Annotated in this window: 46 protein-coding genes and 1 tRNA gene (2 of these 47 cut by a window edge); 17 read left to right on the top strand and 30 right to left on the bottom strand. The window is 38.7% G+C overall.

Annotated elements, in window-relative coordinates; genetic code table 11:
- From ACFINL_RS04510 to ACFINL_RS04450, 13 genes are all read right to left on the bottom strand, one after another.
- Positions 1-379: the 5' portion of a glycoside hydrolase family 19 protein gene (locus ACFINL_RS04510; RefSeq protein ID WP_375613744.1), read on the bottom strand. The gene continues 203 nt to the left of window position 1, outside the view; only the first 379 of its 582 coding nucleotides appear in the window; the start codon lies at positions 377-379; its stop codon lies beyond the left edge, outside the window.
- Positions 380-466: 87 nt separating this feature from the next.
- Positions 467-874 carry a helix-turn-helix domain-containing protein gene (locus ACFINL_RS04505; protein ID WP_375650574.1) on the bottom strand — a complete coding sequence of 136 codons (408 nt, stop codon included), beginning with the start codon at positions 872-874 and terminating at the stop codon, positions 467-469.
- 6 nt (positions 875-880) lie between these two features.
- The gene (locus ACFINL_RS04500) at positions 881-1,498 is read right to left on the bottom strand and encodes a regulatory protein GemA (protein WP_012231822.1); all 618 of its coding nucleotides are present in this window, start codon (positions 1,496-1,498) and stop codon (positions 881-883) included.
- A 10-nt stretch (positions 1,499-1,508) separates the two neighbouring features.
- Positions 1,509-2,132, bottom strand: a complete 624-nt coding sequence (locus ACFINL_RS04495; protein ID WP_375613741.1) for a DUF3164 family protein — start codon at positions 2,130-2,132, stop codon at positions 1,509-1,511.
- A gap of 14 nt (positions 2,133-2,146) precedes the next feature.
- Entirely contained in the window at positions 2,147-2,398 is a 252-nt protein-coding gene (locus tag ACFINL_RS04490) for a hypothetical protein (protein ID WP_375650570.1), read from the bottom strand.
- On the bottom strand, positions 2,395-2,664 hold the full coding sequence (locus ACFINL_RS04485; RefSeq protein WP_375650566.1) for a hypothetical protein: 270 nt from the start codon (positions 2,662-2,664) through the stop codon (positions 2,395-2,397). The genes ACFINL_RS04490 and ACFINL_RS04485 overlap by 4 nt, the downstream gene beginning before the upstream one ends.
- Positions 2,661-3,692, bottom strand: a complete 1,032-nt coding sequence (locus ACFINL_RS04480) for an AAA family ATPase (protein ID WP_375650562.1) — start codon at positions 3,690-3,692, stop codon at positions 2,661-2,663. The genes ACFINL_RS04485 and ACFINL_RS04480 overlap by 4 nt, the downstream gene beginning before the upstream one ends.
- 336 nt (positions 3,693-4,028) lie before the next feature.
- A complete protein-coding gene (locus ACFINL_RS04475) occupies positions 4,029-6,011 on the bottom strand; it encodes a transposase domain-containing protein (protein ID WP_375650558.1) in 1,983 nt (660 codons plus the stop codon).
- A complete protein-coding gene (locus tag ACFINL_RS04470; RefSeq protein WP_012232200.1) occupies positions 6,008-6,466 on the bottom strand; it encodes a hypothetical protein in 459 nt (152 codons plus the stop codon). Before ACFINL_RS04470 ends, ACFINL_RS04475 begins: the two co-directional genes overlap by 4 nt.
- Positions 6,463-7,419, bottom strand: a complete 957-nt coding sequence (locus ACFINL_RS04465; protein ID WP_375650554.1) for a ParB/RepB/Spo0J family partition protein — start codon at positions 7,417-7,419, stop codon at positions 6,463-6,465. The genes ACFINL_RS04470 and ACFINL_RS04465 overlap by 4 nt, the downstream gene beginning before the upstream one ends.
- The gene (locus ACFINL_RS04460; RefSeq protein ID WP_038474380.1) at positions 7,419-7,817 is read right to left on the bottom strand and encodes a hypothetical protein; all 399 of its coding nucleotides are present in this window, start codon (positions 7,815-7,817) and stop codon (positions 7,419-7,421) included. Before ACFINL_RS04460 ends, ACFINL_RS04465 begins: the two co-directional genes overlap by 1 nt.
- Positions 7,801-7,941, bottom strand: a complete 141-nt coding sequence (locus ACFINL_RS04455) for a hypothetical protein (RefSeq protein WP_273755279.1) — start codon at positions 7,939-7,941, stop codon at positions 7,801-7,803. The genes ACFINL_RS04460 and ACFINL_RS04455 overlap by 17 nt, the downstream gene beginning before the upstream one ends.
- A gap of 73 nt (positions 7,942-8,014) precedes the next feature.
- Complete coding sequence (locus ACFINL_RS04450) at positions 8,015-8,308, bottom strand: helix-turn-helix transcriptional regulator (RefSeq protein ID WP_183194530.1); 294 nt, start codon at positions 8,306-8,308, stop codon at positions 8,015-8,017.
- A 153-nt stretch (positions 8,309-8,461) separates the two neighbouring features.
- On the opposite strand from ACFINL_RS04450, the gene ACFINL_RS04445 reads away from it, so the two are divergent.
- The 3 genes from ACFINL_RS04445 (at position 8,462) to ACFINL_RS04435 (ending at position 10,196) form a co-directional block, all read left to right on the top strand.
- A complete protein-coding gene (locus tag ACFINL_RS04445; protein ID WP_375650550.1) occupies positions 8,462-8,980 on the top strand; it encodes a helix-turn-helix domain-containing protein in 519 nt (172 codons plus the stop codon).
- Positions 8,981-9,073: 93 nt separating this feature from the next.
- Positions 9,074-9,601 carry a helix-turn-helix domain-containing protein gene (locus ACFINL_RS04440; protein WP_375650546.1) on the top strand — a complete coding sequence of 176 codons (528 nt, stop codon included), beginning with the start codon at positions 9,074-9,076 and terminating at the stop codon, positions 9,599-9,601.
- Positions 9,602-9,680: 79 nt separating this feature from the next.
- The gene (locus tag ACFINL_RS04435) at positions 9,681-10,196 is read left to right on the top strand and encodes a helix-turn-helix domain-containing protein (protein WP_375650542.1); all 516 of its coding nucleotides are present in this window, start codon (positions 9,681-9,683) and stop codon (positions 10,194-10,196) included.
- Positions 10,197-10,691: 495 nt separating this feature from the next.
- Here the strand turns inward: ACFINL_RS04435 and dnaE are convergent, their stop codons facing one another.
- Positions 10,692-14,159 carry a DNA polymerase III subunit alpha gene (gene dnaE / locus ACFINL_RS04430; protein WP_375611586.1) on the bottom strand — a complete coding sequence of 1,156 codons (3,468 nt, stop codon included), beginning with the start codon at positions 14,157-14,159 and terminating at the stop codon, positions 10,692-10,694.
- A 402-nt stretch (positions 14,160-14,561) separates the two neighbouring features.
- On the opposite strand from dnaE, the gene recG reads away from it, so the two are divergent.
- Entirely contained in the window at positions 14,562-16,670 is a 2,109-nt protein-coding gene (gene recG, locus ACFINL_RS04425; protein WP_375650537.1) for an ATP-dependent DNA helicase RecG, read from the top strand.
- 356 nt (positions 16,671-17,026) lie between these two features.
- On the opposite strand, the gene glmS is transcribed toward recG, so the two are convergent.
- The 5 genes from glmS to ACFINL_RS04400 form a co-directional block, all read right to left on the bottom strand.
- On the bottom strand, positions 17,027-18,850 hold the full coding sequence (glmS, locus tag ACFINL_RS04420; protein ID WP_375611533.1) for a glutamine--fructose-6-phosphate transaminase (isomerizing): 1,824 nt from the start codon (positions 18,848-18,850) through the stop codon (positions 17,027-17,029).
- A 173-nt stretch (positions 18,851-19,023) separates the two neighbouring features.
- Positions 19,024-20,373, bottom strand: a complete 1,350-nt coding sequence (gene glmU, locus ACFINL_RS04415; protein WP_375611532.1) for a bifunctional UDP-N-acetylglucosamine diphosphorylase/glucosamine-1-phosphate N-acetyltransferase GlmU — start codon at positions 20,371-20,373, stop codon at positions 19,024-19,026.
- A gap of 14 nt (positions 20,374-20,387) precedes the next feature.
- Positions 20,388-21,176 carry a cytochrome c biogenesis CcdA family protein gene (locus tag ACFINL_RS04410; protein ID WP_375611585.1) on the bottom strand — a complete coding sequence of 263 codons (789 nt, stop codon included), beginning with the start codon at positions 21,174-21,176 and terminating at the stop codon, positions 20,388-20,390.
- Between the two features lie 44 nt (positions 21,177-21,220).
- Positions 21,221-22,210, bottom strand: a complete 990-nt coding sequence (locus ACFINL_RS04405) for a carboxypeptidase regulatory-like domain-containing protein (RefSeq protein ID WP_375611584.1) — start codon at positions 22,208-22,210, stop codon at positions 21,221-21,223.
- Between the two features lie 39 nt (positions 22,211-22,249).
- On the bottom strand, positions 22,250-22,573 hold the full coding sequence (locus ACFINL_RS04400; RefSeq protein ID WP_375606652.1) for a HesB/IscA family protein: 324 nt from the start codon (positions 22,571-22,573) through the stop codon (positions 22,250-22,252).
- 108 nt (positions 22,574-22,681) lie between these two features.
- On the opposite strand from ACFINL_RS04400, the gene ACFINL_RS04395 reads away from it, so the two are divergent.
- From ACFINL_RS04395 to ACFINL_RS04385, 3 genes are all read left to right on the top strand, one after another.
- Positions 22,682-23,884 carry a deoxyguanosinetriphosphate triphosphohydrolase gene (locus ACFINL_RS04395; protein WP_375611531.1) on the top strand — a complete coding sequence of 401 codons (1,203 nt, stop codon included), beginning with the start codon at positions 22,682-22,684 and terminating at the stop codon, positions 23,882-23,884.
- Positions 23,885-23,914: 30 nt separating this feature from the next.
- Positions 23,915-25,672: an arginine--tRNA ligase gene (gene argS, locus ACFINL_RS04390; RefSeq protein ID WP_375650531.1), complete on the top strand. Its 1,758-nt coding sequence runs from the start codon at positions 23,915-23,917 to the stop codon at positions 25,670-25,672.
- Between the two features lie 151 nt (positions 25,673-25,823).
- Complete coding sequence (locus tag ACFINL_RS04385) at positions 25,824-28,340, top strand: SPOR domain-containing protein (protein WP_375611529.1); 2,517 nt, start codon at positions 25,824-25,826, stop codon at positions 28,338-28,340.
- A gap of 177 nt (positions 28,341-28,517) precedes the next feature.
- Here ACFINL_RS04385 and ACFINL_RS04380 read toward each other — a convergent pair whose 3' ends face one another.
- Positions 28,518-28,793 (bottom strand): hypothetical protein, encoded by a 276-nt coding sequence (locus ACFINL_RS04380; protein WP_375606656.1) that lies wholly within the window; start codon positions 28,791-28,793, stop codon positions 28,518-28,520.
- A 310-nt stretch (positions 28,794-29,103) separates the two neighbouring features.
- On the opposite strand from ACFINL_RS04380, the gene ACFINL_RS04375 reads away from it, so the two are divergent.
- On the top strand, positions 29,104-30,210 hold the full coding sequence (locus ACFINL_RS04375) for a branched-chain amino acid aminotransferase (RefSeq protein WP_375650527.1): 1,107 nt from the start codon (positions 29,104-29,106) through the stop codon (positions 30,208-30,210).
- Between the two features lie 104 nt (positions 30,211-30,314).
- Here the strand turns inward: ACFINL_RS04375 and glpX are convergent, their stop codons facing one another.
- Together glpX and ACFINL_RS04365 are read right to left on the bottom strand one after the other, a co-directional pair.
- The gene (glpX, locus tag ACFINL_RS04370) at positions 30,315-31,301 is read right to left on the bottom strand and encodes a class II fructose-bisphosphatase (RefSeq protein WP_375650523.1); all 987 of its coding nucleotides are present in this window, start codon (positions 31,299-31,301) and stop codon (positions 30,315-30,317) included.
- Positions 31,302-31,445: 144 nt separating this feature from the next.
- On the bottom strand, positions 31,446-32,762 hold the full coding sequence (locus ACFINL_RS04365) for a homoserine dehydrogenase (RefSeq protein ID WP_375650519.1): 1,317 nt from the start codon (positions 32,760-32,762) through the stop codon (positions 31,446-31,448).
- A 1,249-nt stretch (positions 32,763-34,011) separates the two neighbouring features.
- Between ACFINL_RS04365 and ACFINL_RS04360 the strand changes: the two genes are divergently transcribed.
- The 3 genes from ACFINL_RS04360 (at position 34,012) to ACFINL_RS04350 (ending at position 37,639) form a co-directional block, all read left to right on the top strand.
- Positions 34,012-34,086, top strand: a tRNA-Glu gene (locus ACFINL_RS04360).
- 792 nt (positions 34,087-34,878) lie between these two features.
- Positions 34,879-36,093, top strand: a complete 1,215-nt coding sequence (locus ACFINL_RS04355; RefSeq protein ID WP_375611524.1) for an NADP-dependent isocitrate dehydrogenase — start codon at positions 34,879-34,881, stop codon at positions 36,091-36,093.
- A gap of 118 nt (positions 36,094-36,211) precedes the next feature.
- Entirely contained in the window at positions 36,212-37,639 is a 1,428-nt protein-coding gene (locus tag ACFINL_RS04350) for an MFS transporter (protein WP_375611523.1), read from the top strand.
- 44 nt (positions 37,640-37,683) lie between these two features.
- Here the strand turns inward: ACFINL_RS04350 and ACFINL_RS04345 are convergent, their stop codons facing one another.
- The 7 genes from ACFINL_RS04345 to ssb form a co-directional block, all read right to left on the bottom strand.
- Positions 37,684-38,883: an MFS transporter gene (locus tag ACFINL_RS04345; protein WP_375650514.1), complete on the bottom strand. Its 1,200-nt coding sequence runs from the start codon at positions 38,881-38,883 to the stop codon at positions 37,684-37,686.
- A 1,282-nt stretch (positions 38,884-40,165) separates the two neighbouring features.
- Complete coding sequence (gene tgt, locus ACFINL_RS04340; RefSeq protein ID WP_375611521.1) at positions 40,166-41,284, bottom strand: tRNA guanosine(34) transglycosylase Tgt; 1,119 nt, start codon at positions 41,282-41,284, stop codon at positions 40,166-40,168.
- Between the two features lie 1,463 nt (positions 41,285-42,747).
- Positions 42,748-43,260 carry a peptidylprolyl isomerase gene (locus tag ACFINL_RS04335; protein ID WP_375611520.1) on the bottom strand — a complete coding sequence of 171 codons (513 nt, stop codon included), beginning with the start codon at positions 43,258-43,260 and terminating at the stop codon, positions 42,748-42,750.
- An 18-nt stretch (positions 43,261-43,278) separates the two neighbouring features.
- Complete coding sequence (locus tag ACFINL_RS04330; protein ID WP_375611519.1) at positions 43,279-43,872, bottom strand: peptidylprolyl isomerase; 594 nt, start codon at positions 43,870-43,872, stop codon at positions 43,279-43,281.
- A 2-nt stretch (positions 43,873-43,874) separates the two neighbouring features.
- Positions 43,875-44,381, bottom strand: a complete 507-nt coding sequence (gene coaD, locus ACFINL_RS04325; protein WP_375611518.1) for a pantetheine-phosphate adenylyltransferase — start codon at positions 44,379-44,381, stop codon at positions 43,875-43,877.
- 24 nt (positions 44,382-44,405) lie between these two features.
- The gene (gyrA, locus tag ACFINL_RS04320) at positions 44,406-47,189 is read right to left on the bottom strand and encodes a DNA gyrase subunit A (RefSeq protein WP_375611517.1); all 2,784 of its coding nucleotides are present in this window, start codon (positions 47,187-47,189) and stop codon (positions 44,406-44,408) included.
- A gap of 230 nt (positions 47,190-47,419) precedes the next feature.
- Positions 47,420-47,926: a single-stranded DNA-binding protein gene (gene ssb / locus ACFINL_RS04315; protein WP_375611516.1), complete on the bottom strand. Its 507-nt coding sequence runs from the start codon at positions 47,924-47,926 to the stop codon at positions 47,420-47,422.
- A 330-nt stretch (positions 47,927-48,256) separates the two neighbouring features.
- Here ssb and uvrA point away from each other — a divergent pair, with 330 nt between their 5' ends.
- The 4 genes from uvrA (at position 48,257) to ACFINL_RS04295 (ending at position 54,746) form a co-directional block, all read left to right on the top strand.
- A complete protein-coding gene (gene uvrA, locus ACFINL_RS04310; protein WP_375650510.1) occupies positions 48,257-51,172 on the top strand; it encodes an excinuclease ABC subunit UvrA in 2,916 nt (971 codons plus the stop codon).
- 1,064 nt (positions 51,173-52,236) lie between these two features.
- A complete protein-coding gene (locus tag ACFINL_RS04305; RefSeq protein ID WP_015856528.1) occupies positions 52,237-52,575 on the top strand; it encodes a P-II family nitrogen regulator in 339 nt (112 codons plus the stop codon).
- Positions 52,576-52,634: 59 nt separating this feature from the next.
- Positions 52,635-54,044 (top strand): type I glutamate--ammonia ligase, encoded by a 1,410-nt coding sequence (gene glnA, locus ACFINL_RS04300; protein ID WP_375611514.1) that lies wholly within the window; start codon positions 52,635-52,637, stop codon positions 54,042-54,044.
- 156 nt (positions 54,045-54,200) lie between these two features.
- Entirely contained in the window at positions 54,201-54,746 is a 546-nt protein-coding gene (locus tag ACFINL_RS04295) for a hypothetical protein (protein ID WP_375611513.1), read from the top strand.
- A gap of 34 nt (positions 54,747-54,780) precedes the next feature.
- Here ACFINL_RS04295 and ACFINL_RS04290 read toward each other — a convergent pair whose 3' ends face one another.
- Positions 54,781-55,563, bottom strand: coding sequence for an ATP12 family chaperone protein (locus tag ACFINL_RS04290; RefSeq protein WP_375611512.1), 783 nt, complete (start codon positions 55,561-55,563; stop codon positions 54,781-54,783).
- A gap of 649 nt (positions 55,564-56,212) precedes the next feature.
- On the opposite strand from ACFINL_RS04290, the gene ACFINL_RS04285 reads away from it, so the two are divergent.
- Together ACFINL_RS04285 and ACFINL_RS04280 are read left to right on the top strand one after the other, a co-directional pair.
- Positions 56,213-56,773: a prephenate dehydratase domain-containing protein gene (locus tag ACFINL_RS04285; RefSeq protein ID WP_375650505.1), complete on the top strand. Its 561-nt coding sequence runs from the start codon at positions 56,213-56,215 to the stop codon at positions 56,771-56,773.
- Positions 56,760-57,671: the 5' portion of a DUF6421 family protein gene (locus ACFINL_RS04280; protein WP_375650500.1), read on the top strand. 294 nt of this gene lie beyond the right edge of the window; 912 of the gene's 1,206 nt are visible here — the first part of the coding sequence; it begins with the start codon at positions 56,760-56,762; its stop codon lies off the right edge, out of view. The genes ACFINL_RS04285 and ACFINL_RS04280 overlap by 14 nt, the downstream gene beginning before the upstream one ends.

The following is a 57,671-nucleotide window of genomic DNA, read 5'->3' as shown; positions in this document are numbered from 1 at the left end:
GCGGAAATGCCTCACAATCAACCGCTTGTTCATCGACTAGGCGCCAAAACTTCGTAAAACGACGATAATTATTGCGCCCCGTCAACTGGATCAAACCACGCCCCTTGAAGTGCACCCCATCCCCAGGGTTGACATTGCCTAAATCACGCCGCCCCTCATAAGCGCGCCCTGAGGCATATTCACAAACAGTAAAAAAGCCATCACTCTCATGGGCACATTGGCTTAAAAAATGTGCAATACGCAACGGTGTTGTGAGTGCCCCATAAGATAAAGCTTTAGGCAACACGCGTGCCATTTCAACAATAATAAAATCTTGGCGCGCATGATGCGCCAATTTAGGCGCAAGGCGATGAAGAAAAGAAGCATCTATTGAAACCATAACAAACCACTCAATGAATAAAAATTCATTCGCAGTTTATCGGATTTCAAACCCCCAATATAAGCCTGACACTGTCAGTCAAAACTCTCAATACTCATAAAACTCTGAAAATAACGAACCTTGTGGTTCTTGCAAAGAAATTTTCTTCTTCAAGCGATAGGCTGTGCGCACATGCATACCAGAAACAGCAGCTGCAGCATCAACCGACCAGCCTTTTTGCAACGCTTGCATCATTTTTTGCCGCCGTTCAGCATCTCTGCCAAGGGGGATAAGAAGGCGCACACCCGAACCATTAAAACAAAAATGGTTGATGAGTTGCTGCGCCTCTTCAAACCCAACAATTTCAATCAACCAATCCGCACTCTCAAGACGCCCGGGGATATAAACTTCTCGTCCACCAAAAGCCCGCATCATATTCCATGCTGCTTCACTGCCCGCAACATCAGCTATTTCACGCAATAAGGCAGGAAAATCGCTATAGATTTCCTCTTGCATACATGCTTACCCCTCGCTTTTAACACCTTTACGGATTTTCCGCCCCCAAACATTCATAACTTCTCTAAAGTCGCCCCCACTCATCTCACCCAAAGCTTTACCACTTAACGCCATAACACTTTGATGAAAAGCCCCAAGCTCAAACATAGCATCGGGATTCAAACACTTCCATTGGGCACACAAAATGGAAATGCTTGGTTTCTTCCTCCATGAATCTTCGCGGTTTTTTCCTCTCCAGTCAACCCCACCCTCCCGCTGCAACCAACCTTTCAACGCCTCAATGGCTCTGCATGCATCATCGCTATCGCGTAAAAAACGAATATGATCAATCCCTGTCTGTCTTTTCACAAAGGCAAGCAACGCCTTATCTGAACGATCACGAATAATGCCAAGATTCCACCCAGCAATCCAGAGCGCCTGGAGCTTCTTAGCATATTTCCCCTCTAAACGCTTCCCATTCGGCTTAAAACCAAACGCTTTCATTTCAGCGATAACCAAGTGCTTTTCTGAAAAATTCAAATCTTTCGCCGATTGCTTGCCTGTCAAGCGATAGAGCAGTGCGCGATAGGTCTCATCATCAAGACCTAACGCGCGTTTTCCCATATGAAGGACAGCTAAAGACATCTCTCCCCCCTCATGTCTTCGCCAGATCAATGGTCACAGCACGCCAAGCGCTTTCTAATGTATCGCGTTCATAAAAACGCACATATTCCTTAGATGTCGTCACACGGATCGCTTCACGAATGGCACGCATCGCCTCTTTCCAGCGTGGATCATCAATATCCAAACGCAACAGCATAAAGATCTCGCCCCGATTCACCTTGCCTTCTTTATCCGTATTAAAAGCACGCGTAATAATCGCACGGATTTCAGGGCGTGCATCCGCAGACCATTCATTCAAACACTCATCAAGAAGGCTTTTGGCAATTTGCAATTGCGGTCCAAAATCAACACTTTCCTGAACTTGCACCTTAATACGTTGCAAACCATCAAAGCTTGTGTAAGTACAATTGCCCTTTTTGCCACGCCGCTCCACACCATATTCTTGCGCAAGCAAGCTATCAAAATCACTCAAATCCGCAATCGTATGGTTGTTAAAACGTGCAATCCTTGCCGATAATTCTTTCGCAAAACCCATAATTTTGCGCACCGTTTCATCCTCTAACAAATCCGCAGGGCGGATCAAACTTACCGGCACCAAAGCCCCTTTTGCATCCTTCATATAACGCGTACCTTCAAGTTCAATTTGTGGATTCATCACCAACTTCCTCCTTATGTTTTTTGAAAACGACGAAATGGCACAACATCCCCTGAAGAAGGCGCACATCCCGCTTTCAATTGCCAACGACACCGCATAAGCTCATGACTTAAAACGTGGTTATAGCCTGCCAAACGACGCAAATACTCATTCAATTCTCGAACATCTTGTCCATGCATAAAAATGCCATTCACCTCATACTGTAAAAAGGCAGAGCGCAAAGCAATCAAGCTATCTCTTACCATATAAGGGTTACGTTCCATCATTTGCTTCCTCCAAAATCCATATAAATCACACGATTGCTCTTATCTTCATCTCGATCAGAGCTGTCACACTCAGCCAAAACTTCTGAAACTTGGCCTTCCAAAACCGCATCCGCTTCCCCCAAACGGTGAACACTCAACTCCAATTCAAGCAATAACGCCAAATCAACACACAATTTAAGCTGTTCTCCAATATCAAAACCGCATTGATAATCATCATAAAGACCAACAAGCGTATCGGATAATTCTTTGTCGCATAAAGAGATCATGCCAATTCCTCCACGTCACGGTTTTTCCATGCCGCTTTGACATGTTTCAAAGTCACCTCACACCCATCTCCAAGCGCTGCCATGCGTGCCAACATCATGGTTTTGTCAATTTGCCGCAAAGCTCCAGCCTTTAAGCCTATCCCTGTCAAAAACTTTATCGCACCAACATCTTCAATCCCCCAATCATGAATGCGCGCTGCAATATCCTCACTATAGGGCTTGCGCCGTTTCAGATGCATCGCCAATCGGCTTTTAATTTGCGCATAAGAGGGACCATTTTGACGATGAACCAACCGTCCAGAGATTTCATCATTGCCAACCAAAGCCAACCCCGTACCATTGATATCAACAAAGTGGCGCAACTGATTAATCGCTTCATCCGTTAAATTTTGCGCCTCATCAACAATCAACAATGTTCCGCCACCAACACGCTCTAACTTTTTGCCAATCGCACGCGTTAAGCGGGTGGGATTATATTCCACCACTTCCAATTCTGCTGCCATATCATTCAAAATACCGTGAACACTGCGCGTATGCGGGCTGGCTGTCACCAGATAAACATGCGGGCGGGTCGCGCGGTAATGACGGCAAGTTTCGGTCTTACCACTGCCCGCATCAAGCGTAATCATCACCATATCCCCCGTACTTTGTGCCAGTGTTAAAGTATCAATAATCTCACTGGCAATTCGATTCCTCTGAAAGGCTGGTTTTTCAGGGATCTTCTCCAAAAACCCCGCCGTTTCCTTTAAAACCTCAACCCATTGTTGAACCTTTGCATTTTGCTTCCCCAACTGTCCCGCATAACTGCCCGCATACCATTGCGAAAACGTCCCATCCGGCATGCCTATGCGCCGCGCCACCTCTGCTTTCGACCAATCATTCATTTGCCCCAAAGCTCTCACTGCATCCACAAGCTCATTCCATAAAGCAATGTCATCACTGTTGCGGTTTTGTGCTGTTCCATTGGGCTGGATTTTAGGTCGCGCCCAAGGATTTTTATCGACCGTTGCATTTATCGCGTTTTTCATGTATATTCCCCTCTCGTATTGATTTTAGACTGTTGATAAGGGGAAGGGCTCCCACCCGCCCCTTATCTTTTATCTTTAGAATGAACATTTAAAAGCCGTACGCGATACTAAAACGGCTAACCTTGCAAATCCCCTCTCTTTCTCACACATCGGGGAACTTGCTAACTCCACGCATCTCACCCGATCAGGCAAAGATACCTAGAAACTTCATGTATTGATTAGACTATGAAATGGATAAGATTCCTCCCCCCTTTCTTTGTTAACGCTTCAACCTGGTACGCGATACAAAACCAGCTTCCTTTTGAGAATTCTTACAAATCCCCCCTCTTTCCTTTCCTATCGTTTAGGAAACTTGATCACCTCACGCCCCTCATCAGAGGCGGAAAGCTTTCTCAAAGCTTTATGCAAGTGTTGACTGAATTCTTCCTCCCCCAAAACCTCATCATCGTCTGCTTTCAAAGCTAAATTCCCCACATTGTTTGGCATCAAGCGGCTCACCTTTGGCTTTATCGGAAGCTTAGATTTGAACGCTTCATCCTTTTTCTCAAGGCGCCCATAAACATCGGCCAAGTGATCAGGTGCAAGCTTTGCTGCCAACTGTTTTTCTGCTTTAACAGCCTTCACATATTCTTTACGCAAACGCCCATTCAAGCGCGCCGCCTGCTGGTCATAAAAACCTACATCACAAAGGCATGGTGCCAGACAAAGCAACCGATTGTTCAAATCATAAACCCGTAAATCTTGATGCAAATTATCCGGATCAAAGCGTACAATCACTTTTTTCCCCGCATGCTCATTCAACGCCCGCGCCCAATAACGATTGCCATAAAAATGAATCTCCCCCGTACCCTTTTGCGCACGCAACGCCTCAGAGGTTAAAAGCCATAAAGCCCGTTGTGCCGCCGTTGCTTGCCGAATAATCGTCCCCTCGGCTTGCAAGCTCTCAGTAAAGGTCTCATCAAAACTGCGCCCCGCACAATTAACCGCCTTACGCCCTGCTTGCGCATTGTGTGCCACAATTTGCGCCCCAACATGGGCTTTAAACGCTTCAAATCCTATCGCGCGCTTGCCATAATCTTCAGGCTTGGCATCCGGTTTATTGCCCGTATAAGCCCCCGCACAAAAGGGATGTTTGGAAATCGCTTCTGCCAGATCACGCCATGCCCGCTCAATCGGTTTAGACTGTCCGCTATAAGGGGTGGTCCATTGCAATTGCACCCCCAAACTCGTCAAAAGCCCTTGCGGATCATCCGGCTTAATCTTAAAACGAAAACGGTTTTGCACACCTCCAGAAATCCACTTGCTGGTAAAGGCACGCCCATTATCCAAGGTCATACGCTCCGGTATGCCATAAGCTTCCACCATGTCCCCAATCACCAAACGAACGATTTCCCAAGTCTCAGCATCCGACAAGCGCCACGATAAAATCTTGCCCGAATAAAGATCTTGAATGGCAATCAGATAAAGCCGCACAGGCTTTTCTGTCCAAGGAACATTCACAAAAACATCCAGCTTATGCCCGTCCATATTCACAGCTTGCAGTGCATGCAGGCTTGAGCGATCACGCCGTTGGGCTGGATAAAGCTTTTTTGCCTTTTCTTCTCCCTCACGTGCTAAAACCACAACCGCTTTGGAAATTTGCGCCTTAAAACGACGCCGCAAAGCCCGCTCTGAAGGAATGGGCTCAAAACCCCGCTCCTGCGCAACCGAAACCATCCGCCGATAACATGCTGAAAAAGCAGGTTTAGAGGGGCGCAAATAATCCGAACAAAAAACCTCCCACGCCCCCTCATGACACGGCGCAAATTGCGAAACATTCTCCTCACCATAACAAGGCGCTAAAGCTGCCAACCAATCAGGGCGCTCATACCCCTCCACCATCTGCCGCCAATTAAAAAGCGACATCCGGCTCACACCAAATTGCACCGCACTCAAACTTGCCGCATCATGCACACCCATACCGGCATGGAGCAAATCTTCCCAAAAGCAAAGTGCCTTCAAACGCTCTTCACAGCGCCTTTTATGCGCCTTTGAAAGCCCCTCATAACGCACCCAAATACTTGTCTTTTGATCGCTTTTCTCTGTCTTTTCTTCTACACAAACCCCACCTGCCCGCACCAACAACGCCGCCCGCGCCCCCTCCGGCAATAAAGAAATGTGATACTCCCAAACCGGCTTGGTTTTGCCTAATGTTTGGCGAAACAATTGTGTATTCAAACGCCATTTCTTAAGCGCAAGATTGTTGAGACCGATCTTTGTTTTCGGCAACCCTGGCAAAGCTGCCTCAGCCAATTCGGCAATACTAAACCATTCCTTCATGGCTGCCCCCTTTTAATGCGAACCGGCGTTGCGCGCATGGCTTTCAATTGCGCTGCAATCTCCCGCTGTTCCTGCTGAAGCCGCGCAATCTCTGCTAAACGCGCCTCATCCCCTTGCAACAGCAACAATCCATCTTCACTCACCACCTCATCCCAAAGCCAAAATGCCTCTGTCGCCCGCACAAATGCCTTAAACCGCGGCAGGGAAATATCCACCTGCTTACTTTCCGCAACATAAGCATCCAAACTGGCCTTACTTAAACACCCAATCCCTAAATAATGCGCCATACGCTCCGCAATCACACTGCGCTCATGCCGGCATTCTCTCAAAGCCCGCGCCATCGCTCGCTTAATGCGTGAGCGAAACCGCCCTAAATCAATCTGCGCAACGGGTTCACGACAAGGAAAAACCGGCTTTTGGAAAAAATCAAGCTGCCCGCAACCATGCCTCTTCATGACAGCACCTCCCCCCGTTCTCTTGCAAGATAAGCGCAAAACCGCGCCTTTGTCTGCGCATCTGCTCTCTGCCAAACACCCAATAACTGAGCAAAAACCCGCTCTTGTTCATTAATTTGCGGCGGCGTATTAATCCCATTGACCAAATCAACAGCCCGCCGTAAATCTCCATCAACCTGTTGCAAAGCAATCGCCACCCGCCGTTGCGCAACCGGCTCCATCTTGGCAAGCTTCAACAATTGCGCTTGATTATCCGCCAATGCCGTCCCCCGCAAAACAGAGCGTAATTCTGGCTGTAAATACTTGGAAATACGATTAAGTCGTCTCACTGACTCTTCAGATAAACCAATGCGATCTGCCACATGTTTAGCAAAGCAGAAAGCGATCTCTTTGCCACTATCTTCATCGGTATGAGAAATTCGGTCAACTTGACCGAATTTTTTTTCATCATGCAATTGTGCAATGTTTGCACTATTGCTCGGTTGAGCAATAGGGTCAACTTGACCCAATTGCTCTAAATGCCCATCACCGTCGATCAAAGGTGCAAGTTGCACCTTTGATTTTTTATTCCGACCAATCTTAATCTCCCCATACTTCTTTTCCCACAATTCGCGGTAAGTCTGGACAAAAAGCGCACGATCAATCACTGACAATTCATTGCGAAAGAGGTTTTCAGCAACCTCTAAAAGCGCGGCATTGTCCTTATCAGCCTGCACCACAACGGCATCAATATCACTATAGCCCAAAAGCTCAGCAGCACGAAGCCGATGCGCACCAGCTATAAGTGTGTAATTACCTTCCTTAGCATTGGGGGTATGGCGCACCGTAATCGGATTCATCAATCCCTCCCGCGCCATTGATTGTGCAAGTGCCTTGGCATGCTCATCATCCACAGGGCGTATACGCTCCGGTACCACAATCACATCAAGAGCAAGCTTTTGAAACTGTGCCATCACGCCGCCGCCTTTCTGATCTCTTTAAAGAATAAATCCATCGCACGCCCTGCCCATCTTCGATAAGCTTTCGCAAAAACGGGTTCTTCCAAACGCCGGTTAATCACTTGCATAGATAGAGAAATAGAAGTCCGCTGACGTGCCTGTATCGCAACAATACGCCGCCGTGGCACCTCAAACTGATAATGCAAAATATGAATAACAATCTGTCGTGCTAACGCCGCATCAAATAAGCCATGCGGGGGGTCAATAATATACCGGATCGGCAGATGCTTAAATCCACTACTCACGGCTTTTAAAGAACAGGAAAGCATCACCTGTAAACGTTCAACTTCTGAATAAGGATTAACGATATCGTTTCTGACATCTGGGGTCCATAAATTACAAGCAGCAACCATAACCACCCCCTATAAAAACAATATGACCACCATCTAATCGCCAGAACCAACCCATGCAAACGGCTGTTCTATGATGCAACTCTATGCAATTTATCTTGCCTATTTCGTACTGATCTTTAGACATTGATAAACCTTTTTATCTTATGGTATTTAAATTCATGGCAAATGCGCAAAAACGCAAAGCCGTGTAACGAAGTTCAAGCAGCATTCCCACGCAAAGCAGAATGCGCACGCGAATCTGTATTGGCATGTTTTGCTGCTTTAAAAATGCGACGGCGACTTTTGGGGTAGCGGTCGCTAAAAACCTGCTCGACGGGCAAACCGATAAAATCGGCAATAGCGCGTTCGGCTTTCTCGTTAGACCGTGTCCAAATGTGTTGAACACTGGATGACGATAGTTGATAAGCTTTCGCGAGCTCCGCCAAGGTCATGTTACGGCGGCGTAGCTCGGCTAAAATACTATGGCGATCCCATACTTGTGTGATAGTCATAAACTTCGCTCCTGCTTCAAACGGATGCTCCCACATCCGTTTTTTGTGGGGTTAATTGTAAAATATCTGCCCTCAATATCGGGCGGTAATAATAGGTATATGCCAAATATCTGTCTTTGTAAACAGTTTTTTGTCATTTGGAGGTATTTTTTTTTGGCACGCCCTGAAAAAGAACCTAAAACAGAACTTGCAAAACGCCTACGTGAAGTACGACGAATGCTCGGAAACGAAGAACGGGGCATTTTTGCGCAACGCCTTAATTTACAACGCACTACTCTTGCCAATTATGAAATCGGAGTACACGAGCCAACATCCTCAGCAATTAACGCCTATCATAGAGTCTATAACATTAACCCCCATTGGCTCGTTACGGGTGAAGGTGAAATGTTTACAGACATGGCAAAAGCGAAAGCCGCTGGTTTTAAACCACAAACTATCCCTGCTGGACTCATGAAAAAGCTTGGTCGCATAGCTTATACAACCTATCGCGATGCAAATATAAAACTCCCCCCTGAAGATATAGCGGAATTAGCGGCAGAGCTTTGTATAAAGTTGCAAGAGCTTGTTCAAGACATCAACGACACGGAAGAAGTAGAAGCGACTTTCCCTCTTCTTAAAATTCATTTAAAGCGTCAAATAGAAGCTGAAAGAGTACATCTAGAAGCTACATAAGATACGGCTTAATGCCTCTCTAAGATGAATGGGGGAATCTCTTTTTAAAATCCTGTAATTTAAAACGAACCTAAATATGAATAAGGAGCATTTTTGGCACGCCCCGAACTAGAACCTAAAACAGAACTAGCAAAGCGCTTACGCTTGATACGAGAAAGCTTAGAGCTTAATCGAGATAAGATAGCTACCCGTTTAGGTATTAAAAAAGCAATTTATGACCATGCTGAAAGAGGGACCACTTTTCCCAATGTAAAATTTTTGACTGCTTTATCACAGCAATTAAATATCAACTTAACTTGGCTAATTACAGGTGAAGGCGAAATGTTTAGTGACATGGCAAAAGCGAAAGCAGCAGGTTTTAAAGCACCAACCATACCTGCTGGTCTCATGAAAAAGCTTGGTCGCATAGCTTATACAACCTATCGCGATGCAAATATAAAGATCCCTCCTGAAGATATAGCGGAACTCGCGGCGGAACTTTATAAAAAACTGCAAGAGCTTGTTCAAGACATCAACGACACGGAAGAAGTCGAGCTTATTTTACCTCTTCTAAAATTGCATTTAAAGCGTCAAATAGAGGCTAAAAATGCACATCCAGAAACTACACAAAATACGGCTTAATGCCTCTCTAAGATGAATGGGGAATCTCTTTTTAAAATCCTGTAATTTAAGCTAACCTAAATATAAATAAGGAGCATTTTTGGCACGCCCCGAACTAGAACCTAAAACAGAACTAGCAAAGCGCTTACGCTTGATACGAGAAAGCTTAGAGCTTAATCGAGATAAGATAGCTACCCGTTTAGGTATTAAAAAAGCAATTTATGACCATGCTGAAAGAGGGACCACTTTTCCCAATGTAAAATTTTTGACTGCTTTATCACAGCAATTAAATATCAACTTAACTTGGCTAATTACAGGTGAAGGCGAAATGTTTAGTGACATGGCAAAAGCGAAAGCAGCAGGTTTTAAAGCACCAACCATACCTGCTGGTCTCATGAAAAAGCTTGGTCGCATAGCTTATACAACCTATCGCGATGCAAATATAAAGATCCCTCCTGAAGATATAGCGGAACTCGCGGCGGAACTTTATAAAAAACTGCAAGAGCTTGTTCAAGACATCAACGACACGGAAGAAGTCGAGCTTATTTTACCTCTTCTAAAATTGCATTTAAAGCGTCAAATAGAGGCTAAAAATGCACATCCAGAAACTACATAAGATATAGCTTAATGCCTCTCTAAAATGAAAAATGAAAGTGGAAATCTTTTTACATTAAAAAATTTATATAAATTATTGATAAAAAATACTTTTTACTCAATTTTTAGAGATTTCCACTTATATATGGAAATCTTTTTTGCTTTTTTGGTTATTTTTGGCTAATTTCGGAGTGAGCTTCACAATTTACCGAATTTTTTTTCACAGGGTCTTCAAAGGCGGTTTTCTGGGCTTTCACAGACTTTTCAAAATTTTTCACAGGGTTTTCACAGACCTTTCAAAGCCTTCTCTCATTTTTACCATGAAAATGCACTTTTTTCTGATTTTCGCTCTTTTTAGCTCTTTTTTACAATTTTAGGTGTCAAAATCTATTTTGACAAAACGCGCTTTTAATGCTAAATTTTATACATAAAAACAACAAATTATCACGTATTCCTACCTAATCCCACCTTTTCCCACTTAGTATAAAACCTAGTGTCAAACTACATTAATCTTTCTTTAACTCAATTCTACATCAACAACACCCTGAATTAATTTCATAGCATTTGCGACATGTGAATTTACCTTATATCGCTTAGGAAGCGCAATTTCGACTTCTCGCAATCCATCCTCTTGAATTAAAATAAGCCCAACCTCTCCATTCCCCCCAAGATTTAAATTTTGTTCAATTTGTGGAAGCATATCAACTGTTTTTATAAAGAGACGCATCATTTTATGCTGTTGTAATGATTCATTTTCCAAAGACTGAATTGTTTCAATTCGCAAACTAACTCCTTCAGAACGATTTTCTGCGCTCACCGTAATAATAAAAGATTTTCCGGGTTCTAGCATCTCTTCATAATCCGAGAGTGCCTCAGAAAAAAGAACTGCTTCATATTGTCCACTTGTATCAGAAAAATGAATAATTCCCATTTTTTTACCAGATTTTGTTTTGCGCACGTTTTTTGCCACAACAGTTCCAGCAAGCCGTGCAGCCGTTGCTCCCCCTTTAACGGCATTGGCAAAATTACCCCAAGTCTGAATGCGTTTTTTGTTTAGAATAGCTTGATACTCCTCCAAAGGATGCGCAGAAAAGTAAAAACCTATAGCTTGAAATTCTCGATAAAGTTTCTCAGCCGGCAACCAAGGGGTTGTTTGCGATAAAATCAATGGTTCTTTTAATCCGCCTGCCATTCCAAATATATCAACCTGCCCGCTAGAATTGTCATCGAGAATACGAAGTGCACGCGCATGAAGGGTTCCAAGATTGGCTAATAAAACCTCACGTGCAATGTTAAAACAATCAAAAGCACCAGCACAAACTAAACTTTCCATCGCACGCTTATTAACAATACGAGGATCAACACGCGCACAAAAATCTTCCAAATCCTTAAAAATCTTACTCCCACGACAAGAAACAATATGATCTACAACAGTTTCTCCCACACCTTTAATGGCAGCAAGAGAATAATAAATACAATTATCACCAACCTCAAAAACACGATGAGATGTTTGTATAGAGGGTGCAATAACTTCAATACCCAACCTTAATGCTTCACGCCGAAAATCATTGAGCTTATCTGTATTCGTCATATCATATGTCATTGAAGCAGCTAAAAACTCAACGGGATAGTTTGCTTTCATATAAGCCGTTTGGTAAGAAACAATTGCATAAGCAGCAGCGTGCGATTTATTAAAACCATAATCGGCAAATTTCGCTAAAAGATCAAAGATAATATCAGCTTGATCTTTATCCACGCCACCTGCAACAGCTCCATTGACAAAACGCGTACGCTGTTTTTGCATTTCAGCATGAATTTTTTTCCCCATAGCACGACGTAATAAATCGGCTTCCCCAAGCGAATAGCCAGCAAGCACCTGAGCAATCTGCATCACCTGTTCTTGATAAACAATAACACCTTGTGTTTCTTTGATCAGATGATCTATTTTAGGATGAATAGAAGCAATTTCCTCTTCCCCATGTTTACGTGCATTATAGGTTGGAATATTCTCCATTGGACCTGGACGATAAAGTGCAACCAGCGCAATAATATCTTCAATACGGTCTGGCTTCATTCCAATCAACGCCTTGCGCATACCAGAACTTTCCACCTGAAACACGCCAACCGTTTCACCACGTGCCATCATAGCGTAGGTTGCTTCATCATTCAGAGGAATATTTGATAAATCTATTTTAATCCCCTTTCTGGCAACAAAATCGACTGCCATTTTCAAAACAGTAAGCGTTTTTAATCCAAGAAAATCAAATTTTACCAGCCCCGCTTGTTCAACATATTTCATGTTAAATTGTGTAACAGGCATATCAGAACGAGGATCACGATACATCGGGACAAGCTCCCAAAGTGGACGATCTCCGATAACAATCCCAGCAGCATGAGTTGAAGCATGACGATAAAGTCCCTCCAACTGAAGCGCTATATCTAATGCGCGTCCAACAACGGGATCTTTTTTCTTTTCTTCTTCAAATTTAGGTTCATCCTTAATAGCATCTGCTAATTCTACCTGACTTCCTGGGGTGGCAGGAATTAATTTTGTAAGATAATCCACCTGACGATAAGGAACTTCTAAAACACGCCCCACATCACGCAAAACTGCACGTGCCTGTAACTTACCAAAAGTAATAATTTGAGCAACTTGATCACGTCCATATTTTTTTTGAACATATTGAATAACTTCTTCGCGCCGCTCTTGACAAAAGTCGATATCAAAATCTGGCATCGAAACACGATCTGGATTCAGAAAACGTTCAAAGAGAAGAGAAAACCGCAAGGGATCCACATCAGTAATCGTCAATGCATAAGCAACAAGTGAACCAGCACCAGAACCCCGGCCTGGTCCAACGGGAATGTCATGAACCTTTGCCCATTTTATGAAATCTGAAACGATAAGAAAATATCCAGAAAATTGCATACGCGTAATAACTGAAATTTCATAATCAAGCCGCTGTTCATAATCTGCAATCGTATACCCTTCAGCCAACCCTATTGTTTCAAGCCGAATCTTCAAACCATCTTTAGCCTGATTTAATAACTCACTATCTTCTATTTCTAAAGTAGTTTCTGAATTAACAGATTGTTCTATAAAACGAGGCAATATCGGTTTTCGAAGAGGCGAGGCAATATGACAACGCAATGCAATTTCAACACTATTTTCCAAAGCTTCTGGAAGATCAGAAAACAGTGTAACCATTTCATCTTGTGACTTCAAATAATGATCTGGTGTCACACGTTTGCGATCTGGATTAGAGACAATTTGTCCTTCTGAAACAGCCATCAGCGCATCATGCGCTTCATACCCTTCTCTTTGCAGAAAAAAAGCTTCATTCGTTGCTACAAGAGGAATTTCATGCGCATAAGCCAATTCAATAAGATCAGCTTCTACTCTCCGGTCATAAGAGCCATGCCGTTGTAACTCCACATAAAGACGATCAGCAAAAGATTTTTTCAAATAAATTAAGCGCTCAACAGCATGTTCTTTTTTCTCTTCTGCCAAAGAAAGATTAATAGGTCCTCCCTTTCCACCCGTTAAAGCGATTATGCCTTCACTGTGTTCTGACAACCAATCAGCTTTAATATGAGGAGGATCAGTATCACACTTATCAAGATAAGCACGGCTCACAAGACGAACCAAATGAGCATAACCGGTTTCGCTAGCAGCCAAAAGAACAATAGAGCAAAAATCAGAAGGATTACGCCATTTAGCCAAACGTGAATGATCATTTTCATCACAAAAATCAACAGTAAGCTGACAACCAATAATAGGTTGGACCCCATGAGAAAGACAATGCTGTGAAAATTCCAAAGCACCAAATAAATTATTGGTATCGGTAATAGCAACCGCTGGTGCATGATCTAAAATCGTCTGTTGAATAATTTGGGGGATTTTTAAAGCCCCTTCGAGCAAGGAATAAGCTGAATGCACTCTCAAATGAATAAAGCGAGGAAGAGAATTTTTGTTCTCTTGCATTTGCATTTTATTTTTTACCACTCTCACAATTTCCCACTACAAAATAAATGCTAAACAGCACCCCTTATAAAAGAAAAAACTTCTGTTCATCATCAAACTTTAAAGCTATAAATTCATCATCCTACATAGGAGCAATATCCCAATTTTATTAATATTTATAAGAGAGTTCTATCAAGAAAATGCTTCTATTCACAGCAAATAAACACCTAAAATAAAAAGAAAAACAATATACCTCATCTAAGTACTTTAATTTTTGACCATTTAATTGTATTTTTCTTTAAATATTAATTTCTCTTCCTAAAGTTCAATGTGTAAATAAAGCAACCTTGTCTTTATGACTTTATCCCCAAAAAGCTCTTCTAAAGGTCTAGAAAAAACAAAAAGGGCAGGTTAAATTTGCTCATGCCTCCAAGTCTTCTTACCCCACTTTTTAATTCTATCCGAACTCTTTCTGGTATTACACCTAAAGTCTATGGTTTATTGACCAAACTCTTAGATGTTAATCCCACACAACGCGAAGCAACCCTTATTGACCTTCTTCAATTAATGCCCCATTCCGTTATAGACCGCAGAATGCGTCCCAACATTGCTTCTGCAAAAGAAGGAGATACTGTTACGCTCGAAATTATCATCGATCAACATCAACCACCACCCCGTGGTCACAACCGAATTCCCTATCGTGTTATTGCCCATGATCACACAGGAAAAATAAATTTAGTCTTTTTTCATGCTCAACCTCTTTGGCTAAAAAAACAACTCCCCGAAGGAAAAAAAGTCATTATATCAGGAAAAGTTGAATGGTTTAATGGACAGCTTTCAATGGCGCATCCAGACTATATTGCCCCAAGCGAACAATCAAATCAGATACCTCTGATCGAACCTGTCTATCCCTCTACTGCCGGACTAACTGTAAAGACACTAAGACGCGCCATACAAAACGCTCTTGATTTTATTCCTCTTCTACCAGAATGGATAGATGAAAATGTAAAAAAGCAGCAAAATTTTCCTTCTTTTTCCGTTGCTTTACGCCGTATCCATGCACCCATTAACCCCAATGATCTATCCTTAGAAAGTACAGCACGCAAACGTCTTGCCTATGATGAATTGCTCGCTTGTCAATTGGCACTAGGACTCGTGCGTTTGAAAACTAAATCTCTTGTTGGCACTTCTCGACCATCAACAGGAATTTATACTAAAAAATTACTCAATATCCTCCCCTTTCAACTCACAACCGGACAAAAAAAAGCAGTAGAAGATATCGCAAATGATCTTGCTTCACCAGAACCGATGCTAAGACTACTTCAAGGTGATGTAGGCGCAGGAAAAACTGTTGTTGCATTGATGGCAATGGCACAAATTGCTGAAAATTCAGGACAATCAGCTTTAATGGCACCAACTGAAGTGCTTGCTAGGCAACATTTTGCCACCATCGCTCCTCTTGCCGAAAAGGTCGGATTACAAACAACGCTTTTAACAGGACGAGAAAAAGGAAAATTGCGGACAAATATCGTGAATGATATTCTGTCAGGTCAAGTTTCTATTGTTATCGGAACTCATGCTCTCATACAAAACAGCGTTACTTATAATAATCTCGCTTTAACCATTATCGATGAACAACACCGTTTTGGTGTCCATCAACGTATCGCTCTTACAGAAAAAGGCAATAAAGCTGATATGCTGGTTATGACCGCCACGCCCATTCCGCGCACACTTGTCTTAACAGCTTTTGGTGATATGGATGTCTCTAAAATTACCGAAAAACCAATGGGACGACAACCCATTACAACAGCAACGCTTTCTTTGAAACGTCTTCATGAGCTTATAGCGAGAATCGCAATTGCATTAGAAAAAGGAGAAAAGCTCTATTGGATTTGTCCTTTAGTAGAGGAATCGACAGCTCTTGATCTCACTTCAATTGAAAACCGCTTTGCATTTCTCCATGAGCGCTTTGGAGCACACGTTGGTATGATCCATGGAAAAATGTCTACAGCAGAAAAAGAAGCCGCTATGGCATCTTTTAAATGTGGAAATACACGTATTTTAGTTGCAACCACCGTCATTGAAGTGGGAGTAGATATTCCAGATGCTTCGATCATTATCATCGAACACGCGGAACATTTTGGCCTTTCACAATTGCACCAATTACGTGGACGTGTAGGACGAGGCGATAAAAAATCTTCCTGCATTTTGCTCTATAAAGATCCACTGACTAAAACAGCAGCAACACGCCTTAATATTATCCGCAATACAGAAGATGGTTTTGAAATTGCTGAAGAAGATTGGCGCCTACGAGGCGAAGGAGAACTTTTAGGTACAAAACAATCCGGAGTCCCTGAATTTCATATAGCAAACCTTGCAGTTCATAGCGATCTTTTGTCAATGGCAAGAAAAGATGCTCGTTTATTTTTACAACGCGATCCTCATCTTTCTTCTGAGCAAGGACAAGCTTTACGGTTGCTCCTTTATCTTTTCGGACACAACGATGCTGCACGCCTCTTACGAGCAGGATAACAAAAACCCTCTAATAAAAAACTTAAATACCTCTCTGTTCAAATATGATTTTCTCTTAGAATTACCCATAAATGATCTACGCAGTCTCTTACCATCTTTATGCTTCATGAACGAATAACAAATCAACTGCATTAAAACAGTAGAAGCAATATTGCGTCTTTTTTTACCATTATATTCACATAACTGATCTATTTTTTGATAGGTAAGAAAATATTTTTTGTTTTATCGTAAAGGATTTAGGAATAAAAAACCTTTCTTCAGTATTCTCGTTCAACAGAGAAAAATGAAAAAATAAGTTTCATTATAAATCAATTTCTTACACTTGATTATTCTCCAAAAGATTCAGAAATATACTTTTATTCAACCGTGACTGATTTTGCTAAATTACGGGGTTGATCAACATCTGTTCCTAATAAAACAGCTGTATGATAAGCGATTAACTGAACAGGGAGTGCATAAATAATAGGAGAAATAAATTCTGGAACATCTGGCAAAGTGATCGTTGATAAAGTCTTAAGACAAGCTACTTCTGCTCCCTTTTTATCGGTTATTAAAATAATACGACCATTACGCGCTACCACTTCTTGCATATTAGAAAAAGTTTTTTCAAACCACCGATCATAAGGTGCAACAACAATAACGGGTATTGTCTCATCCACCAGAGCAATTGGTCCATGCTTTAATTCACCTGCCGCATAACCTTCAGCATGAATATAAGAAAGCTCTTTCAGTTTAAGAGCTCCCTCCAAAGCAATCGGATAAGAAGTTCCACGTCCCAGATAAAGAACACTTTTTGCATTCACCAAATCACGACAAATACATTCAATTTTTCTCTCTAATTTTAAGACCTCATTTAAAATACGTGGAACTTCTGCCAACTGTTGAACCAGTTGCTTTTCTATTTGAGCCGAGAGATAGCCACGTTGTTTAGCCGCACTAAGAGCGAGTGAAGCAAGCGTTGCCAATTGACAGGTAAAAGCTTTTGTTGAAGCAACACCTATTTCCGGTCCGGCAAGTGTTGGGAGAATAAAATCAGCCTCCCTTGCCATTGTTGATTGCTCTACATTCACAATTGTTGCTGTTTTTACACCCCGCTCACGACAATAACGCAAAGAAGCCAATGTATCAGCTGTCTCACCAGATTGAGAAACAAACAGCGATAACACATCAGACGTTATAGGAGGTTCACGATAACGAAACTCGGAAGCAACATCATTATCAACACTTAAAGCGGCAAATTTCTCAAACCAATAGCGCGCAACTAAGGTTGAATAATATGCCGTTCCACAACTCGCAAAAAGAAGCCGATGAATATTTTTCCAATCAATCAAATTCTCAAGCGGTCGAACCGCATAATTTCCAAGGTCAAGATAATGCGCCAAATTATGAGAAATCACTTCAGGTTGTTCAAACATTTCCTTGTGCATAAAATGACGATGATTACCCTTAGAAATCAATAAAGCCCCTTCGAGTAATGTCGTCACAGGACGTTTTACCGGTTGGTTGTTAGCATCATAAATTGTAACACCTTCCCGTGTGAGAACAGCCCAATCTCCATCTTCCATATAGCTAATATAATCAACGAATGGTGCCAAAGCTATGGCATCTGACCCCACAAAAAATTCATCTTTTCCATAACCAATTGCCAGAGGTGGACCAGAACAAGCCGCAATCATAAGGTTATCTTCACCTTCGAAAATAAGAGCAATAGCAAAAGCCCCCTGCAGCCTTTTCCAACTGGTACGTATGGCTTCTTGCGGAGAAAGACCATCTTTTAATGCACGCGTTATTAAATGTGCAATAACTTCCGTATCCGTCTCTGTTTCAAAGATACAACCATCCTCTATGAGTTCCTTTTGCAGTTCTACAAAATTTTCAATAATACCATTATGAACAATCGCAAGCTTTTCAGTCACATGGGGATGCGCATTGCGTTCAACAGCAATTCCATGCGTAGCCCAACGGGTATGACCAATCCCTAAACTTCCCTCCAGAGGTGTTTTTTTTAATTTTTCTTCTAAATGAACAAGCTTCCCCTCAGCACGTACACGATAAAGATGCCCATTATGGACCGTTGCCACCCCAGATGAATCATACCCTCTATATTCAAGACGTTTTAACCCCTCAACCAAAGAGGACGTAACACACCTCTTTCCAAGAACTCCAATAATTCCACACATTAAAAAGCTCCAACCCACATCTTAAGATTCAAATTTTACAAAACAATCCAACAGCCTTTATTTAAAACTATAAATAATAAAAATAATTCAAACATGGAATACGGCAATCTTTAAGAATAAATCTTCCATCCATCGTTAGATTAACACGAAACAAAAGAATAAGCTGAAAATAATCATTTTTTCTGTTTGTTTTCTAACAAACGCTCTCGAAATTTTGTCGCATAGCCCTCTTTTATAACCTGTCGTGCACGCCCAAAAGCCATACTGTTCATAGGAATATTTTCAGTAATAACACTTCCTGAAGCAACATAAGAGCCATCCCCTATTACCAATGGGGAAACAAGTGCCGTATTAGACCCAACAAAAGCATGATCACCAATCATGGTTTTATATTTGTTAAATCCATCATAATTGCAAGTAATCGTACCGGCTCCAATATTGGTATGTGCACCAATTTCGGCATCACCAATATAACTTAAATGATTGATTTTAGAAGATTCTCCTACCTTAGCTTGTTTGACTTCACAAAAATTTCCAATCTTTACGGACTTAGCCAACTCTGTTCCAGGACGCAAACGTGCATAGGGACCAATCTGTGCATCTCTACCAACCACAGCACCTTCGAGATAACTAAATGCATGAATAACCGCACCAGATTGTACTTTTACGTTTAACCCAAAATAAACATTTGGTTCTATCACCACCCCTGGTGCAATTTCTGTATCATAAGAAAAATAGAGTGTTTCTGGCTTCAAGAGTGTAACACCCGATAACATTAAATCGCGCGCTTTACGTTTTTGCCACAAAGAATCAGCCTCAGAAAGCTCAAGACCGTTGTTAATTCCTACAATATCTTCAAAAGGAACTTCAACAACACGCACATCTAATCCTTCGCGTGTTGCAAGAGAAGCAATATCTGTTAAGTAATATTCTTTTTTCACATTATTATTACCAACTTTCTCTAAAAGAGAAAGTGCATGTTTTCCACGCATAGCGAGTATTCCACCGTTACAAAAAGAAATCTTTTTTTCTTCATCGCTAGCGTCTTTTTCTTCTACAATTGCAATCAATTGACCATTTTTCTCGAGAAGACGCCCATAACCTGTTGGATGTTTGGTATGAAAACCTGCAAAAACAACATCTGCTCCATCAGCAAGCTGTGCACGCATTTGGTGCAATGAATCTTGCTGAATGAGAGGAGTATCCCCAAAAACAATGAGCACATCATCCACCTCCTTTTGCAAAGCTAAACGAGCAGACAAAACAGCATGAGCAGTTCCTAAACGCTCTTTTTGTTCAAAAATCATTACATCTTTTACAAATGACTGAACAACGTGCGTAACCTCCTTAGCACCATATCCCACAACAACCGCTAATTGTGAAGAGCCTGCCAATTCTATTTTTTTTAGAACATGGCATATAAGAGGCAATCCAGCAATTTTATGAAGTACCTTAGGCAGAGACGATTTCATGCGCGTCCCCTCACCTGCGGCAAGAACAATAGAAAGACAACTTCTAACCATAAAAACACATAAGACTAACGAGAAAATCCAAAAAAAATCATAATATTGTGCCAACGAATATCTTCAATATAACTCAACGAAGGATAATGTTCTAAAAGCCAAAATGAAAGATCCTGCATAGAACCTGTTAAAAACAAAATCCCTGTAAGAATAAGAAAAACACCAATGATTTTTTCAACTTTTCCTAAATGAATACGAAAAGCTCCTAAAAATCGCATAAAACTGCTCGAAAATAAAGCTGCTAACATAAAAGGAATAGCAAGACCTAATGCATAAACCGCTAAGAGAACAGCTCCCTCTCCCACAGTTTCTTTTGTTCCAGCAAGCGTTATAATAGGACCTAAAATAGGGCCAATACACGGTGTCCAACCAAAGGCAAAAGCTAAACCGATAATATACGCGCCTAAAGGACCAGCAGGTGTTTTTTGGGTCTGAAAACGCGCCTCACGAAATAAAAAAGCGATCTTGAAAATCCCCAAAAAATTTAAACCAAAAATAATAATGACAATTCCAGCAGCAAGGGCAAACCAATCACGATAATAACCGATGAATTTCCCAATTGTACTAGCACTGGCACCTAAAGCAACAAAAACAGTCGTAAACCCAAGAACAAAAGCAATAACAGAAGATAATAAAGCCCACCGGATAAAGACTTTCTCATCAGGCTTTTCTGAACGAAAATCATCAATACCAACCCCTGCCATATAGCACAAATAAGGAGGAACTAACGGCAAAACGCATGGTGACAAAAAAGAGAGTGCCCCAGCAAAAAACACACCAACTGTTGAAATTTCAATCAAAATTCATACCCCGTCTTTCATCATAGTTTACCCCCCATGAACAACAATCAATCCACATCTTCATCAACTCGCTGCATATTTTCTTCATTCGCTATCACACTTATATCTTCATCATGACCAGAAACGACTGAAAAAACTTTTTGATAGATTTTATCTTTATTTTTAGCAATTGCAATATACTCTCCCTCCGCTAACACGAGTGAAACATACGCACCTACTGTTTCATAAACGATATCACCAGAATCATTGGCAAGAGACCAACTTGTATCTGCAAGCGCTTCTCCTCTTTCTTGTCGCACCAGCTTTAAGACAATCTGAGCGGCCTGATGTTCAAGAGTAACTTCTGTTATTTTACCCGCATCCACTTGAATATCCGAACGAGCCGTCGCATTAATAGAACCATAATGGGAAGCAACATGGTAGCGGCCAGCTTTTAAACGCACAACTGATTGGGGTTTAACATTTGATATAATTACTCCCGTATCATCATTTTCTTTTTCATCCTCATAAATGGTAAAACGGAGTTCCTTTTCATTCATTACGCCATTGAGCAGTGTTGCATTTAAAATGACACCACCAGCCTCAAGATTAAAGTTTTTTACAAGACTCTGCCCATTTTCTAAACGAATATGGCGCACAGCACTCATATGACCAAATGAGACATGAACAAGATAATTTCCTGGTTCGAGATCAAAACGTGCACTTCCCCCCTTATAGGTTGCCACTAATGGTAACTTATTATCAATCCCTAGAATAGGAGCATAAACCCGCCAGACAAGCCCTTTTTCAATATCCGGATGACTATTTGTTAATCGAGCATTCAAAATGAGTTGTGTTTGAGATGCTAAGTTTTCGTTCTCCTGCTTTTGAGTCTTTACAATAAAACTCCTTGATTGTCTCTGCTGCTGATCTTGCCCTTCTCCTGCTTCAGAAAAAGCACAGTGGCTCCAAGTCAATAAAGAAAGCGCCACGCACAACCATACACATCGGTGCACTATTTTTATAAGAATACCCATTTTTGCATTGTTGACCAACATGATCTTTTTTTCAAGAAACAATATCACACAGCCATCATTTTAAATTGAGAAACTTACACCACAACCACATGATGAAACAGCATTGGGATTGTGGACTTGAAAAGACTGCCCCATAAGATCATCAACAAAATCAATCTCAGCTCCTTCCATAAAAGGAAGTGATAGTAAATCAATAAACACAACTGCCCCGTCTTTTTTGAGAACGAGGTCATCTTCACACATTTCAGAAACCAAGTCATATTTATAAGAAAAACCAGAACACCCACCACCTTCAACAGAAATACGTAATGCTATTTTATCGGGTTCACGCAAAAGTATCTGTGCAATTTTTTTGGCAGCAACATCTGAAATTTTCACATTCATTTTATATATCCTTGCATTAAACCATCAAGAAAGAGTATCCTACACTCAAAGAGCAGTTTATTTGTCATAAACCACTCTCAATTTTAAGATGATAATAGACAGCTTGCAATGGATATAGGAAATATCGACTTCAATTACCAATCTCGAGCAGTATACAGTGCTCATCCACAAACAAGCCGTGGTCGATTATACCATGAAACGATGAGCACCACACGCTCACCTTTTCAACGAGATAGAGATCGTATTATCCATTCTAATGCATTTCGACGTCTTAAACATAAAACGCAAGTGTTTATTGCTGATGAAAGCGATCATTACCGTACTCGCCTAACCCATTCCATAGAGGTTTCTCAAATTGCAAGAACATTAGCCCGTGCCCTGTGTCTTGATGAAGACCTTGCCGAAGCCATTGCCCTCGTTCACGACTTTGGACACACACCCTTTGGCCATGCAGGAGAAGATGCTCTTAATGAAGCCATGGTACATTATGGCGGCTTTGATCATAATGCACAAGCATTACGCATTGTAACAAAACTAGAACAGCGCTATGCAAATTTTGATGGACTTAACCTTACATGGGAAACCCTCGAAGGACTTGTAAAGCATAATGGTCCCCTTTTAGGTCCTCACGCAAAGAATAAGGAGGTTCCTATCGATATTTTACAATACAATGCAAAGCAAGACCTTGCACTCGATTGTTTTGCAGGGCTAGAAGCGCAATGTGCTGCTATTGCAGATGATATCGCATACAATGCGCATGATATTGATGATGGTCTACGTTCGCAATTTTTAACACTCGATCAATTTGAACATGTTTCACTAACAGCAGCAATATTAAAAGATATAACAGATGAGCATCCCCACCTCGACCAAACGCGTCGCGGTTACACGCTTGTACGAAGACAAATAACAACCATGGTTGAAGATGTTATCAAACAGTCACAAAAAAATTTAGCACGCATCAAACCAACAAGCATAAACGATATTCACCAAGCAAAACAAACTATTGTCACCTTTTCACCGACAATGACCGTTTATGAAAAAGAACTAAAAAACTTTTTATTTAAAAATCTTTACTACCATGAACAAGTTCTTAGTCGTCGCAATGCAGCAAAATGCATTGTACAAAAATTATTCAATTGTTATTATGAAAATCCAAATACAATGCCTGAAAGTTGGCAGAGCAAAACAGTGCACTTAAAAAATCAAGAGTTAGCACGTTTGATTGCTGACTTTCTTTCAGGCATGACGGATCACTACGCTCTACGTGAATATCAGCGTTTATTTGACCATACAGATAATTTCGTTTAATGGCTTTTGGCATCATCATGGAAGCTAAATATGAATATCTTTAAAAACTTCGAAAAAAAAATTAAGAGATCAATTGAATTATCTGATATAAAAGGAAAAAATGGAGAAGCTCTAGATTTATCAAAAATCACTGTTGATCCTCCGCGTGATTCCTCCCATGGTCATTTATCAACCAATGCTGCTATGGTGCTTGCAAAATCTATTGGAATCAATCCACGTGCACTTGCAGATAAAATCATAGAACTTCTTAAAAATGATTCCTCTATCGAAAATATAGATGTTGCCGGTCCTGGTTTTATAAACATAAAGCTTACAAAATTATTTTGGCAAGATGCTATAAAATCTATGCTTGAATTAGGCACTTCTTATGGTCGTATTCCAATGGGACAAGGAAAATGCGTCAATGTTGAATATGTCTCAGCAAATCCCACTGGACCAATGCATGTAGGACATTGCCGCGGAGCGGTTGTTGGGGATGTTCTCTCCAATTTGCTACAATTTACGGGCTATAACATTACAAAAGAGTATTATATCAATGATGCGGGTCAACAAATCGAAGTCCTCGCCCATTCGGTACTATTGCGCTATCGTGAAGCTCTTGGGCAAAAAATTAATGAAATTCCAGAAGGACTCTATCCTGGAGAATACTTGATACCATTGGGTCAATCGCTTGCTCAAGAGTTTGGTGACCAACTCCTCACGATGGATAAAGATGAAGCCTTATCTCTTGTGAAAGAACGTGCAATTCATGCAATGATGTCCATGATTCGCGAAGATTTGGCTGCTCTTAATATTTATCATGATATCTTTTTCTCTGAGCGAATGCTTTATGCAGATAATGCACGCGCCATTCGTAACACCATCAACGACCTCACTTTAAATGGTTATATCTACAAAGGAAAACTCCCCCCTCCCAAAGGACAAAATACAGAAGACTGGGAACCAAGCGAACAAACTTTGTTCCGTTCAACAAATGTCGGTGATGACCAAGACCGTGTTTTAGTCAAATCTGACGGTTCTTACACTTATTTTGCTGCTGATGTTGCTTATTTTCGGGATAAATTTAATCGTCATTTTGATGAAATGATTTATATTCTAGGCGCAGACCATGCTGGCTATGTAAAGCGGCTAGAGGCAATGGCAAAAGCAATTTCTGGGGGTAAAGCTAAATTAAGTGTCTTCTTGTGTCAATTGGTAAAACTTTTTCGCAACGGTCATCCTGTACGCATGTCAAAAAGAGCAGGATCTTTTGTCACTCTACGGGATGTTGTCGAAGAGGTTGGGCGTGATCCTGTGCGTTTTATGATGCTATACCGTAAGTGTGAAGCACCTCTTGATTTTGATTTTGCAAAAGTAACAGAACAATCAAAAGATAACCCCATCTTTTACGTACAATATGCAAGTGCACGTTGTCACTCAGTCTTTCGTCAAGCACAAGAAGCGCTTCATATTAAAAGCTTTTCAAATAATACATTGATTGCCCATCTTCATCGATTAACAGATGACCATGAAATATTGTTAATACGCAAACTTTCTGAATATCCACGTATCATTGAACAGGCCGTAATTCATAAAGAACCGCATCGATTAGCGTTTTACCTTTATGACCTTGCCTCCAGCTTTCACACCCATTGGAATAAAGGGAGTGAAAATCTCAATTTACGCTTTATTCAACCTGATGATAAAGAGTTATCCTTTGCAAGATTAGGATTGATACAAGCTGTTATCAATATTTTATCATCAGGGCTTACCATCATAGGAGTCGAAGCACCCATAGAAATGCGTTGAAAAAGTTCTATAAATACATACAATAGGTACTCTATTGATAAACTTTTTCATGTATCCTTGCATGAGAGGGGGAAAATTTATAATTTTAATATAACAAATCAAAATCAACCATTGATTGCACGTAAGTGCAAACCATCATGTGAGAAAAGCTATGAGCGATAACGATCGCAAAAATCTACACGAAACAAAACACGATCATGAACACCATGATCCTTTAGAAAGGCTTACGCGCATTTTTAATCCGCACAAACAAAGCGGAAACCAAAATGAGCAATCTTCTTTAAAAACAGATCGATCAACATCTCACCCCGAAATATCATCCCATGATGATGATTTTGATTTGTCCTTTCTAGAAGAGGAACTTGAAAATAATTTAGCACATGACTTACCGTTTGATGATCAAAAAAAACAATGGGACTTGTATGCAACCAGCAACGCAACAGCCTCAAATATTGCACAAGCTGCTTCTTTCAACCATTCAAAACAAAATAATTTATCTGAAGAGAAATATTCTTCACCTAGCAGTCATGATGAAGAACAAATTTTAGATGCGCTTTCTCCATTACCAATCCCAAAAAATCAATCACATCAACAGAAAAAAACAGCAACCAGTGCTGATCCTTTTCTTGAAAAAAGTAATCTTATGTCACAATCAGAATCAGAAAATTTCTTTTTTGATAAATCTGAAAGGCACGAAAATAAGAGAGAGACGCCAGAAGATGTTGAACAAACCAATCGTTTTTCACAAATAAATTCACAACAACCTGAGACTACGAATATACAAAAAACTTATGAGGACAATCAAAGCCTCTATGACACTCCTATAAACCATCCCTATAAAATTTCAGCTGATCAAGAAAATTGGATTAAAAAGGATTATCCTGATGTCTCCTCTTCTACAGAGGAAAATGAGTTTTTCTCATCTTCTAATCTTGTGTCAGAAAGACAAAACACTGCAAGAAATCAAACAACAAGTACCTTCTCCTCACCTTTAGATTCTCCACCAGTTGATAGACAATCTTATTTAAAGGGGGCTTCACAAGAAGATCATACAACCAATTATCCCCATTTTTTTGCAGAAAACCCCTCACAACAAGAAACTTATGGCGAAAAAGTTCCGATATATGATGAGGCTCGAGCCCAATACATCAATAACGCCGAAGGTGCCTCTAACCCAAATAGAGAAATTTCATATAATGAAAATAATTTAGATGAGTTTCTTTCCTCATCCCCCTCTTTAAATACAAAACAAACGGATGGCTTTTTTGCCCATAACTATACGCACAGAGATACTCCCCCTCCCAATGTTGATACTTATAAATTTTCAGAGGAAATCGTAGAAAAAACTGGTCCTATTATGGTTCCAGAAGTCCCGTACGAAGCGCCAGAATATGATGTGCCAACTAATGGTGGTTTAGAAGAAGAATTTGCTGATGTACTCAATGTAGGGAATGTCCCAACGGATAATTTTTCTCAAAAACAACAGAAAAATGAGGTTTTTAGTGAAGTTTTTCATCAGTCTATACAAAATTCAAAAGAAGGTGTTTATATAAACTCTAAAGAACAAAATTCCGACTATTTTTCTTCTGCCAATATGGAATATAATTTTCCCTCTTTTAGCGAGAATTCATCATACACAAGCTCAGATGAGGTTCCCACGCATCCATCAGCTCCTCCTCCCTTTAAAAGTTTTATTTTTGGTAAAACTTTCATTAAAGGTTTTTTTATACTTATTTTAATAGGACTTGGGTTTGCTGGTTATTCTCATTTTTTTATGCCATCACAAAAAAATGAAGAAACGGTCATTATCCACGCTGATAATACGCCTTTTAAATTCAAACCAGAAACAACTGAAACGAAAAATGATGTTGCACATAATTTAGATATCTATAAACAAACAACTGAACAAAATGAGAAACAAGAAAATACACAACAATTTCTTATTGATAACTCTGAACAACCTGAAAATTTAAAAGAATTAAACCCTGAAGAATCTTCAAACGTTTCCTCATCGTCTTTAAATGAATCTGATGTTGAAGATGCAGTCACAGAAGCCATAAACCATACTATTCCAATGCGAGAAGTACAAACTGTTATTGTCAATCAAGATGGTACAGTTACACTAGCCCCCGCGCATCAAACAAACAGCAAAACTGCTGCTCAATCTGAAGAAAGCATTGATCAAACTTCTAATGAACTTCAAGATTCGTCCCTTGTTTCATCGCATGATTCTGATATAAACGACCAAGAAAGAGATCATGATCTCAAAAATAATATTGATAAAATAATCGCAGAAAATAATTCTAGCTCAAATATTGAAGAAAAATTTATCCCTATCCCTTCTCATGCAGAAAGAAATACACAAGTTGAAACACCAGCCGCGTCTCACCCCATATCACCAAACAGAGTCGCAGCACAAAATTCAGAAAGTTATTACGTACAACTTGCATCTCAACCAACGTATGAGCTCGCTAGAAATTCTTTAAAAAATATGAAATCTAAATTTGGATTCCTTATCGGTGCCCGTTCTTTAAATATTCAATCCGCTTTTATACCAGGAAAAGGTACTTATTACCGTGTTCGGCTTCAAGCGCAAGACCGTAATGAAGCCATAATCCTTTGTGAATCCATTAAAAGTTCTGGTGGAAGCTGCTTCATCACACGCTAAACCAATAATGCAACGGTTTTAACAACCGTTGCATTATTTATTTCCATACCATTTAATTACTTATCAAAAACTTCAGAAATTAAAATCATTCCTCTCTTTTTTATGTCTTTGTGCTGACTTTATTCCTTAATCTACGTCGATTTTTGCTCTATCTAAAAGATTATATTTATGAAAAAATCACTCCGTCCCCTTATAAGTATAAGGTACAAGGGGAGGCGAATTTAAATCTTTTTTGGGCGTTGTTACGCTTTGGCTTGTTTCTGGGGTATTATAACGCGAACTATGTTCAGGAGATTTTGCAAAAAAAGATCCTAAAAAACCAAAAATAAACCAGATAATAACCATCGCAAGAAGAATAGCAAAAATACCCTTAGCGATTGAAACAGGTTGTTCACGACCTCTTCTTTCTGCGGCCATACGTTCTTCATATGTGTGATAATTTTTATCAATCATAGTGGATTCCTTTTCTCAATTCCCTTACCTTTAAATTTCTAGAAAATATGCATATATGAAATTATTCAGATACTTATTGTGAGAAAACGATAATTATAGACAAAAGTTCCAGCTTACTTCATAAAGTTGAGAAAAAGAAGCGAGGATAGAATTAAAATATCTACCCTACTCTAGCCTTTGAATTCTATAATAAACCCCTTTGTATTCTATAATAAAACATTGACACAAAGGTTTTGTTAATAATAGAGTTATAATCAAAATATTTCATTATTTTTATTAATAAAAATGAAACATACTCAAAAGGTTTTTTATGAAATCTCCCATATCATCGCTTCCCTTTAAAATAGAAAAACACCCATCTCCTCTGTCAGAAGAAAAATATGAAGAAATTTTAAAAAGTCCCGGTTTTGGTCAATTTTTTACAGACCACATGTGTACTATTCAATGGACTGAAGACAAAGACTGGCACAATGCCGTCATTTCTCAATACAAAGCTTTAGAAATTAACCCTGCAAGTACCGTTTTACATTACGGACAGGAAATTTTTGAGGGTTTAAAAGCATATCGTGCAAAAGATGGACGCATCTTGCTCTTCCGTCCTGATGCCAATGCACAACGCTTTATAGAATCAGCACAACGTTTAGCTATGCCAGAATTGCCAAAAGATATTTTTCTGGATGCCGTTCATCAATTAGTAAAGATTGATCAAAAATGGGTTTCTGATCAGCCCAACGCTAGCCTCTATATCCGTCCATTTATGTTTGGCAATGAAAACTTTTTGGGAGTCCGCCCTTCTCAAGAATATCTTTTTTGTGTCATAGCCTCTCCAGTTGAATCCTATTTCAAAGGAGAAGAAAAATCTGTCAGCGTCTGGATTGAAACAGATTATAGTCGTGCCGGTCCAAGAGGAACAGGGGCTGCCAAATGTGGTGGAAACTATGCAGCAAGCTTACTGGCACAAAAAACTGCAACTGAAAATAATTGTAGCCAAGTACTCTTCCTTGATATGATTGAACATAAATGGATTGAAGAACTTGGTGGTATGAATGTCTGCTTTATTATGAACAATAATACACTTGTAACCCCCCCACTTAATGGAACTATCCTTCCAGGGATAACCCGTGATTCAATCTTAAGGTTAGCTCAACAAATGGGATTAAAAATAGAAGAGCGTCCTTATTCTTTTGCAGCGCTTCAAGAAGATGCAAAGAGTGGACACCTTAAAGAAGCCTTTGCTTGTGGTACAGCTGCCGTTGTCACATCAATTGGTCGTTTTAGATATAAAGGGGGAGAATTTATTATTGGAAATGAAACAGTTGGAGAAGTTACAAAGCAGCTTCGTACACAATTGGTTGGCATTCAAAAAGGGAACATAGAAGATAAAAATGGCTGGGTACATTCTGTCCAGCTCTCATAATATTTAAGGTATTCTCATATCTATAAACGCTTCCATGAAAGTAGATTCATGGAAGCGTTTTTCCTAGAAAACTCCCTCTATTTTTAGTGACAAAAAAGAAAGCATTAATCAAATTTCGAATGATTTCTATGCTTTGCTTTAATATTACGGACTGTACCCGTATGGGAGCGCATTACGAGAGTTTCCGTTTGAATGTAACGAGATGTAAATTTAACACCAGAAAGCATATTGCCATCTGTCACCCCTGTTGCTGAAAACAAAACATCACCCTTTGCCATTTCTTCCATTGTATAAACCTTATTGGGATCACTAATCCCCATTTTAGCTGCACGAGCAATTTTCTCTTCTGTATCAAGCAGCAAACGACCTTGCATCTGTCCTCCAATGCAGCGCAAAGCAGCAGAAGCTAAGACACCTTCAGGTGCTCCACCAATCCCCATATAGATATCAATACCTGTTTCTTCTGGATCAGTTGTATCAATAACAGCAGCCACATCTCCATCCCCAATCAAGCGAATCGACGCCCCTGTCGCTCGTACTTCATTAACCAATTTTTCATGACGAGGTCTATCCATAATACAAACAACAATCTGATTAACAGTCACTCCTTTAGCCTTCGCAAGAGCATGTATATTATCGGTAGGACAAGCATCTATATCGACTACTCCCTTTGGATAACCAGGACCAATAGCAATTTTGTTCATATAAACATCAGGGGCATAAAGGAGATTACCCTTTTCAGCAATTGCAACTACTGCCAAAGAATTGGCAATATTTTTAGCACAAAGTGTTGTTCCCTCTAGTGGATCAAGTGCAATATCGATCGCCAATCCACTTTGAAGACCTACTTTTTCTCCAATATAAAGCATAGGCGCTTCATCCCGCTCACCTTCACCAATCACCACTGTACCATCAATAGGCAATCGATTAAGTTCCTGCCGCATTGCATCTACAGCAGCTTGATCCGCTGCCTTTTCATCGCCATGTCCGCGCCAGCGTGCAGCAGCAACAGCAGCACGTTCAGTAACACGTACCAATTCAAGCGTCAAAATACGATCAAGTCCATTTAAAATCTTCTGAGTTGTGGGCATATGAAAAAATCCTACCGAATGAATACCAGAAAAAATATGAGTCCTTATTAAATACTAAGAATAAAGTTTTTTGGCAAAGATGAAAATTTTCCACAAGAGATAAAAGAACTCAAGCGTTCCTTTTTGTCATTATCAAGAAAGTTATCAATTCTCTGTCATAGGTTCAATACGAATAAATTGAGATTTTGCAACAAGATGTCCATCTTTTTCAATTTCTGCAAGTGCCTGTCGTACATTCACCTCTGTTGTTTCATGCGTAATTAAAATAATTGTTTTTTCAATTTGATCTTCTACAAAAGATCTTTGAACAATCGACTCCAATGAGATGTGATTATCAGCCATATGCCTTGCGACCGCGGCAAAAACACCAGTACGATCATGAACATTTAAACGAATAAAATAACCACCTGCATGATGCGAAATACGTGCTTTTTTATGAGGAGCAAGTTCTAATGCTGGGCGTCTTAAAACAGGTGCATACTGAAAACCAGAACGTGCTTTTGCTATATCAGCCAAATCACCAATAACGGCTGATGCTGTTGCCTTTCCTCCGGCGCCAGGACCAGAAAACAGTAATTCACCTAATAAATCACTTTGAATAGAAAGAGCATTGGTTACACCATTTATCTGTGCAATCATTGAGGATGTTGGTACCATTGTTGGATGAACGCGTTGCTCTATTCCAGAATCCGTTTTTAATGCAACCCCTAAAAGCTTAATCCGATACCCCAATTCATCAGCTGCTCGAATATCAATTTGCGAAATATTATGAATTCCTTCAACATAAACATCATCTAACGAAACAGCAGTTCCAAATGCCAAGCTTGTCAACAAAGCTAATTTATGAGCAGTATCATTTCCCTCAATATCAAAACTTGGATCTGCTTCAGCATACCCAAGTCTCTGTGCATCTGCTAAACAATCTTTAAATGAAAGACCTTCCGTAAACATGCGTGTTAATATATAATTACATGTTCCATTGAGAATACCATAAATTCGCGATATGCGATTACTGACAAGTGATTCTCTCATCGCTTTGATGACAGGAATTCCCCCTGCAACAGCTGCTTCAAAATGAAGAAAAACACCTTTTTTTTCTGCAATTATAGCCAGCTCTACGCCATGTTGAGCAAGAAGAGCTTTATTGGCTGTTACAACATGATGTCCCGCCTCAAGCGCTCTCTTAACAGCGGTATACACCACATCCAATTCACCACCAATTAACTCTACAAAAACATCAATCTCATCAGAAGCAGCCAACTCCACAGGTGAATCAAACCATTTTATACCACTAAGATCAATTCCACGATTGCGACCTTTATCACGCGCACTAACAGCAACAACTTTGATGAATCGCCCACATTGACAAGCTAAACTATTCGCTTTTTCAAATAGAGTTCGAATAACTGAAGTACCAACTGTACCAAGTCCCGCAACGCCAACTTTTAAAGCTTCTGCCATATTCTAACCACTGATCCCTATCTTCATTGAAAAATCGTTTAAATGATGTGCCAATCAACACAAAAAGTACTTATGTTCATAAAAACAAAAGAAATACCCTGCTCTATTCATTTCATTTTCTCTAATAGAATTATCCCCGCTTGTTCAATCAACATTCCTAAAAATATAATATTTATTGTCTTCAAAGATTTCAGAATCTTTATAAAATATCTAATTCAGAATGAAAATCTGTAAAACTTATAAATGCAAGTTTCCATAAAGAAAAGTTCTAAAAAATAATCAATAACCAGTTAAAGAATATTGAAGAATTGGTAAGAAAGAATAAAAACATCTCTTCTAAATCAACAAGTATGGAAAAAAAAACATTCTTTCATATGATAAATTAAGGGAATGAATAAAATAAAGTAAATCAGTAAATGATAACACATTCCTTCCTACCATTCCATAGCTTTAACTATAAATCTTTAATGCAAAAATCTTAACGCACTCATATATCAAAATAGAACCTTACATTAAAGTAAAAAACAAGACTTGATATGTGTACACCATAATTCTGAAATATTATAAATATGGAGAATAAATTTGCAAAATTCGAATATTTTATCTCAACTTATTACCACCTCTTTGCAAAACTAGCGAATTGAAGTGACAAAAAACTCAATTTACCCTTTATCCACGCTAATTCATTTTCAAATCAAGAACTTCTCAATATGTAAAAGAACAAATGAATGGTTTTTAATTTTAAAAATTTTACAGTCATTTAAAAGTAAATATAAGAAAATTATTTTTTAATATATTCTGTAAAAATTGCTTTAATATTTTTATTATAAAGAATCTTTTTATATTTTGTTAAACTGAAAGGAATCTGTGGCTTGTTCCTCAAAAAACTTTTGTATGATTGGTATTATTTGTTAATTTGGTAATAAATATTGTCTTTCTACTTCATAAATTATACAGTTTTTGCTTTATGATAAGCTCAAATGAGAAGTCTTCTGTATAAAGGCTCTTTCAAGCAAGTTAAATAATATTCTCATATGGTGAGCAAAGATAACAAACGATAAAATATGCAAAAAATAAATACATTAAAAATGCTGTTTTTGATCATTTTTGCCTACTCCTCAAACTGAAAAAAACAATCCAAACAGAAATCGCTCAAAAATTATTCAATAAAACACACTTTTTTCAAAAAAAATGACACAGAGGGCTTGCGAAGTAAAAAGATCCTCTCTATAAGCCTCATCATTGGTTTGCGCCCATCGTCTAGCGGTTAGGACATCGCCCTTTCACGGCGGAAACAGGGGTTCGATTCCCCTTGGGCGTACCATGTTTCTTTTTTCTATGTGTAATATATTCATTTTATTTGTGTTTTTAAAAATGAGGGATGCATAAATAAAAATGAGGGAATAAGATTTTAAAAGGAATCTCTTCGTAAAAAGGATACAAGAATCATTAGGTGATTAATTTCTTTGTTGCATTTCGAGGATAGTGCTTTACTGCGCATAGTTAATAACAATAAGAATCGATAAAACATAAGAATTAGAAGATTCTAGCTCGCGATACGGTAATTTTATAAGTCATATTCTTGCGTATGCTGTTAATTTTTAAATTAAAACCAGCCGGCATCATTTATACGTTTTTTTCAACCTTCAAAATTGAAGTTTATCTCAAACGCATTTTATATGAAGCATTTCTAATTACAGTGCCTTTGTTATCACATTAAACTTTTTATAAACAAACAGACCGTAAGCTCAGAATTGAAATAGCAATATAAAAATAGTTTCTTATTCACCTAACACAACAAATCAAGAAACTATAATTCAGAATACGATCAACTTATTAAATGGAATCTCTGATAATAAAAATGCATAATCCCCGTCCCCCAGTGATCTAACTACCTTATCTATTAAACAGATTCTTCATTAATCATAGAATAATTATAGATTTGCAAACACATCACTTCTTTTCAAAAATTAAACCCTCCAACAAAATTTTACACTCTATTGATAATATATTCTAAAAGCTCATATTTGAATGCTTTTTTCCCTTGTTTTTACTTTTCATTATAAACTTGAAAGTGTTATACAAGTAGTATCGCTTAAAAGAAAAAGGATTTCTAATGGTAAAGATCAAAGTAGAAAACCCCGTTGTTGAACTTGATGGGGATGAGATGACCCGCATCATCTGGAAATATATCAAAGATAAATTAATCCATCCCTACCTCGACATTGATCTAAAATATTATGATCTTTCCGTCGTAAATCGTGATGCAACCAATGATCAGGTAACTATCGATTCTGCCAATGCTATCAAAAAATATGGGGTTGGTATAAAATGCGCAACCATCACACCTGATGAGGCACGCGTTAAAGAATTTAACCTAAAAAAAATGTGGAAATCACCTAATGGCACAATCCGCAATATTTTAGGAGGAGTCATTTTTCGCGAACCCATTATCTGTAAAAATGTCCCTCGCCTTGTTCCTAACTGGACAAAGCCAATTATTATCGGACGTCACGCTTTTGGTGATCAATACAAGGCAACAGATTTTAAATTTCCAGGAAAAGGGAAATTAAGTATTAAATTTGTCGGTGATGATAATCAAGTTATTGAACATGATGTTTTTGATGCTCCAAGCGCAGGGGTTGCCATGGCTATGTATAACCTTGATGAGTCAATTCGTGATTTTGCCCGCGCATCCTTTAATTATGGACTACAACGGAATGTTCCAGTTTATCTTTCAACAAAAAATACCATTCTAAAAACTTACGATGGTCGTTTTAAAGATATCTTTCAAGAAATATTCGATACGGAATTTAAAACTGAATTTGAAAACCGTAAATTATATTACGAACACCGTCTTATTGATGATATGGTTGCTTCTGCATTAAAGTGGTCAGGTGGATACGTATGGGCATGTAAAAACTATGATGGTGATGTCCAATCTGATATTGTTGCCCAAGGCTTTGGTTCTCTGGGTCTCATGACTTCTGTTCTCATGACACCTGACGGCAAAATTGTTGAAGCAGAGGCAGCACACGGCACTGTAACACGCCATTATCGTCAGCATCAAAAGAATGAAGAAACATCAACGAACTCTATTGCATCTATTTTTGCATGGACGCGTGGACTAGCGCACCGTGCTAAACTAGATAACAATGAGAAGTTAAAAAACTTTTCCACGACATTGGAAGAAGTTTGTATTAAAACCGTCGAAGAAGGTTTTATGACCAAAGATCTCGCACTTTTGATTGGGCCTAAACAAAAGTGGCTTTCTACAACAGGTTTCCTCGATAAAATTGATGAGAATCTCAAAAAAGCAATGGGCAGTTGAGTTATTACTTAAATTAAAATTCAAAGCTCTAAACAGAGCTTTGAATTTCTCTTGGCAAATTCAAAGAAGTACCTTATAAGTAAAAAGAGGATAGATTTTTATTAAATAGCAAAAAACAGTGAAAAAACAGGGCTGGTCTGCGCTTTTATTGGGTAAAAATGGTCTTTGCTTTTTAACGTTTACAGGTGGAGTTGTGTTACACGCCACCAACGTTTATATTGTTATTACTATTTTACCCTCTCTTATGAATCATATTGGCAGTGAAATATATTATTCTTGGGTGGCTACTGTCTTTATTACAGCTTCACTCGTGGGTACTTCACTTGCAACAAAAATATTAGGGAAATTAGGTCCTCGCAATGCGTATGTTATTTCTGGACTTATCTTCACCCTAGGCACTTTTATGTGCAGCATTTCTTCATCTATGCCATTGTTTTTAATAGGACGCTTTATCCAAGGATTTGGAAGTGGTTCTTTGTTATCCCTATCCTATTCCATGGTACGGATTGTTTTCAGCCCATCTTTATGGTCACATGCATTAAGTATTATCTCTGGAATGTGGGGAATATCAACCTTGTTAGGACCAGCAATCGGGGGGCTTTCTGTATATTATGGGCTATGGCGAGCATCCTTTTTGATCATTGGCGTATTAGCTATATTTTTCTCACTCATCGCCTTTAAATTTTTACCAAAAAAGAATGAAAACGATGTTCCAACACCCCCTCTTCCTCTTCTCCAGCTTTTCACACTCACCTTATTGATTTTTATTATTTCTGTTGGAGGGGCTATGGAGTCTACAATAGCAAAAATTTGCGGATTAGTTATCGGACTTAGTCTTCTCTTTGTTCTAGCAAAAATCGAATCATCTACCCCTCATCCTATGTTGCCCCGCAAATCCTTTTCTTTCTCTTCTGAAATCTTTTCTGTTTACGCATTGATACTCGTTATGACAACAGTCGTATACAGTATAGAACTTTATTTTCCACTTTTTCTTCAAGAGCTTCATGGGCAAGCTCCACTTATTGCTGGTTATATAGCAGCACTTATGAGCCTAGGGTGGACATGTGGAGCCATCTCAAGTGCTGGTGTCTCCACAAAAAAAATTCGCAACATCATTGTATACTCGCCCCTATTAAAACTGTTAGGCATAGTGATTCTTTTATGGCTCATCCCAACAGAAGTTTCCGCGCTTGAATATATTTTTATTATTTGCTTAGCACTGTTTTCTATTGGAATCAGTGCGGGCATAGCATGGCCACATTTGCTCACAAGGATCTTACAATGTGCAAATGATGAAGATGCTCTCCGTGCCAGTGAATCCCTTACCTCTGTACAACTATTTTCAGCGGCCTTAAGTGCAACTCTAGCAGGAGTCATCACCAATCTTGCTGGCCTCTTTAATCCTGGAGGAACAATAGGAATGATCTTAGCAGCAAAAACTCTTCTTATAGTGCTCATGGGTCTTTTATTTTGTCTTGCTATTCCATTAGCACTGCGCATTTCTTACTGCATATTGAAAAATCCAACAGGACATTCCAATAACTAAAAATAAATATAAAAATTCCTTCTTCATTTAAAAAATGAAAAATATTAAGCATGCTTCTCCATATACCATGAGACGCAAAAAACCATTAATCCACACAAAGTTAGAACACTTCCTAAAAAAGCTGTATATTCATAACTATAGCCCAATTTTAAAACTAATGCTCCAGATTCTGCACCAAGAGCGTTGGCAATATTAAAAGCAGACTGCATTAATGCTCCTGCCAAAATCTGTCCCTGTAGTGCAACATCCATAATTTTTGTTTGTATAGAAGGCATAGCAGCAAAAGAAGTTCCAACAAAAAAGCATCCTATTGCCGCTGTTAACGGAGCATAGGATAAAAAGAAAAAAAGAAAAAAAACAAATACGCTCCAAAGCATAGAAAAAAATATCATCGGCGAAATACCAATTTTAACGGCCAATTTAGGCCCCAAGAGATTTCCTACCACCATACCCAATCCAACTAACGGCATGATAAATGGTACCAACTCAAGTGAAACACCAGAAATATGCATTAATGTTGGCTTGATATAAGTGAAAACAGAAAATAATCCTGACGCTCCCACCGACACCATCAACAAAAGAAGCCACACCTGCTTTTGCTTTAATGCACCCATTTCTTGCAAAGGATTCGTTTTTGGAAAACTTGAATCACAAGGAAAAAAATTCCAAATAAGCAAACAACATAATAAAGCGATCATCCCCACAAGGACAAAAGCAATCTGCCAACCAATAAGTTGACCAATCCAAGTAGCACTGGGTGCTCCCAAAACGGTTGCAATTGTTAAGCCAAGCATAACATATCCAACAGCTTTAGAACGTTCTTTCATTTCTACCATTGAAGAGGCAACCATAGCCGCAAGTCCAAAATAGATTCCATGAGGAAGTCCACTGAGAAAGCGTAATACTACTAATATGCTAAAATCAGAAACAAAGGCACTAGCAATATTTGCTAAAGCATAAAAAAGCATCAAGCCTATCAAAACAGTTTTGCGTGATACCTGAGCTGTTGCCACAGCTAAAAGAGGTGCTCCAATCACAACTCCTAATGCATAAGCAGAAATATATTGACCAGCGGTAGGAATATCAACATAGGAACTTCGTGCCATCTCTGGCAGTAGCCCCATTGCAACAAACTCTGCAGTACCAATAGCAAAACTGCCCACGGCAAGAGCTAAAATTATTAAACGTCGTATTCTCGAATCAATTCCCAATACAAGAACCTTTTGTTGATAAGAATCCCTCATATCATCACTTCTGAATAGGAGTTTTAACTGTAAATATCTGTAATACACACAAACAAAAATTCAAAACATTGTTATACGCATGCCCAATAGTCCCCAATAAAGTTTTAGAAATATTTTGATATATAAAGCATTTTATGGAGTTTTAAGTAAGATTCTTTAATGGAAAATCTTTGAAAACCTCAAGATCATAGACGTATTCACCTATTTCTATCAAATCTACCAGATAATAAACTTTGTCTCCTCTTTTTAGCCGTTGAAATTTACAGTGAAAACTTTATTTTAAAACGATATAATATACCCTATAAATAATTCTAAAATTTGCTGAAGAATGCATTTCAAACAAGTGAACAATATCTCATCATTATCTTGATACAAAGATAAAACTTCTCCCCCCAAATTATTGTTGCTTTATTTTGCTACCTGAATACAGATCCCCCAAATCGATAAGCTATAATTTCAACTTTAGGCCATTCTTATAAATTATTATAGAGTCTTTTAAAAATTCTCATGATAATAGTGCTTGGTTTCTAGATTTATTAAATACCCTCTTTTAGACATCTTTACCCCTCCCTCATCTAACAGAGGAATCGCATCAGATATCTAACTCACTATCTGTAAATTAAAATATTCACGTAAATATATTATGATTATTTTCAGATAAATTCTATAAACAAAGCAAAAAACAAATATAATAAATTTTGTATAAGTATGTTTATTGATGTTTTATAAACATGACAATTACCGTGATTAATATTTAATTTATTATGACATAATATCTATATTTTTATTATATAAATAATATTACATAAATCTATTTTAAAGAATATTTATATATAAAAACTTAAAAAATAAAATTATAACATTTTAAATGTTGTAATTTTATTTTAGTTTTATTTTAATTTTCTAAAAATTTATCTGTTCGATTGTATATAATCCATTCTTTACCTTTAGTAATAAAAAACACAAAGTAGCTCATAAAAGTACAATTTTCATACTTCTTTAAGAGTTCGCTAACGCCTCATTAACATTGTTGCTGTAAACAGTCATCAGAAACAGAAAAACTGTTTTTCTCCGGATCAGGTAGCGCGTACCGGAGTAACAGTTTCTGTTTTATATAGTAATTAGAAAAGAATATGTACCCTATAAAACCGCACTGTTATATCTTAAGATAGTGGAATTTTATAATTTTGGAAGATGTTTCTAATTTCATATTTTTAGCTAAATTTGTAAGTGCGAGAATAAATTCAATAAAAAAATGAGGTGCTATATTACGATTAATATTTTAGCGTCCTTGTGCCCATAGAGCACGCGTTTCAGCGCAAAAATCAGCATAACAGCCTTCCTCAATGGCATCACGAATTCCCTGCATAAGTTGTTGATAATAAAAAAGATTATTCCACGTCAACAACATCCCCCCAAGAGATTCACCAGATTTAATCAAATGATGCAAATAAGCACAACTATAATTATGTGCTGCTGGACAAAGTGACTGTGGATCAAGAGGAAGTGGATCTTCTGCATAACGCGCATTACGCAAATTAATTCTACCAAAGCGGGTAAAAGCTAAACCATGACGTCCTGCACGCGTCGGCATAACACAATCAAACATATCAACACCACGAGCAACACTTTGTAAAATATCATCAGGTGTCCCTACTCCCATAAGATAGCGTGGTTTATCCTCTGGTAAAATCGGACAAGTAGTATCCAATACTGCTGTCATAACACTCTGCGGCTCACCAACAGCAAGCCCTCCAATAGCGTAACCTTTTAAATCTATTTCTTTTAATGCTTGAGCAGAACGTTCACGCAGTTTCATATTATCACCCCCTTGAACAATCCCAAACAATGCTTTATCTGGCTGATCTCCAAAAGCTGTTTTACAACGCAGCGCCCACCGCAATGAAAGTTCCATAGCTTCTTCCATTTCTTTTTCAGTTGCGGGTAATGCAATACATTGATCCAACTGCATCTGGATATCCGCACCAAGAAGTTCTTGAATTTCGATAGAACGCTCTGGACTCATTTCATAGTAAGCTCCATTAATGTAAGAACGAAAAATCACACCTTGTTCAGTAATTTTACGGATTCCCGCCAATGACATAACCTGAAAGCCACCAGAATCGGTTAAAATAGGTCCGCTCCAGCGTGAAAATTCATGTAATCCTCCCAAACGCGCAACACGTTCAGCTCCTGGACGTAACATTAAATGATAAGTATTCCCCAAAATGATATCTGCACCAAGATCACGAATTTGATCCATATACATAGCCTTAATGGTTCCTGCCGTCCCAACAGGCATAAATGCGGGTGTACGAACACATCCTCGCCCCGTTATAATTTCGCCTCGACGTGCATACCCATCTTGAGCAATTTTTCTATAATGAAATGTCTTTATCATAACTCTCGTCTTTTTGATTCCATCAATGCATATCTCTATAGAAAGAAAAAAGATATCCCCTTACGAGCATTGTCAAAAGCTTTATGAATTAATTTTTGATTCGCTCAATATTGTAACCAGCATCAAAAATTAAACGAGATAAAAGAACATTTCTTGTTAAGAAATCACCATAATAAAAGTGATAATCTAACTCTAGAAAAATAGTAAAATCCTTATAATATCATACCACAAAATACCTACGCTTAACGCACTAAAGCCTTAACAGAACTGCAAAATTATTATCACAATAATTTCATCTTCACATACTTCCATAAGCAGTAACTTTGTACCCATAGAAGAAAATTTTGAACGCATTGTACAGCTTACATATTCTTTAACTTTTACAGATAAAAATTTTTCATCTACTGGGCACAGCGATCCTCACGCTTAATAAAAGCGCAAATGAGCATAATCACTTATCCACTCACAATATTGAGATAGCTCTTAGCATTTAAGATAATTCACAAAAGAAATTAACGTGTAAATAAAAATACTTTAAAAAACTAAAAATGCTTTTTGTAAAGATTCTCAAATACCAAAAGCTCTATCGTACCATTAGAGGCTGAAAAAGCGTATGATGGTACCCGCTTGCTCCGTCATAAGCTTTAAAGAAGGTGGTGCATAATAGATTTTATACTATTTATAGCTTTAAAACTATACATGCCATGAATATCATCGTGGAAGTGAACGTTGATATGTACTGAGAAATGCTTCTTAAAAAACACGTAAATACGCAACACAAGTGTATTCCGTTTGGAGCATTCCTCTATTAAAAAACGAGAAAAATAAAAGCGTAAGTCCATGCATAATCTTCATTATTTAAAAGATATTGCATTAGATACTTTTAAAAAAGTAAAGTTGAGTTAAAAAGGAGATGGCAAGACTAGCCATTTATTTCACTTCTGCGCCTTTATTATATTCTTCTAAGATTAAACTGTCTTCTTATTTTAAAGATTACGCCAATATATATATAAATGCTGGTTTTCCACCTTGCTAAGAAAACTGGATGAGCGAGTAAAGCTCTTATCCGTCTTAATATGTGTTTCAAATATGCTTCTGCATTAGGATTGGATGTTGATTTACGAGCAGAAACAAAAGCACACGCTCTCTTAAGAAAGTAACATCATAAAACCATTAAGACCGACAATGGATTGAAGAAAAATGCCGAATTTTTTATAAAACACTTTGCCAAACAACAACCATAATACAACAGACTTTGCGTTTTCTTATTCTGACAGGTGTTTGTACAAATCCTTTGCATTATATTCTTCAGGAAGATCCGATTGAAGAAAATATATGGACAATGCTTAGCTCGAAATTATAAAAGGTAAGCCTGATACTACAAAAGAGTTTCGTGTGCCTTTATTGATCAGAAAAGAGTATTTTTTCTTAGAAACTTACAATTGAAATCAGTATAGTTTATACTATTCTACATCTGCAGCAATAATGGCTTTGGTAATTGAATCTGGATCTGCAACAGGTTCACCACGTTTAATTTTATCAACATTTTCCATACCTTCAACAACCTGCCCCCATATGGAATATTGACGATCAAGCCACGGAGCATCTGCAAAACAAATAAAAAACTGAGAGTTAGCAGAATTTGGATTCTGACTCCGTGCCATAGAAACTGTACCACGCTTATGAGAAAGATTTGAAAACTCTGCTGTTAAATTTGGTTTTTCTGCCCCCCCCATACCAGCACGTGATAAATTGAATTTTTCACTATCCTTCTTTCCAAATTGCACATCCCCTGTTTGCGCCATAAAACCATCAATAACGCGATGGAAAATAACATTATCATAAGCACCTTCCCGTACCAGTTCTTTAATACGTGCAACATGACAAGGTGCCAAATCAGCAAAAAGCTCAATAACAACTCTGCCCTTTGTTGTTTCAAGAATTAAAGTATTCTCTGGATTTTTATTCTCAGCCATATGGAAAGCTCCCTTGATTCATTTCTCAACTTGTAAAGTAGCAGCATTAATAACATCAGGATTTTTTACAGATCCATTATTACTTGTCGTACCTTTTTTTATTTTATCAACAACATCCATCCCCTTTATAACCTCTCCAACAACCGTATACTGACCGTTTAAAAAAGCAGCATCCTCAAAACAAATGAAGAATTGAGAATTCGCGGAATCCGGATCTTGTGATCGTGCCATCCCAACTGTACCACGCTTAAACGGCTGTTTTGAAAACTCTGCCGGTATATTGGGATAATTTGAGCCACCCATACCAACGCGTTTCAGATCAAAATCTCTACTGCCTTTTTTTCCAAATTCTACATCACCAGTTTGTGCCATGAAATTAGGAATAACGCGATGAAACACAACATTATTATAGGCCCCCTCCTCTGTTAATCTTTTGATTTGCGCAACATGCTTTGGCGCCAAATCAGGACGCAGACGAATAATGACATCACCATCTTTGAGAGATAAAACAAGAAGGTTTGCATCGCTTGCTGGTCTAGGATTACCAGCGACAGCGGACAATGAAAAAAAACAAAACACACATATCAAAACAGCAAAAATTCTACGAGACACACTTATTCTCCCCTAAAAGATTGGTATTTCGAGCTTAAAGCTTGTGCAACATTGGGCGGTACAAATGGTGTCACATCACCTCCCATAGAGGCAATTTGGCGTACCAATGTAGAAGTTATCGCGCGCCCAGAAACACTTGCCGGCAAAAAAACAGTTTGCAATTCAGGAGCCATAACACCATTCATTCCTGCCATTTGCATTTCATAATCAAGATCAGTACCATCACGCAATCCACGAATGAGAAATGAAGCACCAACTTCACGCGCCTTCTCAATGAGAAGGTTGCTAAATGAAAGAACCTGCAATCGATTAGAATCTGCACCAAATAAGTCTTTCCCTACCTGCGTAATGAAATCAACACGCTCTTCGAAGCTAAAGAGTGTTTTTTTGTCAGCCTGTATCCCTATAGCGACGACCACCTTATCAGCTAACACAAAACACCCTTTCAAAACATCAAGATGACCATTTGTAAGAGGATCAAAAGAACCCGCGTAAAGAGCAATTTTCATGACTTTACTCCTTCCTCTTAAAAATTATTTTTCTTCGCTCATATCAACTGTATCAGAATGCTTCTCACCTTCATCATCTAATGAACCCGTATCATCTTCAGGTTCAGAAATACGTTCAACCGATACGACTCTTTCACCTTTGGCTGTATTAAAAATTGTGACTCCCTTAGTTGAGCGCCCAGCAGTACGAATTCCCTCAACAGGGACACGAATAAGCTGCCCCCCATCTGATACCAACATAATTTGATCTTGCGCCTTCACCGGAAAAGCCGCTACTAATTTACCAATTTCAGCTGTTTTAGATGGATCTGTTGCGCGAATCCCCTTTCCGCCACGTCCCGAAATCCGGAACTCATAGGAAGAAGAACGTTTACCATAACCAAACTCACTCACTGTCAAAAGCATTTGTTCACGTGCATGAAGTTCTGCATAACGTTCATCTGTTAACTCTGTTTCAGCACCCCCATCTTCTTCATCAAAAGTTATAACATCTTCAACATCAGCATCTGCACCAGAAGCACGCCGTTCATTCATTACACGTTTAATATAAGCAGAACGCTCAATGGACGTCGCCTCGACATGCTCTAAAATTGTCATCGAAATGACTTTATCGCCTTTAGCTAAATTGATACCACGAACTCCCACAGAATTACGCCCAGCAAAGACCCGAACATCAACAACTGGAAAACGGATACATTGTCCATTGGCTGTTGTTAGAACAACATCATCATGTTCTGTACAGGTTTCAACAGAAAGAATTTCATCTTCTTCATCAAGTTTCATCGCAATTTTACCATTACGATTAACCTGAACGAAATCTGATAATTTATTACGACGCACAGTTCCACGTGTTGTCGCAAACATAATATCTAATGCACTCCAGCTCGCTTCATCTTCAGGCAAAGGCATAATCGTTGTAATACGCTCACCTTGTTGTAAAGGAAGCATATTGATCAAAGCCCGCCCACGCGATTGGGGTGTCCCCAGCGGCAGCCGCCAAACTTTTTCCTTATAAACAATCCCACGTGATGAAAAGAAAAGAACCGGAGTATGCGTATTGGCAACAAACAACCGCGTTACAAAATCCTCATCCTTCGTGGACATACCAGAACGCCCCTTACCACCACGTCGCTGTGCACGATAGGTATTAAGAGGCACACGCTTAATATAGCCACTATGGCTTACCGTTACCACCATATCCTCTGGTGCGATCAGATCTTCACTCTCCATCTCAGCGCTACCAAAACCAAATACGGTACGTCGCGGCGTTGCAAATTCCTCACGAAGAGCACTCAACTCATCCTTAACAATAGACATAATGCGTACGCGTGATGCCAAGATCTCAAGATAGTCAGCGATATCCACGCCAATTTTATTCAATTCATCAGCGATTTCATCACGCCCAAGGGCTGTCAATCGTTGCAAACGCAATTCTAAAATAGCACGCGCCTGTTCTTCAGAGAGGTTATAAGTACCATCCTCATGAATAATATGACGAGGATCATCAATAAGTTTAATCAAAGGCGCGACATCCATCGCTGGCCAGCGTCGCTCCATTAACTGTGCACGTGCTGTCTGCGGATCAGGAGCTTTGCGAATAAGCGCTATAATTTCATCAATATTGGCAACAGCAAGGGCAAGGCCAACCAAAACATGTGCTCGCTCACGCGCTTTACGCAAAAGATATTTTGTTCGCCGACTGACAACTTCTTCCCGAAAAGAAACAAATGCACGAAGCATATCAAGCAACGTCATCTGTTCGGGTTTTCCCCCATTCAAAGCAACCATATTACAACCAAAGGAAGTTTGTAGCGGCGTATACCGATATAATTGGTTTAAAACAACTTCCGCAACAACATCTTTCTTCAGCTCAATAACAACCCGATATCCATCACGATCAGATTCGTCACGCAAATCAGAGATTCCCTCAATGCGTTTATCGCGCACCAATTCAGCCATTTTCTCAATCATTGTTGCCTTATTAACTTGATAAGGGATCTCACTCACAATAATTGCTTGTCGACCACTGCGAATTTCTTCGATCTCAACTTTAGCACGCATAATGATTGAGCCACGCCCTGTTTCATAAGCTGCACGAACACCAGAGTGGCCAAGGATAATACCCCCTGTAGGAAAATCCGGACCAGGAATAATTTCAATTATTTTATCGAGTGTGATATCGGGATTATCAATCAAAGCGATACAACCATCAACGACTTCACCAAGATTATGGGGAGGAATATTGGTTGCCATTCCCACAGCAATTCCCCCTGACCCATTAACCAAAAGATTGGGAAAACGCGCTGGTAAGACAACCGGTTCACGCTCACGCCCATCGTAATTATCCTGAAAATCAACAGTATCTTTATCAATATCAGCTAAAAGTTCTTCTGAAACTTTTTCTAAACGACACTCAGTATAGCGCATAGCCGCGGGTGGATCACCATCAACGGAACCAAAATTTCCCTGACCATCAATTAATGGATTTCTTAAAGAAAAGTCCTGCGCCATACGCACTAATGCATCGTAAATTGAAGCATCACCATGGGGATGAAATTTCCCCATAACCTCACCAACAACACCAGCAGATTTACGATACGACTTATTGAAAGAAAGCCCCATCTCATTCATAGCATGAAGGATACGTCGATGAACAGGCTTAAGACCATCACGGACATCAGGGAGTGCACGTGAAACAATCACGCTCATCGCATAATCGAGATAGGAGCGTTGCATTTCATCAATAATACTGATTGGTTCAATACCGGTTAGCACATCACGTTCTGGGTGTGGAGTAAGATCGGTCACAATTTCAAAACTTTCAAAAAAGAATCATTTCACTTTATTTATAGCGAAAAATACACAAAAATGCTAATTTCTCTCCCATGACAAAAAAGAAATTTAACAATATTTTTCAAGATGTTATTAATTTATATTTTAAATTACCAATAATAATTAACAATTTTCACTTCGCTAAACTTCAAAAATCTGAAACAAGCAAACCATAAAATGATCATAATACTGCAATTTAAAGACTCTTAAAAAGGGACGTCATCATCTAATTTGTGTGAAAAACTTTCTCCCAATTGATTATTATTTTGACCAAAAGCATTTCTCTGATTTGAGTGACTATCGGCAAAGCCACCACTATAACTCCCCCCTTGACTTGCTCCTTGCTCCCCGCTCGCAGCTCCCCGCCCATCAAGCATTTGTAATTCGCCACGGTACTTTTGCAAAACAATCTCTGTTGTATAACGGTCATTTCCATTTTGATCTTGCCATTTTCGTGTCTGTAACTGCCCCTCAATATAAATTTTGCTGCCCTTTTTTAAATATTGCTCTGCAACTTTGACAAGGTTTTCATTAAAAATAACAATACTATGCCACTCAGTGCGTTCTTTTCGCTCATTTGTATTCCGATCGCGCCAACTTTCTGAAGTAGCAATACGCAGATTTGCCACTTGATCACCAGAATTCAAACGGCGGATTTCAGGATCCGCACCAAGATTACCAATCAAAATAACTTTATTAAGGCTACCAGCCATCGCATAAACTCCAAAATTTTAATTTGTAAAATACTCTGTTCTATAACAGTTATAACCATCTTGACCTTCAATTTACATGTCGCAATTGACTATCAATATGGGTATTGCTATCCTTTACCAATATTGTATTCAGTGTAATTATAACAAAAGATGATAAAAACGCATAGTTTATTCCACCACGAGAGAATAAAAAGCTGCTCATTTGTATTTTTTTCACAAAACTTATACCTTCCTTTTGCATTAAAGCAGTTAAACACATTATAATTCTAAAAAAACAGTTTTATTCCATTTTAGGTGCTCAATTTTTGCCATATATGCCAAGGATAAAGTATGACTCATCAAAAATATATCTCCATTCGCGGTGCACGTGAGCATAACCTTAAAAATATTGATCTCGATCTGCCTCGTGATAAACTCATTGTTATAACAGGACTTTCTGGATCAGGGAAATCATCCTTAGCGTTTGATACAATTTACGCTGAAGGACAACGCCGCTATGTCGAAAGCCTTTCAGCCTATGCACGCCAATTTTTGGAAGTCATGCAAAAACCCAATGTCGACCGCATAGACGGTCTCTCTCCAGCTATCTCCATTGAACAAAAAACAACCAGTCGCAACCCTCGTTCAACGGTAGGTACCGTTACTGAAATCCACGATTACATGCGTCTTCTCTTTGCACGTATTGGTATTCCTCATTCTCCTGCAACAGGACTTCCTATTGAAAGCCAGACAGTAAGCCAAATGGTGGATCAAATTATGGCCTTACCAGAAGGAACGCGAATTTTCATTATGGCACCCTTAGTGCGAGGACGAAAGGGAGAATATAAAAAAGAGCTAACAGAACTTTTAAAAAGAGGATTTCAACGCGCTAAAGTTGATGGAAAATTCTATGAAATCGCTGATATTCCACCTCTTGATAAAAAATATAAACACGACATCGATGTCGTGGTAGACCGCATTGTTGTACAGAAGGATATCACCTCTCGCTTGGCTGATAGTATAGAAACCTGTTTACAGCTAGCAAATGGGCTTGCCATAGCTGAAATGGCAGACCACCCCTTAGCACAAAAAGAAACGACAAAGGAATCTGCTCATAAATCAAAAAATGATACACACAAACGGCTCATTTTTTCAGAAAAGTTTTCCTGCCCTGTATCGGGTTTTTCTATTCCTGAAATTGAACCACGCCTTTTTTCGTTCAATAATCCTTTTGGCGCCTGTCCTCTCTGCGATGGACTGGGCATAAAAAAAGCAATGGATCCACTGAAAATTGTGCCCAATAAAAATCTTACCCTCAAGAATGGCGCCATTGCCCCTTGGGCTAAATCAGATTCACTTTACTATAAACAAACCTTAGAAGCATTAGGAAAAGCTTACGGTTTCAAACTCACAGATCAATGGTGTGAACTCTCTAATGAAGCACAACAGGCTATTCTCTACGGTACAAAAAGAGATGAAATTTCTTTTATCTATAAAAATAATTCTGGTTCGCATAAAATGACCCAACCTTTTGAAGGAATCATCCCTAATATGGAGAGACGCTGGAAAGAAACCGATTCTGCTTGGTCTCGAGAAGAAATCGAACGTTATATGTCTTCTTCGCCCTGCCCAGCTTGTCACGGTTATCGTTTAAAACCAGAGGCACTTGCTGTAAAAATCAACGGAATGCATATTGGGCAAATATCAGATCTTTCTATTCTAAAAGCAGATGATTGGTTTGCCAATGTTCATCAACATCTCACAGAAAAACAACGTAATATCGCCGTACGTATTTTAAAAGAAATTCGTGAACGTTTGGCTTTTTTAAATCATGTAGGATTGGAATATCTTACCTTGTCTCGAAATTCAGGAACGCTTTCAGGGGGAGAAAGCCAACGTATTCGATTAGCATCTCAAATTGGTTCTGGTCTTACAGGCGTTCTTTATATTTTAGATGAACCATCTATCGGTTTACACCAACGCGATAATGAACGCCTGTTGGAAATGCTGCGCCATTTGCGTAATCTTGGCAATACAGTTATTGTTGTTGAACATGATGAAGATGCTATTCTCACAGCAGACTATGTTGTCGATATGGGGCCTGCCGCAGGCGTTCATGGTGGAGAAATCATAGCGCAAGGAACACCGCAGGAAATTATAGAAAATTCAGCCTCTCTCACAGGCCAATACCTTTCAGGAAAAATGGCTGTTAAAATGCCGACAGAGCGACGCAAAATATCAAAAACGAAAACACTTAAAATCATCGGCGCCAAAGGCAATAACCTCAAAAATATCAATGCGAATATTCCTCTTGGAACCTTCACATGCATAACTGGTGTTTCTGGAGGAGGAAAATCAACATTTCTTATTGAAACGCTTTTCAAAGCAGCATCACATCATATCATGGGCTCTCATCACAGCCCTGCCAGCTATGACAAAATTAAAGGATTAGAATTTCTTGATAAAGTCATCGATATCAACCAGTCTCCTATTGGACGCACCCCACGCTCTAATCCCGCAACCTATACAGGTGCTTTTACACCGATTCGTGAGTGGTTTGCCGATCTTCCAGAATCAAAAGCCCGCGGTTACAAAGCTGGGCGTTTTTCATTTAATGTTAAAGGAGGACGGTGCGAAGCATGTCAAGGTGATGGAGTCATCAAAATTGAAATGCACTTTTTACCTGATGTCTATGTTACTTGCGATGTCTGTAAAGGAAAACGCTATAACCGAGAAACACTAGAAATAAAATTCAAAGGACAGTCTATAGCCGATATTTTGGATATGACAATTGAAAAGGCAGAGGAATTTTTCCAAGCTATTCCCGCTATTCATAATAAAATGGAAACTCTCATTAAAGTAGGATTGGGTTACATAAAAGTAGGACAGCAAGCAACCACACTTTCTGGTGGGGAAGCACAACGTGTAAAACTTGCGAAAGAACTTTCTCGTAAAACAACGGGACGTACACTCTATATTTTGGATGAACCGACAACAGGTTTACATTTTCATGATATTTCCAAACTTCTTGAAGTGCTTCACGAACTAGTCGAGCAAGGCAACACAGTTATAGTCATTGAACATAACCTTGATGTTATAAAGACAGCCGACTGGATTATTGATTTAGGACCAGAAGGTGGAGATCGCGGTGGTGAAATTGTTGCAATTGGACGCCCTGAAGACATCATTAAGGTTCCCGCTTCCTATACGGGAAAATTTCTAAAACATGTTTTACTGCGCCCATCTCTCTATAATTCCAATTCTTAGAAACGCTTTCTATTGTAAAATACAGCATACTAACAAAGCCTGTACTTTTATTATTACCTGTAAACCAACACCTAATTCCAGTGGTGCAACACGTTTGAAGCAAAGACTAAAAACAATTTAGCGCTTTATAAGCTGTTTCAGTTGTCGTATTGCCAAATAGGAACGCGCACATAATTGCGTATTTATTCTCTGTTTTGTTTATACCTGAAACGACCAGACAACCTAAACTGGGAAGAATATGAAGTTTTAAGGGTATAAATAAATTTCTATATTTCCATTTCCTTTTAATTTATCTTTATGATTTTCCAAGGCATCCACAGCAATATCTTATAATGAAGATTGCCATTGCTTCACACTTTTATTTATCGCGTTCCTTAATGAAGATCACATTCCTCACGAAGGAACAAAACGCCCCAAACGGAATATATTTGCGTTGCCAATTCCCACATCTGTTTTAAAGAAACATTTCTCAATGCTCTCAAGCCCATTTCACAACGGCTCCTATGAATGCTATAATGATAAACTCATTATTGTACACCACCATCTTTACATTTATGAATCGGCATCATCACACTCTTTTCCAATATTTGTCTTCCCTACTCCCTAATATTGTAAAGCCTTTAATTATCGAAAGCTTTCATAAAAAGCATTTTATTTCTTTTTTCAAATGTTGTTATCCACACACTCATAACTATTTATGATATATAAAAGTATCGTTTTGATTGATTGACGATAAAAAGATCTAAAATGAGAAAATCTTACGCTATTAGAGTTTCTCATTCAATGTGGAGAGCGTCTAATTATCCTTATAAGTCAAGATATTATCTAATAAAAAAGAAACAAAACTCTTTTATTATATTATTTGAATTCTGTATAAGAATTGTAAGTTTTTTTCCCAAAAAACAGTATTTGGCTGTATTCTACAAAAGAAACTCTCCTAACAGAGCATAGAGTGTCATTATTTTCGACTTTTTGTGCACAAAGTATCTGTTGGACATCTTACAGTTGTCAATATAATGTGATGCAGTCTAAAAAGACAAAATAACGTTGGAGATAATTTCAGCATGAAAAAAATTGAAGCCATTATAAAACCTTTCAAACTTGATGAAGTGAAAGAAGCGCTTCAAAAAATTGGGTTACATGGTATTACAGTAACAGAAGCGAAAGGTTTTGGTCGTCAAAGGGAACATACAGAACTTTATCGTGGTACGAAATATGTTGTTGACTTTCTACCTAAAGTAAAGATTGAAATTGTTGTGTCCGATGAAAAACTGGAACAAACTGTTGATGCAATACGTAAAGCAGCTCAAACCAAACATATAGGGGATGGAAAGATATTTGTCTTTTCCATTGATGATGCAATTCGTATAGGCACGGACGAAACCGGTATCGATGCCCTTTAATAAATAACGAGAAAATTCACTTTTTTATCCACCTCAACGCCATATTAAGGAAATTGAATATGACAACCGCATCAGATATTATCAAACAGATTACAGACAACGAAATCCGTTTTGTTGATTTACGTTTTACTGATCCACGAGGAAAATTGCATCACATTACAATGGATATCGCAGAGATCAGCGAGGATACTTTTAGTGATGGTGTCATGTTTGATGGTTCTTCAATTGCTGGTTGGAAAACAATTAATGAATCTGACATGGTTTTAATGCCAGATCCAGCAACAGCACATATTGATCCTTTTTTTGCTCAATCTACTTTGGTCATATTTTGTGATGTACTTGATCCTGTCTCTGGTGAGTTTTATCGTAGAGATCCTCGTTCTATCGCCAAAAGGGCTGAGGTGTATATGAAATCTTTAAACATTGGAGATACAATCAATGTGGGTCCAGAAGCAGAGTTTTTTATCTTTGATGATGTGCGCTATAAAACGGACCCTTACAACACAGGGTTTAAACTCGATTCAAGTGAACTTCCCTCTAATGATGATACGGAATATGAAACAGGAAATCTAGGGCATCGCCCACGAATAAAGGGAGGCTACCTTCCTGTTCCGCCGATTGATTCCTGCCAAGATATGCGTTCTGAAATGCTCACAGCACTCAAGGATATGGGCGTACAGGTCGAAAAACACCATCACGAAGTAGCAGCAGGCCAACATGAATTGGGTATTCGTTTTGATACACTTGTTCGCGAGGCTGACAAGATGCAAATTTTTAAATATGTTGTACATCAAATAGCAAACAGTTATGGGAAAACAGCAACCTTCATGCCGAAACCAGTTTTTGGTGATAACGGCTCTGGAATGCATGTCCACATTTCCATTTGGAAAGATGGCAAACCCATTTTTGCAGGAAATGAATATGCTGGACTATCAGAAACCTGTCTGTTTTTTATCGGTGGTGTTATTAAGCACGCAAAAGCAATAAATGCTTTTACCAACCCATCCACAAACTCCTATAAACGTTTGGTTCCTGGTTATGAAGCTCCTGTTCTTCTTGCCTATTCAGCACGTAATCGTTCTGCATCTTGCCGTATTCCTATGAGCTCCTCACCAAATTCAAAACGCGTAGAAGTTCGTTTTCCAGACCCAACAGCAAATCCCTATTTGGCATTTGCAGCCCTTTTAATGGCTGGTCTTGACGGTATCAAAAACAAAATTCATCCCGGACATGCTATGGATAAAGATCTTTATGATCTTCCCTTAAAGGAACTTAAAGAAATCCCTACTGTTTCAGGAAGCCTGCGTGAAGCGCTTGAAGCACTTGACAAAGATCGTGGCTTTCTTAAAGCTGGCGACGTTTTTGATGATGATCAGATTAATTCCTTCATTCAAGTAAAGATGCAAGAAGTCTTGCGTTACGAAACAACACCACATCCTGTTGAATTTGATATGTACTATTCTGTTTAAACAATCAATACGCATTCTTTTGATTTTGAAAATGGAGGCAAAAGCTTCCATTTTTGTGGATATTCTTCTCATGCAAAAGCGCAAGAGGCTTTTTGCTCATCCGCTTTTCCTTTATAATGTGTTGAATCTCTTCAAATGAATTAACAAAGGTTTCTAATGCCGCGAATTTGTTTTCTCGTTTCCGTTCTTTTATGCATTGTCTTTATCACATCAACAACTAAAGCACATACAATAACCAACCAAAAACTTACAACTCTTGAGAAAGCAACATCTGCTTATAGTAAAGCACTTAAAAATGCCGATGCAAATGCCATCTTAAATGCTATTCCTCCCCAAGTCATCAACCGCTTAACCGCCAAAAAAAATCTTAATCAATCGCAATTTCTACAAATCATGAAAAGCCAAATAGAACGGTTGGCAGAAAGTTACAAGATTGAAACGATCAACATTGATCAAAAACAAAAACGTGAAGGTACCCTTGATAATGGTACCCCTTATTTTGTTATACCCGTGGAGCTTGTAACCACAACAAATGCTGGAAAAAAATGCTCTATTCAAACTGAAATTATTGCCCTACTTCACGATAACCAATGGTATTTTATCCGTGGTAATGACGAAGCGCTCTTAACCATAACCAATGAACTATTTCCTGGACTTGATAAAGTAAAAACCAATCCTCAAAAAGTCACAAAAATACTCTGAGCGAAAAGAATGCACGTAAATAAAAGATTTTCCCCTATAAACAAGTTGTAACAATTGTAGCAGCAGCCTTAAATTCAACTTTTTTATGAGAACGGCGTGCTATTGTTTCTTTATCCGTTCCCCATTGTTCCATCATCCAATCTTCATCTAAATGGGCAATAGACCAAGCATGATCAGCATCAATGTTTCCCGCAGCAACAGCAAGAGCAATGAGAGCAGATCCAGTTAAGGTTGTCATCATATGAAGTGCAGCAAGCATATAAGCAGACTCAACGCTACGTAAATAATGACTCACAGCTTGAAGTGCTTCTGGTGATTGTTCCACATGCATCAGCCCTTCTGTCAAATAAAACCTTGCACCTAGCTTTTTTTCAGCCCAATCTAATAAAGGATCCCATTGTTCAGATTGTTTTTGCACCAACTCTTTAGGTGTTTGTGCACGATAAAAGATCATATCACATGCAACGAAACGCAATAAATCTTCAAAAACCGCCTGCATATCATCAGCGATACCATCAATAACAGTATTAACCAAACGCGTCATCGGCATTTTTGCAGGATCAACAACGTGCTTTTGGTTCTCAAATTCCTGAGCAACATATTCAGCAAACACTTCTGTTGGCACATGAAAATGACGCCTTGCGGGCGTTTTTACAGGACATTCATCCAACAAAATCGTAAAGCCGCCCTCCTCACAAGCGATCTTCACTTGCTTATAAAACCGTTTTGGGTGTGATTGGAATGAAAGATTTTGAACCTTTTGAATAGAACTCTTCTTATTCAATGGCATATCAACATGATCCAAAATCTCACGCATATTTGTTTACCTCTGATCTTTTCAAAAAAAAAAACGACTGTTTCTTTAGGTTCTGTAGCTTGAATAAGGTTTAATCTGACCTTCTTAACGATTCCAAAGAAGAAAAAAATCTTGCCAATCTCAATCTAACTTAAGAGTTATATTTCATGTTTCTTTTACAAACAAGACAATGATGATTGCCTTTTATATATTTAATACAATCATAATAGTAAAACAATTTCTAAAAGTATTATCTTAATTAAGAAATTAAACATATTGAGTTTTATGGCAAAGATGTTCATGCCTTACCAATTTGCTTATTATTCACCTATAATAGTATTATCAATATGAACAGATTCAAAAACGCTGCTCATCCAAAAAATGATAGAGCAGTGCGGTTTACGTGTCATTCACCTTCGCTTAACCATTCCAATAATTCTCTAACATATCCAATAAATACCCTGCATAGAATTTTTCTGCTCAATTACTCCCCTAAAAGACGCTGTTTTACGGCATGATAGAATAATGAACAGACAAAATTTATCGTAAATTTGCTTTCACATATACATTATTTTATAAAGCACTAAATTACTTAACGCATTGTTCTTGATATACTCTATCATATTACACTAATTTAAATTTAGGCATATAATTATAAAGAATAGAGATCATGCAATCTGAAAATAATACTTTTATCTATACACTTAGCCCTGCAGATACTAACTGTGCAGCAGCAGCACAGTGGTGGCTTGACAATCACAATAAAAATATTTTGTCCACTGACTCGAGATCCCGTATTATCTTATACGCAACTCTTGAAGAAGCATTTAATGAACTTGCTCAGAAAAAGGATGGATATCTCTTAAGCTGTGCTGCTTACCCTGATTTGCATACACTCATATTTACCCGTTTAGGTGATATGCAATTATTTGACAGCTTTATCATGCCTACTCACTCTATGGTTTTAGCTAAACGCAATAACATTGATGAAATTAAAACCGTAGCGACTCATTCTGCCCCGCAATCTTTGGTAGCTCATCAATATGACAAAGTATTTGCCAACAGCAATGCTGATGCAGCCGTTCTTTGTAAGGCTGAAAAAGCAGATGCTTGTATCACAACATCGGTTGCGGCAAATCGCTATAGGCTGAGTATTGTCGAAAATTTTGGACAAGTGCCAATGGCCTTTTTGCTCCACTCACTAAAGTCAACTAATCATGAAAAAATCTGAAGCGCTTCTTTCCATTGTTAACTTGGTTGACAAATTCCGTATGCGCCAAGAACGAGATGGGAGCATTAAAGAACCAACTTCAGCAGATAATAATATGATCAATGAATTGATCACTCTGCTGAACCACCATGCCAATATTCTTGACGGATTATCTCCAAAACTTTTAGCGACCACTTCTGATGATCTTCATCAGTGGATGATCAGCGGTTTAACGACCCCTCCTAAATTTGATAACACTTTGGCTGCTTTCAAAGCCCCATTACCAGATGCGCCCTTGTTTTTCTTGGCTCCAATGCGTGCAAAAAATGGACCTGATCCAGAAGGATTCCGGCTGGAATTAGTTACAGGATATCGTCATGAAACGGCCTATCTTGCTGACGCCTCAAAATATACAAATAATTATGTATCACCATTTCAATGTATAAAAATGGGAATAGCATCAAGAGGTTTTTTAGAAGGCAATTGCATTGTTCTATTCCCAGAATCTGTAGCAGCTGCTCAAAAAATTGATAAGCAAGCATTTGCTTTGTTTTTTTTCAGTAAATTCTTTGATATTTACAACAAGCAAACAATTGTGGAAGCTGAACGTTTACTCGGTCGAGATAGTAAATTCCTGTTCGGTCAATTGCATAGTCGTAACTTATCCAAAGAAGACATTTACGATGCTCGCTGTTTGTGGGGCTATTATCATGACTATGCACATCATACCGGACCGCGGCCATTGGATAAAAATCTGTATATAAAATTAAATTGGTTTACAGGTCTTCTAGAAGAAACTAAAGTTGATTTAATTACAGTGCGTATTATGCTACAAAATCATCCAAAATTTTGGAAAGAAATAACTGAATTTATCCTATTAGAACGCATATTTCGTTATCCAAAAGATTCTGATCAGCAT

Source organism: Bartonella sp. AA78NXGY (assembly GCF_042197005.1).
Lineage (GTDB): Bacteria > Pseudomonadota > Alphaproteobacteria > Rhizobiales > Rhizobiaceae > Bartonella.
Note: the sequence above shows the minus strand (reverse complement) of the source record. Positions and strands in the feature narration are given on the sequence as shown.

Excerpts from the sequence above, each read along its gene's own strand:
- ACFINL_RS04375 (WP_375650527.1), top strand. The coding sequence starts at position 29,104 with ATGAAATCTCCCATATCATCGCTTCCCTTTAAAATAGAAAAACACCCA.
- ACFINL_RS04495 (WP_375613741.1), bottom strand. The coding sequence starts at position 2,132 with ATGAATCCACAAATTGAACTTGAAGGTACGCGTTATATGAAGGATGCA.
- glnA (WP_375611514.1), top strand. The coding sequence starts at position 52,635 with ATGACAACCGCATCAGATATTATCAAACAGATTACAGACAACGAAATC.
- ACFINL_RS04475 (WP_375650558.1), bottom strand. The coding sequence starts at position 6,011 with ATGAAGGAATGGTTTAGTATTGCCGAATTGGCTGAGGCAGCTTTGCCA.
- ACFINL_RS04405 (WP_375611584.1), bottom strand. The coding sequence starts at position 22,210 with ATGTTGGTCAACAATGCAAAAATGGGTATTCTTATAAAAATAGTGCAC.
- ACFINL_RS04395 (WP_375611531.1), top strand. The coding sequence starts at position 22,682 with ATGGATATAGGAAATATCGACTTCAATTACCAATCTCGAGCAGTATAC.
- ACFINL_RS04385 (WP_375611529.1), top strand. The coding sequence starts at position 25,824 with ATGAGCGATAACGATCGCAAAAATCTACACGAAACAAAACACGATCAT.
- glmS (WP_375611533.1), bottom strand. The coding sequence starts at position 18,850 with ATGTGTGGAATTATTGGAGTTCTTGGAAAGAGGTGTGTTACGTCCTCT.
- ACFINL_RS04295 (WP_375611513.1), top strand. The coding sequence starts at position 54,201 with ATGCCGCGAATTTGTTTTCTCGTTTCCGTTCTTTTATGCATTGTCTTT.
- ACFINL_RS04365 (WP_375650519.1), bottom strand. The coding sequence starts at position 32,762 with ATGGCAGAAGCTTTAAAAGTTGGCGTTGCGGGACTTGGTACAGTTGGT.
- ACFINL_RS04480 (WP_375650562.1), bottom strand. The coding sequence starts at position 3,692 with ATGAAAAACGCGATAAATGCAACGGTCGATAAAAATCCTTGGGCGCGA.
- ACFINL_RS04465 (WP_375650554.1), bottom strand. The coding sequence starts at position 7,419 with ATGGCACAGTTTCAAAAGCTTGCTCTTGATGTGATTGTGGTACCGGAG.
- ACFINL_RS04380 (WP_375606656.1), bottom strand. The coding sequence starts at position 28,793 with ATGATTGATAAAAATTATCACACATATGAAGAACGTATGGCCGCAGAA.
- ACFINL_RS04355 (WP_375611524.1), top strand. The coding sequence starts at position 34,879 with ATGGTAAAGATCAAAGTAGAAAACCCCGTTGTTGAACTTGATGGGGAT.
- glmU (WP_375611532.1), bottom strand. The coding sequence starts at position 20,373 with ATGGTTAGAAGTTGTCTTTCTATTGTTCTTGCCGCAGGTGAGGGGACG.
- ACFINL_RS04450 (WP_183194530.1), bottom strand. The coding sequence starts at position 8,308 with ATGACTATCACACAAGTATGGGATCGCCATAGTATTTTAGCCGAGCTA.
- coaD (WP_375611518.1), bottom strand. The coding sequence starts at position 44,381 with ATGAAAATTGCTCTTTACGCGGGTTCTTTTGATCCTCTTACAAATGGT.
- ACFINL_RS04305 (WP_015856528.1), top strand. The coding sequence starts at position 52,237 with ATGAAAAAAATTGAAGCCATTATAAAACCTTTCAAACTTGATGAAGTG.
- ACFINL_RS04335 (WP_375611520.1), bottom strand. The coding sequence starts at position 43,260 with ATGGCTGAGAATAAAAATCCAGAGAATACTTTAATTCTTGAAACAACA.
- ACFINL_RS04400 (WP_375606652.1), bottom strand. The coding sequence starts at position 22,573 with ATGAATGTGAAAATTTCAGATGTTGCTGCCAAAAAAATTGCACAGATA.
- argS (WP_375650531.1), top strand. The coding sequence starts at position 23,915 with ATGAATATCTTTAAAAACTTCGAAAAAAAAATTAAGAGATCAATTGAA.
- ACFINL_RS04490 (WP_375650570.1), bottom strand. The coding sequence starts at position 2,398 with ATGATGGAACGTAACCCTTATATGGTAAGAGATAGCTTGATTGCTTTG.
- uvrA (WP_375650510.1), top strand. The coding sequence starts at position 48,257 with ATGACTCATCAAAAATATATCTCCATTCGCGGTGCACGTGAGCATAAC.
- ACFINL_RS04470 (WP_012232200.1), bottom strand. The coding sequence starts at position 6,466 with ATGAAGAGGCATGGTTGCGGGCAGCTTGATTTTTTCCAAAAGCCGGTT.
- dnaE (WP_375611586.1), bottom strand. The coding sequence starts at position 14,159 with ATGCAAGAGAACAAAAATTCTCTTCCTCGCTTTATTCATTTGAGAGTG.
- ACFINL_RS04460 (WP_038474380.1), bottom strand. The coding sequence starts at position 7,817 with ATGGTTGCTGCTTGTAATTTATGGACCCCAGATGTCAGAAACGATATC.
- tgt (WP_375611521.1), bottom strand. The coding sequence starts at position 41,284 with ATGATAAAGACATTTCATTATAGAAAAATTGCTCAAGATGGGTATGCA.
- ACFINL_RS04500 (WP_012231822.1), bottom strand. The coding sequence starts at position 1,498 with ATGTCTTTAGCTGTCCTTCATATGGGAAAACGCGCGTTAGGTCTTGAT.
- ACFINL_RS04505 (WP_375650574.1), bottom strand. The coding sequence starts at position 874 with ATGCAAGAGGAAATCTATAGCGATTTTCCTGCCTTATTGCGTGAAATA.
- glpX (WP_375650523.1), bottom strand. The coding sequence starts at position 31,301 with ATGCCCACAACTCAGAAGATTTTAAATGGACTTGATCGTATTTTGACG.
- ACFINL_RS04455 (WP_273755279.1), bottom strand. The coding sequence starts at position 7,941 with ATGTCTAAAGATCAGTACGAAATAGGCAAGATAAATTGCATAGAGTTG.
- recG (WP_375650537.1), top strand. The coding sequence starts at position 14,562 with ATGCCTCCAAGTCTTCTTACCCCACTTTTTAATTCTATCCGAACTCTT.
- ACFINL_RS04345 (WP_375650514.1), bottom strand. The coding sequence starts at position 38,883 with ATGAGGGATTCTTATCAACAAAAGGTTCTTGTATTGGGAATTGATTCG.
- ssb (WP_375611516.1), bottom strand. The coding sequence starts at position 47,926 with ATGGCTGGTAGCCTTAATAAAGTTATTTTGATTGGTAATCTTGGTGCG.
- ACFINL_RS04285 (WP_375650505.1), top strand. The coding sequence starts at position 56,213 with ATGCAATCTGAAAATAATACTTTTATCTATACACTTAGCCCTGCAGAT.
- ACFINL_RS04485 (WP_375650566.1), bottom strand. The coding sequence starts at position 2,664 with ATGATCTCTTTATGCGACAAAGAATTATCCGATACGCTTGTTGGTCTT.
- ACFINL_RS04290 (WP_375611512.1), bottom strand. The coding sequence starts at position 55,563 with ATGCGTGAGATTTTGGATCATGTTGATATGCCATTGAATAAGAAGAGT.